The organism is Variovorax sp. GW823-FHT04F07, from assembly GCF_058795995.1.
In genome coordinates, this window is the sequence record NZ_JBXAIG010000003.1 from 280,230 (window position 1) to 336,287 (window position 56,058).

51 protein-coding genes and 1 pseudogene (2 of these 52 running past the window's edge) are annotated in these 56,058 nt (G+C 70.2%); 23 read left to right on the forward strand and 29 right to left on the reverse strand.

All coding sequences use genetic code 11. The features are described from left to right. The 8 genes from ccoP to AC1RAA_RS16665 all read right to left on the reverse strand — a co-directional run. On the reverse strand, positions 1-786 hold the 5' portion of the coding sequence (gene ccoP / locus AC1RAA_RS16630) for a cytochrome-c oxidase, cbb3-type subunit III (RefSeq protein WP_159273071.1). It extends 129 nt beyond the left edge of the window; only the first 786 of its 915 coding nucleotides appear in the window; the start codon lies at positions 784-786; its stop codon lies beyond the left edge, outside the window. A 13-nt stretch (positions 787-799) separates the two neighbouring features. After that, entirely contained in the window at positions 800-940 is a 141-nt protein-coding gene (locus AC1RAA_RS16635; RefSeq protein ID WP_062481697.1) for a cbb3-type cytochrome oxidase subunit 3, read from the reverse strand. Between the two features lie 23 nt (positions 941-963). Next, positions 964-1,608 carry a cytochrome-c oxidase, cbb3-type subunit II gene (gene ccoO / locus AC1RAA_RS16640; RefSeq protein WP_070062091.1) on the reverse strand — a complete coding sequence of 215 codons (645 nt, stop codon included), beginning with the start codon at positions 1,606-1,608 and terminating at the stop codon, positions 964-966. An 18-nt stretch (positions 1,609-1,626) separates the two neighbouring features. Continuing rightward, entirely contained in the window at positions 1,627-3,069 is a 1,443-nt protein-coding gene (ccoN, locus tag AC1RAA_RS16645; RefSeq protein WP_492731195.1) for a cytochrome-c oxidase, cbb3-type subunit I, read from the reverse strand. A 247-nt stretch (positions 3,070-3,316) separates the two neighbouring features. After that, positions 3,317-3,454 (reverse strand): cbb3-type cytochrome oxidase assembly protein CcoS, encoded by a 138-nt coding sequence (gene ccoS, locus AC1RAA_RS16650; protein ID WP_095948759.1) that lies wholly within the window; start codon positions 3,452-3,454, stop codon positions 3,317-3,319. Position 3,455: 1 nt separating this feature from the next. Beyond that, on the reverse strand, positions 3,456-5,786 hold the full coding sequence (locus tag AC1RAA_RS16655; protein ID WP_492731193.1) for a heavy metal translocating P-type ATPase: 2,331 nt from the start codon (positions 5,784-5,786) through the stop codon (positions 3,456-3,458). 82 nt (positions 5,787-5,868) lie between these two features. Beyond that, positions 5,869-6,090, reverse strand: coding sequence for a DUF1059 domain-containing protein (locus AC1RAA_RS16660; protein ID WP_492731191.1), 222 nt, complete (start codon positions 6,088-6,090; stop codon positions 5,869-5,871). A 16-nt stretch (positions 6,091-6,106) separates the two neighbouring features. Then, a complete protein-coding gene (locus AC1RAA_RS16665; protein WP_492731189.1) occupies positions 6,107-7,168 on the reverse strand; it encodes a class I SAM-dependent methyltransferase in 1,062 nt (353 codons plus the stop codon). 144 nt (positions 7,169-7,312) lie between these two features. On the opposite strand from AC1RAA_RS16665, the gene AC1RAA_RS16670 reads away from it, so the two are divergent. Then, positions 7,313-7,780: a helix-turn-helix transcriptional regulator gene (locus AC1RAA_RS16670; protein ID WP_492731187.1), complete on the forward strand. Its 468-nt coding sequence runs from the start codon at positions 7,313-7,315 to the stop codon at positions 7,778-7,780. Between the two features lie 24 nt (positions 7,781-7,804). Here the strand turns inward: AC1RAA_RS16670 and AC1RAA_RS16675 are convergent, their stop codons facing one another. From AC1RAA_RS16675 to AC1RAA_RS16725, 11 genes are all read right to left on the reverse strand, one after another. Next, on the reverse strand, positions 7,805-8,461 hold the full coding sequence (locus AC1RAA_RS16675; RefSeq protein WP_307694949.1) for an energy transducer TonB: 657 nt from the start codon (positions 8,459-8,461) through the stop codon (positions 7,805-7,807). Further along, positions 8,458-8,895, reverse strand: coding sequence for an ExbD/TolR family protein (locus AC1RAA_RS16680; RefSeq protein WP_307587139.1), 438 nt, complete (start codon positions 8,893-8,895; stop codon positions 8,458-8,460). Before AC1RAA_RS16680 ends, AC1RAA_RS16675 begins: the two co-directional genes overlap by 4 nt. A gap of 28 nt (positions 8,896-8,923) precedes the next feature. After that, entirely contained in the window at positions 8,924-9,352 is a 429-nt protein-coding gene (locus AC1RAA_RS16685) for an ExbD/TolR family protein (protein WP_095948763.1), read from the reverse strand. Positions 9,353-9,383: 31 nt separating this feature from the next. Then, positions 9,384-10,250, reverse strand: coding sequence for a MotA/TolQ/ExbB proton channel family protein (locus tag AC1RAA_RS16690; RefSeq protein ID WP_492731184.1), 867 nt, complete (start codon positions 10,248-10,250; stop codon positions 9,384-9,386). 30 nt (positions 10,251-10,280) lie between these two features. Beyond that, positions 10,281-11,444: an alanine racemase gene (locus tag AC1RAA_RS16695; protein WP_139702539.1), complete on the reverse strand. Its 1,164-nt coding sequence runs from the start codon at positions 11,442-11,444 to the stop codon at positions 10,281-10,283. After that, a complete protein-coding gene (locus AC1RAA_RS16700) occupies positions 11,441-13,807 on the reverse strand; it encodes an alpha/beta fold hydrolase (RefSeq protein WP_492731182.1) in 2,367 nt (788 codons plus the stop codon). Before AC1RAA_RS16700 ends, AC1RAA_RS16695 begins: the two co-directional genes overlap by 4 nt. Continuing rightward, a complete protein-coding gene (locus AC1RAA_RS16705) occupies positions 13,804-15,477 on the reverse strand; it encodes a serine hydrolase domain-containing protein (protein WP_492731180.1) in 1,674 nt (557 codons plus the stop codon). The genes AC1RAA_RS16700 and AC1RAA_RS16705 overlap by 4 nt, the downstream gene beginning before the upstream one ends. A gap of 51 nt (positions 15,478-15,528) precedes the next feature. Continuing rightward, on the reverse strand, positions 15,529-16,920 hold the full coding sequence (locus AC1RAA_RS16710; protein ID WP_492731178.1) for an MFS transporter: 1,392 nt from the start codon (positions 16,918-16,920) through the stop codon (positions 15,529-15,531). 1 nt (position 16,921) lies between these two features. Continuing rightward, positions 16,922-19,414 (reverse strand): TonB-dependent receptor, encoded by a 2,493-nt coding sequence (locus AC1RAA_RS16715; RefSeq protein WP_492731177.1) that lies wholly within the window; start codon positions 19,412-19,414, stop codon positions 16,922-16,924. 71 nt (positions 19,415-19,485) lie between these two features. Further along, entirely contained in the window at positions 19,486-20,490 is a 1,005-nt protein-coding gene (locus AC1RAA_RS16720) for a FecR family protein (protein WP_492731175.1), read from the reverse strand. After that, on the reverse strand, positions 20,487-21,059 hold the full coding sequence (locus AC1RAA_RS16725) for an RNA polymerase sigma factor (RefSeq protein WP_223301388.1): 573 nt from the start codon (positions 21,057-21,059) through the stop codon (positions 20,487-20,489). Before AC1RAA_RS16725 ends, AC1RAA_RS16720 begins: the two co-directional genes overlap by 4 nt. A gap of 313 nt (positions 21,060-21,372) precedes the next feature. Here AC1RAA_RS16725 and AC1RAA_RS16730 point away from each other — a divergent pair, with 313 nt between their 5' ends. The 3 genes from AC1RAA_RS16730 to AC1RAA_RS16740 all read left to right on the forward strand — a co-directional run bounded on the left by AC1RAA_RS16730 (position 21,373) and on the right by AC1RAA_RS16740 (position 26,584). After that, complete coding sequence (locus tag AC1RAA_RS16730) at positions 21,373-21,720, forward strand: STN domain-containing protein (RefSeq protein WP_062477274.1); 348 nt, start codon at positions 21,373-21,375, stop codon at positions 21,718-21,720. A gap of 194 nt (positions 21,721-21,914) precedes the next feature. Continuing rightward, on the forward strand, positions 21,915-24,638 hold the full coding sequence (locus AC1RAA_RS16735) for a sensor domain-containing diguanylate cyclase (RefSeq protein ID WP_492731173.1): 2,724 nt from the start codon (positions 21,915-21,917) through the stop codon (positions 24,636-24,638). A 47-nt stretch (positions 24,639-24,685) separates the two neighbouring features. Further along, on the forward strand, positions 24,686-26,584 hold the full coding sequence (locus AC1RAA_RS16740; protein WP_492731172.1) for a GspE/PulE family protein: 1,899 nt from the start codon (positions 24,686-24,688) through the stop codon (positions 26,582-26,584). 27 nt (positions 26,585-26,611) lie between these two features. On the opposite strand, the gene AC1RAA_RS16745 is transcribed toward AC1RAA_RS16740, so the two are convergent. Then, positions 26,612-27,301: an EAL domain-containing protein gene (locus tag AC1RAA_RS16745; RefSeq protein ID WP_062477265.1), complete on the reverse strand. Its 690-nt coding sequence runs from the start codon at positions 27,299-27,301 to the stop codon at positions 26,612-26,614. Positions 27,302-27,699: 398 nt separating this feature from the next. Between AC1RAA_RS16745 and AC1RAA_RS16750 the strand changes: the two genes are divergently transcribed. From AC1RAA_RS16750 to AC1RAA_RS16765, 4 genes are read left to right on the forward strand one after another with little or no spacing between them, the layout of a single operon-like run. Continuing rightward, positions 27,700-28,230, forward strand: coding sequence for a Csu type fimbrial protein (locus tag AC1RAA_RS16750; RefSeq protein WP_070062075.1), 531 nt, complete (start codon positions 27,700-27,702; stop codon positions 28,228-28,230). A gap of 8 nt (positions 28,231-28,238) precedes the next feature. Further along, the gene (locus tag AC1RAA_RS16755) at positions 28,239-29,048 is read left to right on the forward strand and encodes a fimbrial biogenesis chaperone (protein ID WP_492731170.1); all 810 of its coding nucleotides are present in this window, start codon (positions 28,239-28,241) and stop codon (positions 29,046-29,048) included. Between the two features lies 1 nt (position 29,049). Beyond that, positions 29,050-31,371 (forward strand): fimbria/pilus outer membrane usher protein, encoded by a 2,322-nt coding sequence (locus tag AC1RAA_RS16760; RefSeq protein ID WP_492731168.1) that lies wholly within the window; start codon positions 29,050-29,052, stop codon positions 31,369-31,371. Next, positions 31,341-31,862, forward strand: a complete 522-nt coding sequence (locus AC1RAA_RS16765) for a Csu type fimbrial protein (RefSeq protein ID WP_492731166.1) — start codon at positions 31,341-31,343, stop codon at positions 31,860-31,862. Before AC1RAA_RS16760 ends, AC1RAA_RS16765 begins: the two co-directional genes overlap by 31 nt. A 4-nt stretch (positions 31,863-31,866) precedes the next feature. On the opposite strand, the gene AC1RAA_RS16770 is transcribed toward AC1RAA_RS16765, so the two are convergent. The 4 genes from AC1RAA_RS16770 to AC1RAA_RS16785 all read right to left on the reverse strand — a co-directional run bounded on the left by AC1RAA_RS16770 (position 31,867) and on the right by AC1RAA_RS16785 (position 35,954). After that, on the reverse strand, positions 31,867-32,844 hold the full coding sequence (locus AC1RAA_RS16770) for an NAD(P)H-dependent flavin oxidoreductase (protein WP_492731164.1): 978 nt from the start codon (positions 32,842-32,844) through the stop codon (positions 31,867-31,869). 51 nt (positions 32,845-32,895) lie between these two features. Next, positions 32,896-33,501 carry a TetR/AcrR family transcriptional regulator gene (locus AC1RAA_RS16775; protein WP_095948777.1) on the reverse strand — a complete coding sequence of 202 codons (606 nt, stop codon included), beginning with the start codon at positions 33,499-33,501 and terminating at the stop codon, positions 32,896-32,898. A 127-nt stretch (positions 33,502-33,628) separates the two neighbouring features. Continuing rightward, positions 33,629-34,783, reverse strand: a complete 1,155-nt coding sequence (locus AC1RAA_RS16780; protein WP_492731162.1) for an aromatic ring-hydroxylating oxygenase subunit alpha — start codon at positions 34,781-34,783, stop codon at positions 33,629-33,631. A gap of 112 nt (positions 34,784-34,895) precedes the next feature. Then, positions 34,896-35,954, reverse strand: a complete 1,059-nt coding sequence (locus AC1RAA_RS16785) for a beta-keto acid cleavage family enzyme (RefSeq protein WP_492731160.1) — start codon at positions 35,952-35,954, stop codon at positions 34,896-34,898. A gap of 235 nt (positions 35,955-36,189) precedes the next feature. Between AC1RAA_RS16785 and AC1RAA_RS16790 the strand changes: the two genes are divergently transcribed. Further along, positions 36,190-37,170 carry a Bug family tripartite tricarboxylate transporter substrate binding protein gene (locus tag AC1RAA_RS16790; RefSeq protein WP_492731158.1) on the forward strand — a complete coding sequence of 327 codons (981 nt, stop codon included), beginning with the start codon at positions 36,190-36,192 and terminating at the stop codon, positions 37,168-37,170. 25 nt (positions 37,171-37,195) lie between these two features. Continuing rightward, positions 37,196-38,236: an AraC family transcriptional regulator gene (locus AC1RAA_RS16795; RefSeq protein ID WP_062477242.1), complete on the forward strand. Its 1,041-nt coding sequence runs from the start codon at positions 37,196-37,198 to the stop codon at positions 38,234-38,236. 94 nt (positions 38,237-38,330) lie between these two features. On the opposite strand, the gene AC1RAA_RS16800 is transcribed toward AC1RAA_RS16795, so the two are convergent. From AC1RAA_RS16800 to AC1RAA_RS16810, 3 genes are read right to left on the reverse strand one after another with little or no spacing between them, the layout of a single operon-like run. Then, complete coding sequence (locus AC1RAA_RS16800; protein WP_070062068.1) at positions 38,331-39,389, reverse strand: beta-keto acid cleavage family enzyme; 1,059 nt, start codon at positions 39,387-39,389, stop codon at positions 38,331-38,333. Between the two features lie 50 nt (positions 39,390-39,439). Continuing rightward, entirely contained in the window at positions 39,440-40,282 is an 843-nt protein-coding gene (locus AC1RAA_RS16805) for a TauD/TfdA dioxygenase family protein (protein ID WP_070062067.1), read from the reverse strand. Between the two features lie 31 nt (positions 40,283-40,313). Continuing rightward, entirely contained in the window at positions 40,314-41,285 is a 972-nt protein-coding gene (locus AC1RAA_RS16810) for a Bug family tripartite tricarboxylate transporter substrate binding protein (RefSeq protein WP_492731156.1), read from the reverse strand. Positions 41,286-41,482: 197 nt separating this feature from the next. On the opposite strand from AC1RAA_RS16810, the gene AC1RAA_RS16815 reads away from it, so the two are divergent. From AC1RAA_RS16815 to AC1RAA_RS16875, 13 genes and pseudogenes are all read left to right on the forward strand, one after another. Beyond that, entirely contained in the window at positions 41,483-42,454 is a 972-nt protein-coding gene (locus tag AC1RAA_RS16815; protein ID WP_492731154.1) for a quinone oxidoreductase family protein, read from the forward strand. A 101-nt stretch (positions 42,455-42,555) separates the two neighbouring features. Further along, positions 42,556-43,032 (forward strand): annotated as a pseudogene (locus tag AC1RAA_RS16820) (AraC family transcriptional regulator); the annotation flags it as partial. Between the two features lie 203 nt (positions 43,033-43,235). Continuing rightward, entirely contained in the window at positions 43,236-43,493 is a 258-nt protein-coding gene (locus AC1RAA_RS16825) for a helix-turn-helix domain-containing protein (RefSeq protein WP_492740612.1), read from the forward strand. After that, positions 43,414-46,236 carry a helix-turn-helix transcriptional regulator gene (locus AC1RAA_RS16830; protein WP_492731308.1) on the forward strand — a complete coding sequence of 941 codons (2,823 nt, stop codon included), beginning with the start codon at positions 43,414-43,416 and terminating at the stop codon, positions 46,234-46,236. Before AC1RAA_RS16825 ends, AC1RAA_RS16830 begins: the two co-directional genes overlap by 80 nt. 138 nt (positions 46,237-46,374) lie before the next feature. Beyond that, positions 46,375-47,283 (forward strand): TauD/TfdA dioxygenase family protein, encoded by a 909-nt coding sequence (locus AC1RAA_RS16835; RefSeq protein ID WP_070062062.1) that lies wholly within the window; start codon positions 46,375-46,377, stop codon positions 47,281-47,283. A 55-nt stretch (positions 47,284-47,338) separates the two neighbouring features. Beyond that, complete coding sequence (locus AC1RAA_RS16840; protein WP_095948786.1) at positions 47,339-48,397, forward strand: beta-keto acid cleavage family enzyme; 1,059 nt, start codon at positions 47,339-47,341, stop codon at positions 48,395-48,397. A gap of 41 nt (positions 48,398-48,438) precedes the next feature. Further along, a complete protein-coding gene (locus AC1RAA_RS16845) occupies positions 48,439-49,422 on the forward strand; it encodes a tripartite tricarboxylate transporter substrate binding protein (RefSeq protein ID WP_056573291.1) in 984 nt (327 codons plus the stop codon). Positions 49,423-49,436: 14 nt separating this feature from the next. After that, entirely contained in the window at positions 49,437-49,994 is a 558-nt protein-coding gene (locus tag AC1RAA_RS16850) for an RBBP9/YdeN family alpha/beta hydrolase (RefSeq protein WP_492697437.1), read from the forward strand. A 42-nt stretch (positions 49,995-50,036) separates the two neighbouring features. Further along, positions 50,037-51,008: a quinone oxidoreductase family protein gene (locus tag AC1RAA_RS16855; protein ID WP_492731152.1), complete on the forward strand. Its 972-nt coding sequence runs from the start codon at positions 50,037-50,039 to the stop codon at positions 51,006-51,008. A 7-nt stretch (positions 51,009-51,015) separates the two neighbouring features. After that, positions 51,016-52,026: a YeiH family protein gene (locus AC1RAA_RS16860; RefSeq protein WP_492731150.1), complete on the forward strand. Its 1,011-nt coding sequence runs from the start codon at positions 51,016-51,018 to the stop codon at positions 52,024-52,026. A gap of 58 nt (positions 52,027-52,084) precedes the next feature. Further along, positions 52,085-53,326: a porin gene (locus tag AC1RAA_RS16865; RefSeq protein WP_492731149.1), complete on the forward strand. Its 1,242-nt coding sequence runs from the start codon at positions 52,085-52,087 to the stop codon at positions 53,324-53,326. A gap of 59 nt (positions 53,327-53,385) precedes the next feature. After that, the gene (locus tag AC1RAA_RS16870; RefSeq protein WP_095746625.1) at positions 53,386-53,946 is read left to right on the forward strand and encodes a hypothetical protein; all 561 of its coding nucleotides are present in this window, start codon (positions 53,386-53,388) and stop codon (positions 53,944-53,946) included. Beyond that, the gene (locus tag AC1RAA_RS16875) at positions 53,943-55,151 is read left to right on the forward strand and encodes a PrsW family intramembrane metalloprotease (protein ID WP_095746626.1); all 1,209 of its coding nucleotides are present in this window, start codon (positions 53,943-53,945) and stop codon (positions 55,149-55,151) included. Before AC1RAA_RS16870 ends, AC1RAA_RS16875 begins: the two co-directional genes overlap by 4 nt. Positions 55,152-55,164: 13 nt before the next feature. Here the strand turns inward: AC1RAA_RS16875 and AC1RAA_RS16880 are convergent, their stop codons facing one another. Beyond that, positions 55,165-55,857 carry a peptidoglycan DD-metalloendopeptidase family protein gene (locus AC1RAA_RS16880; protein ID WP_492731146.1) on the reverse strand — a complete coding sequence of 231 codons (693 nt, stop codon included), beginning with the start codon at positions 55,855-55,857 and terminating at the stop codon, positions 55,165-55,167. 160 nt (positions 55,858-56,017) lie between these two features. After that, positions 56,018-56,058 carry the final stretch of a TIGR01841 family phasin gene (gene phaP, locus AC1RAA_RS16885; RefSeq protein ID WP_062482377.1) on the reverse strand. It continues 409 nt past the right edge of the window, so the window shows 41 of its 450 coding nt (coding positions 410-450); its start codon lies off the right edge, out of view — the gene reads right to left on this strand; its stop codon occupies positions 56,018-56,020.

Here is a 56,058-nt window from a genome sequence, read left to right on the forward strand (position 1 = left end):
GATGGCGGCCTCGCCGTAGCCGTGCAGCCAGATGCGGTCGTTCAGGCGCGGGGCGCCCAGCGCCGGGTTGCCCACGCCGCCGATGCCGTGGCAGGCCGCGCAGGCGGCGAACTTGGGCTTGCCCAGGCCCGCGCGCAGCGAGTCGTGCGGCTCGCCCGACAGGCTCAGCACGTAGTTGGCGACGTTCTTCACGTCGTCGGGCGTGCCGACCATCGCGGCGGCCGGCGGCATGGTGCCGATGCGGCCCTTGGTGATCGACTCGACGATCTTGTCGGGCGTGCCGCCGTGCAGCCAGTCGGCGTCGGTGAGGTTGGGAAAGCCCTTGCTGCCGCGCGCGTCGGAACCGTGGCACTGCGCGCAGTTGTTCATGAACAGGCGCTCGCCGATGGCGCGGGCCTGCGGGTCGCGCGCGACCTCCTCCAGGGGCATGGGCGCGTAGCGCGCGTACACCGGCGCCAGTGCCTGCGTGGCCTTGGCCACGTCCTGCTGGTACTCGGCGCGCGAGCTCCAGTCGTTCGTGCCGCGGAAGCTGCCCAGGCCCGGGAACACGGCCAGGTAGCCGAGCGAGAAGACGATGGTCAGCACGAACAGGCCCACCCACCACAGCGGCAGCGGATTGTTGGCTTCGCGCAGGTCTTCGTCCCACACATGGCCGGTGGTGTTGTCGGCGTCGGAGGGCACGCGCTTGCGCGCCGTGAGCCACAAGAGCAGCACGCAGCCCAGGATGCTCAGCAGCGAGGCCACGGCCACGTAGCTGGACCAGAAGTTGTTGATGAAATCGCTCATCGTGGGGCTCCCTTCAGTCCTGCTCGAACGGCAACCGCGCTGCTTCGGCGAAGCGCTGCGTGTTGCGGCGCGAACAGGCCCAGGCCACGATGCCGATGAAGACGACGAAGCAGGCGATGGTGGCGGCGATGCGCAGGGTGGTGATGTCGGTCATGGGGCGTTGCCTGTTCTTTCTTCTTACTTGAGCGCCAGGCCCAGCGACTGCAGGTAGGCCACGGTGGCGTCCATGTCGGTCTTGCCGGCGACCTCGTCGGCGGCCTTGGCAATCTCTTCGTCGGTGTAGGGCACGCCCACCGTGCGCAGCGCGCGCATGCGGGTGGCGATGCTGCCGGCGTCGACCAGCCCCTTCTCCAGCCACGGGTAGGCCGGCATGTTCGACTCGGGCACGAGGTCGCGCGGGTTGTTCAGGTGGATGCGGTGCCACTCGTCGCTGTACTTGCCGCCCACGCGGTGCAGGTCGGGGCCGGTGCGCTTGCTGCCCCATTGAAAGGGGTGGTCGTACACGAACTCGCCGGCCACCGAGTAGTGGCCGTAGCGCAGCGTCTCCGAGCGGAAGGGGCGGATCATCTGCGAGTGGCAGTTGTAGCAACCCTCGCGCAGGTACACGTCGCGGCCGGCCAGCTGCAGCGGCGTGAGCGGCTTCACGCCCTCCACGGCCTCGGTGGTCGACTTCTGGAAGAACAGCGGCACGATCTCCACGAGGCCGCCGATGGCCACCACCAGCAGGATCAGCACGATCATCAGCAGGTTGTTGGTCTCGACCTTCTCGTGCGTGAAGCCGGTGGCGGCGGGCGCGGAGTTCTTGTTGTCTGGTGCGTTCATCGTGCGTCCTCAGTGGCTTCAGGCGTGGGCGGCGGCAACGGCCGGGATCTCGGCGCGCACCGAGCGCCCGGTGATCACGGTCATCCAGACGTTCCAGGCCATGACCAGCATGCCGCCCAGGTAGAGCACGCCGCCGATCACGCGCACCAGGTAGTAGGGGAAGGTGGCCTTCACGCTTTCGACGAAGGTGTAGGTCAGCGTGCCGTCGGTGTTGATCTCGCGCCACATGAGGCCCTGCATCACGCCGGCGATCCACATCGCAGCGATGTACAGCACGATGCCGATGGTGGCCATCCAGAAGTGCACGTCGATGGCGCGCACGCTGTACATGGCGAGGCGGCCGTACATGCGCGGGATCAGGTAGTAGAGCGACCCCATGGTGATGAAGCCCACCCAGCCCAGCGCGCCGGAATGCACGTGGCCCACGGTCCAGTCGGTGTAGTGGCTCAGGGCGTTGACGGTCTTGATCGACATCAGCGGGCCCTCGAAGGTCGACATGCCGTAGAACGACAGCGCGACGATCAGAAAGCGCAGGATCGGGTCGGTGCGCAGCTTGTGCCAGGCGCCCGAGAGCGTCATCACGCCGTTGATCATGCCGCCCCAGCTGGGCGCGAGAAGGATGAGCGAGAACACCATGCCCAGCGACTGCGTCCAGTCGGGCAGCGCGGTGTAGTGCAGGTGGTGCGGGCCGGCCCACATGTAGGTGAAGATCAGCGCCCAGAAGTGCACGATCGACAGCCGGTACGAATACACCGGGCGCCCCGCCTGCTTGGGGATGTAGTAGTACATCATTCCCAGGAAGCCGGCCGTGAGGAAGAAGCCCACGGCGTTGTGGCCGTACCACCACTGCACCATCGCGTCCTGCACGCCGGCGTAGGCCGAGTAGCTCTTCATCCAGCCGGCCGGAATGGCCGCGCTGTTGACGATGTGAAGCAGTGCCACCGCGATGATGAAGGCGCCGTAGAACCAGTTGGCCACGTAGATGTGGCGCACCTTGCGCAGGCCGATGGTGCCGAAGAACACGATGGCGCAGGCCACCCAGACCACCGCGATCAGGATGTCGATGGGCCACTCGAGCTCGGCGTATTCCTTGCCGCTGGTGTAGCCCAGCGGCAGGCTGATGGCGGCGGCGACGATCACCAGCTGCCAGCCCCAGAACACGAACGAGGCCAGCGCCGGCGCGAACAGCCGCACCTGGCAGGTGCGCTGCACGACGTGGAAGCTCGTGGCCATGAGCGCGCAGCCGCCGAAGGCGAAGATCACCGCGTTGGTGTGCAGCGGACGCAGGCGGCCGTAGCTGAGCCAGGGAATGCCGAGGTTGAGTTCGGGCCAGGTCAGCTGCGAGGCGATGATCACGCCGACCAGCATGCCGACCACCCCCCAGACCACCGACATGAGTGCGAACTGCCGCACGACGGTGTCGTCGTAGATGGCCGCGGGAGGGTGCGTGGTCTGCTGCATCGTGGTGCCCGTGAATGTGATTTGCGGGCAGTGTCTGCCCGCGTCGCCCGGGCAGGCTTGATGCAGATCAAGCCCGCTCCGTTCTCCACTGCGGCTTGTATCGACGGCGGCACACGAGCTCGAACGATGCCGAAGGCCGCGGAGCAGGCCGTGTCAGAACACCCGCGGAACTGGCTATGCCAGGCCGCAGGGTGTGCCCCCTGCAAGGGAGTTGGCGAAGCGACACGAAGTGCGCGTAGCCTGGGGGTTAGTCATTCTTCAGGATGCGGTCGCCTTCGACCTCGATGTCCTCGAACTGGCCGCGCTCGATGGCCCACCAAAGGCCTCCGAGGATCGCCAGAACGAGCACCACCGACAGCGGCACGAGCAGGAACAGAACGTCCATCTCAGGCCACCGCCGCCTTCCGCGGCGCGGCCAGGCGCGCCGCGTTGAGCACCACCAGCAATGAGCTTGCCGCCATGCCCAGCCCCGCGAGCCAGGGCGGCAGCCAGCCGGCCACGGCCAGCGGCACGCACACGGCGTTGTAGGCCGCGGCCCAGAACAGGTTCTGGCGCACCACGCGCAGCGTGCGGCGCGCCTGCGCCACGGCCGCGGGAATGGCCTGCAGCGCATCGCCGAGCACCACGAAGTCGGCACGTGCGCGTGACAGCGGCACGGCGTGGCCGAAGGCGAACGAGGCGTTGGCGCGCGCCAGGCTCGGGCCGTCGTTCAGGCCGTCGCCGACCATCGCCACCTCGCGCCCGGCCGCCTGCAGCTGCCACAGCACCTCGAGCTTGTCTTCGGGTGCGCAGTCGCCCTGCACCGCCGCGATGCCGGCCTGCGCGCCGATGGCACGCGCCGCGTTCTCGCGGTCGCCCGAGAGCAGGCGCACCGACAGCCCCTGCGCCTGCAGCGCCGCCACGGCCTGCGTGGCGTCGGGGCGCAGCTCCTCGGCGAGCACGAAGCTGGCGAGCCAGCCTTCGTCGTCGCTCAGGTGGATCTGCGCCGCATCGACCTGCAGCGGCGGCACCTCGCAGAAGGCCGCCGAGCCCAATCGCACGGGGCGTGCGCCGTGGTCGTCCACTGCATCGCGCCGGTGCAGCGAGGCCGCCACGCCCTGCCCCACCGTCTCGCGCAGCTGCGTCGCCGACCAGGCCGGCGGCGCGCGGAACTGCGCCTGCCAGGCGTTGACGAGCGCGCGCGCCGCCGGGTGCAGCGACAGCGCGGCGAGCGCCGCGCCGATCTCCAGCGCATCGCCGGGGCGCAGGCCCTGGCGGCAGTACACGCGCTCCAGGCGCGGCGTGTCGCCCGTGAGCGTGCCGGTCTTGTCGAACACCACGGTGTCGACGCCGGCCAGCGCTTCGAGCGCCTGCAGGTTCGAGGTGAGCACGCCGCCGCGCGCCAGAGCGCCCGCGCTCGCGAGCATCGCGGCGGGCGTGGCGAGCGACAACGCGCACGGGCAGGTGACGATCAGCACCGCCACCGCGACCATCAGCGCCTTGCCGGGGTCGACCGCCCACCACAGCGCGCCCGCGCCGAACGCGCAAGCCAGCACCGCGATGAGAAAGGGCCGCGCCACGCGGTCGGCGAGCCGGGCCAGGCGCGGTTTGTCGAGCGCGGCGTTTTCCATGAGCCGCACGATCTGCGCGAAGCGCGTGCCCTCGCCCACCGAGGCGATGCGCACCTGCACCACGGCCGAGAGGTTGTGGCTGCCCGCGAGCACGCGGTCGCCGCAGGGGCGCGGCACGGGGCGCGACTCGCCGGTGAGCAGCGCTTCGTCGACGGTGGTGTCGCCGTCGATCACCGTGCCGTCGGCCGGAAAGGCCTCGCCGGGACGCACGCGCACCACGTCGCCCGCCGCGAGCCGGCGCACCGCCACGCGCGTCCATTCGCCGTCGGGCCCGAGGCGCTCCACGCTGTCGGGCAGCCGGTGCATCAGCGCCTCGAGCGCGCCGGCCGTGCGGTCGCGCAGCCGCGCCTCGAGCCAGCGGCCGGTGAGCAGGAAGAAGACGAACATCGTCAGCGAGTCGAAGTAGACCTCGTGCCCCAGTGGCCCCGTGGGGTCGAAGGTGGCGGCGGTGCTCACGACGAAGGTGATGACGACGCCGAAGGTCACGGGCAGGTCCATGCCGACGCGGCCGATGCGCAGGTCGCGCCAGGCGCTGCGAAAGAAGGGCCCGCACGAGAACAGCACCACGGGCAGGCTGAGCACCCACGAGGCCCAGCGCAGCAGCTGCGCCGCATCGGCCGTCATGTCGCCGGGGCGTGCGACGTAGGCCGGGTAGGCGTACATCATCACCTGCATCATGCAAAAGCCCGCGACCAGCCAGCGCCACAGCGCCATGCGCAGTTCGCGCGTGCGCGTCTCGCGCGCGCTGCGGCTGCCGGCCGGCAGCAGGGGGTAGCCCGCGCGCGCGCTGGCCTCGAACCAGCGCGAAGGCCGCGTGGCCGTGGCCGACCACACGACGCGCGCGCGCCGGCTGGCGGCATTCACCTGCACCTCGGTCACGCCGGGCACCTGCGCCAGCGCGGCCTCGACGGTGAAGGCGCAGCCCGCGCAGTGCATGCCCTCGACCGCCACCTGCGATTCCCAGCGGCTCGAGCCCGCCTCCAGCGGGCGGCCGAACGCGGCCCACTCGGCGGGGTCGTCGAGCAGCTGCCAGGCGTCGGCGCGGGCATCGGCCCCCGCGGACGACGGAACGGACGGAAACGGCGCGAGCGCGGCGGAAGCTTGCATCGGGGCAGGCTAAATGCCGGGCCGATGCAAGCGTTTGATCTGCATCAAGGTTCGTTGCGGCGGCCGGGGCCGCGCAGGACCTTCAGGCGGGTGTCTTCGCGGACTCCAGCTCCACCGGCGGCGTGCCGGCCTTGAACATGCTCGCCAGCTGCTTGCGCAGTTCGGGCGTGTCGGTGTGGCCGTGCACGGCCACGGCGTGCTGGACGGCGGCATCGAGCAGTTCGCCTTCGGAATCGGCGCAGAGCGCGACACTGCAGTTCATCGTGCTCGGGTACTCGCGGCAGTCGATGTATTGGCGGGACATGGCGCCTCCTTTGTCCTTACGGACGTGCTTCGAAGATCAGGTTGAAAGGCGTCTCGCTGGCTCGGCGGAAATGCGAGAAGCCGCCCTGCGAGACGACGTCGCGCAGGCGCGCCTCGCCGGCCTGCGCGCCCAGGCACAGGCCCACTTCCTGCGAACGCGAGGCCGGCGTGCAGATGAAGCTGGAGGCCGAATAGAACACGCGCCCCACCGGGTTGATGTTGTCCTCCAGCCGGTCGTTGGCAAAGGGCTCGACGATCATCCACGTGCCCTGCGGCTTGAGGGTGCGCCGCACGTGCGCGGCCGCGCCGACGGGATCGCCCATGTCGTGCAGGCAGTCGAAGACGGCGACCAGGTCGTAGTCTTCGCCGGGGAAATCCTTGGCGCTCGCGACCTCGAAGCGCAGGCGCTTTTCATCGTCGACGCCGGCCTTGCGCGCGGTTTCGCGGGCGCGTTCGATCGACGGCGCGTGGTAGTCGAAGCCGACGAAGCTGGATTGGGGATAGGCCTGCGCCATCAGCAGCGTCGAAGCGCCGTGCCCGCAGCCCACGTCGGCCACGCGCGCGCCGCGTTTCAGCAAGGGCTCGATGCCTTCGAGCGCCGGAATCCACTGGCTCACCAGGTTGGCCGCGTAGCCGGGCCGGAAGAAGCGCTCGGTGCCATGGAACAGGGCCGCGTCGTGCTCGTGCCAGCCGATGCCCAGGCCCGTGCGCATGGCCTGGACCATCTTGGGAATGATCTTGAACTGGGCCACGGCGATCTGGAACGCGCCGGGCACGAAGGCCGGGCTGCCTTCCTCGGCCAGCGCGAAGGCCTGTTCCTCGGTCAGCGAGAACAGCTCCCCTTTCGGGTCGTACTCGACGTAGCCGCTGGCGGCCTGGGCCGAGAGCCATTCACGCAGGTAGCGCGGGTCGGTCTCGGTGCGGCGGGCCAGCTGCTCCGCGGTGGCGGGGCCTTCGGCCAGCGCCTTGTACAGGCCGAGCTGGTCGCCCACGACGATGGTGGCCGCATGCATCACGGCCCCGATGTCGTGGACGAAGTTACCCATGAACGCGTTAAGCCGTGTTTCGTCGATGGCCATGTGTATCCCCTTCGTCGACAAGCGACTGGCGCGCCCGCTGCCTGCCTATACTGAATTCGAGGCAAAGGGCCTGCGAGCATCCTGTCTCTCGATGCGTGCGGGCGCCATACGCAGCAATGCGTATGCACCGTGAAAGGGCATGCCATGACGCACCTGTCGCGCAACGATTGGGCGAGCGCACTTCGCCTGCTGGACAAACTGGAGTCCGGCCATGTGCCCGTGCGGCATCGCAGCGCCGACGCGCATCCCACGCGCACCACCCGCCGCATCGCCAAGGCACCGGGCCGGCGCGAATTGCGCCGCGCCGCCCTGCAGGCCGACTACTGCCGGCGCGTGGGGCTGGAGCATGCGATGGCGGTGGCCTTCCTGTACCGGCTGGCCTGCCGCGCCCCGATGCCGTTGCCGGATGCGCAGCCTGCCGGCCTCACGCCGCGCGAGGGCGATGTCATGCACTGGCTCTCGCAGGGCAAGACCGATGCCGAGATCGCCGCCCTGCTGACGATCAGCCCCCGCACCGTGCACAAGCACCTGGAGCATGTCTACGTGAAGCTGGGCGTGGAGACGCGCACGGCCGCCGTGATGCGCGCGCTCGCCATGGGCCGATCTGTCTGAAGAAGACAGATCGGCTCCGTCCCCCTATTCGATGCGGAAGACGAACTCCTGCGTCGCCAGCACCTCCGCGTCGCCCGTGGTCTGGCATTCGTAGCGCATCACCGCCGCACGCACGGCCGAGTGGTACACGCGCGGCCCCGACAGGAAGCGCACTTCCTGCACATGGCCGCCCTTGATGCGCACCTCGGCCTTGACCACGCCGCCGATGCCTTCGTCCATCGCCTTGCGCGGCATCTCGGGCTTGACCTGCCGCGGGCAGGCCACCGCGATGTCGGTGGTGGTCGCCTTCGGCGGGGCCGGCGGCGCGGGGGGCGCCGGCGGAGCGGCCGGCGGCGGCGGCACGGGCTCGGTGTTCTGCACGGCGGTGATCGCAGGCGCCGAGGTGACGGGCGGTGTCACGGCCGGCGGCGGCACGTAGGCCGGGCGCGGCGGCGGCGGGGCCTTGGGCGTTTCCTGGCGCACGATCTTCTTCGGCGGCGGGGGCGGCGGTGGCGGGGGGGGCGGCGGCTTGATCTCGCTGATGATGGTCGCGTCCATCGGCTTCTTGATCAGCTCGACCGTCTGGCGCGCCAGCCCCGACACGAGCGCATAGCCCACGCCGACGTGGAACAGCACCATCACGGCGATGCCCACGGGGCCGAAGCGCGATTTCGGGTTGAAGTCCTTGCGGGAGCGCTTCATGGGATGAACTGCTCCGCGCCCACGATGCCCAGCTTGCTCACGCCCGTGCGCTGCGCCGAGGCCATCACGCCGGCCACCACCTCGTACTTGGCGCGGCGGTCGGGGCGCAGGTGCACCTCGGGCTGCACCGCCTGCGCGGCGACCTGCTCGAAGCGCCGTTCCATCTCGCTGCGGTCGGCCAGCGGTTCGCCGTTCCACTGCACGACGCTGAGCGCGTCGATGTCGATGCGCAGCACCTCGGGCTTGAGGTCGCTGGGCGGCGGGTTGCCCGTGGGCATGTTCAGGTTCACCGAATGCAGCTGGATCGGGATGGTGATGATCAGCATGATCAGCAGCACCAGCATCACGTCGATGAGCGGCGTGGTGTTGATGTCCATCATCGGCTCGTCGGAAGGCGTGCTGCTGCGCCGCCCCTGCTTCTGTTTTCTTGGCATGGCTTGCTTGTCTCGCTGTCTGCTCGTCTCAGTTGCGCGCGGGCGGCTCGGTGATGAAGCCCACCTTGGCGATCCCGGCCGCCTGGCAGGCGTAGATGATCCGGCCCACCGGCTCGTAGTCGGAATGCCAGTCGCCGCGGATGTGCACCTCGGGCTGCGGGTTCAGGGCCGCCACCTTGGTGAGCCGCGCCACCAGCGCGGGCGTGTCACGCACCGGCGTGTCGTACCAGTAGGTGCGGCCGGCGGCGTCCACCGAGATCACGACGGTCTCGGGCTTGCTCTCGCGCACCTCGTTGCGCTCCTTCGGCACCGCGACGGGCACCGAGTAATTGACCACCGGGATGGTGATGAGGAAGATGATCAGCAGCACCAGCATCACGTCGACCAGCGGCGTGGTGTTGATGGCCGCGATGGCCTGTTCCTCGTCTCCCCCGGAGGCCGGGATGTTCATCGCCATGGCGCAGTCCGCTTGCGTGCGTGCGCGCGCGTCAGGCCGCGGCGCTGCCGGCCAGGATCACGGAATGCAGCTCGCCGCTGAACTCGCGCACGTCGTCCATCACGGTGATGTTGCGGCGCAGGAGCCAGTTGTAGCCCAGCACGGCGGGCACGGCCACGGCCAGGCCGATGGCGGTCATGATGAGCGCCTCGCCCACCGGGCCCGCCACCTTGTCGATCGATGCCTGCCCCGCCACGCCGATGGCGGTGAGCGCGTGGTAGATGCCCCAGACGGTGCCGAACAGGCCGACGAAGGGCGCGGTGGAACCCACGGTGGCCAGCAGCGACATGCCGTTGCCCAGGCGCCGCTGCACGCGCTCGGTGGCGCGGTGGATGCACAGGTCGACGAAGTCGGCGAAGTCGACCTTGCCGCGCAGGCCGTCGTGCTTCTGCGTGGCCTGCATGCCGGCGTCGGCGATGAAGCGGAACGGGCTGCCCTCGGCCAGCCGCGCGGTGCCGGCCTGCACGGTGCCCGCGTTCCAGAACTCGTTGTCGACCGCGCGCGCCTGGCGGCCCATGCGCATCTGCTCGAGCAGCTTGGTGACGATCACGTACCAGCTGCCCATCGACATGATCGCCAGGATGGCGAGCACGGCCTTGGCCACGGCATCGCTCTGCGACCAGAGCGCGCCCACGCCGTAGGGGTTGTCGACCTTGGCGGTGGCCGCCGGCGCGGCAACCGGGGCGGCAGGCTTTTCGGGCACCGCCACGGGCGCCGGCGCGGCGGCAGCAGCACTGGCCGCGGCCTGCGGTGCGGCCGGCGTCTGGGCGCCCGCGAGTTGCGGCGCGCTGCCCAGGCCGAGGGCCAGAACAAAGGGCGCGGCCACGGCCGCCAGCCGTGCAAGGAATGTCTTCGTCATCGTTGTCTTCTCCAGAAAAATTGATTGGATTCAGGCACCGGCCTGCCAGCCGTGCGCCTTGTCCCAGACCGCCTGCACGCCGCTGCCCGCGCCGTCCACCACGTGGTAGCGGTCGTAGGGCGCGGCCGTCATGCAGGCGTGGTGCGGCAGCACGCGCACGCGGGCGCCCAGGGGCAGCGCGCGGAACATGGCCTGTGCGTCGTCATCGCCTTCGCAGGCGATCAGCCCGTGCTCCTGGTGCAGCTCGGCCACGCACAGCCCGGGCAGCGGCACCGTGCCGTCGGCCCGGCACACCAGCCCGAAGCCCAGGCCGGCGCGGAACTCGGCCGCCGACTGGTCCTTCGACAGCGCGAGCGCGCCGGCGTCGATCAGCACGCGGCGCGAGCGCGGGTTGTGGCCGATCACGGTGGCCAACACCGACAGCGCGATCTCGTCCACGCCGCAGATGCCGCGCGCCGCCTGGTCCAGATCGAAGAAGGTGTAGACGCCGGGGCGCATCTCGGTGACGCCCTCGAGCGACTGCGCGCACACGGCCGTGGGCGTGGAGCCCACGCTCACCACCTCGACCGGGATGCCGACCGCGCGCAGCCGCTCGGCCGCATGCACGGCGCCGGCGCGCTCGGCCTCGGCGATGGCGCGGATCGCCGTGCCGCCCTGCACGTGGTAGCTGTGGCCCGCATGCGTGAGCACGCCGGCCAGCGCCAGCGATTCGCTGCGCTGCACCTCGCGCGCGAGCGACAGCAGGCCGTCGTCGCGCGGACCGACGCCGCCGCGGCCGCCACCCGTGTCGATCTCCAGCAGCACACGGAAGCTCGCGCCCAACGCCCGCGCGCGGGCGCCGGCCGCCTGCACGGCCTCGACCGAATCGGCCAACAGCGTCACGCGCGCGCCGTGCGTGCGCTGGATGTCGTGCAGCGCCTCGATCTTGTTCGCGTCGATGCCCACGGCATAGGTCAGGTCGGTGAAGCCGTGGCGCGCGAAGTAGGCGGCCTCGGCCACGGTCGACACCGTGAGCCCGCCGGCCTGCCCGCGCGTGGCGCGGCGCGCCACTTCCGCCGACTTGGCCGTCTTCAGGTGCGGGCGCAGCGCCACGCCGTGGCGCGCCGCGCGCTGCGCCATCGCTTCGCAGTTGCGTTCGAGCACGCCGACGTCGAGCAGCAGCGCGGGCGTGGTGAGTTCGGCCAGGGGCGTCATCGGCCGGTTCCGGACGCGATCTGCGCCATCACGCCGTCGATTTCCTCGGCCACGCGCTGCACCAGCGGCGGCAGCAGCACCAGCGTCATGTGCGCGGCGCCTTCGATGCACGCCAGGCGGCGTTGCGTCGACAGCGCCGCATGCGCCTCCTGGAACTCGGGCCAGCGCTGCTGCACCGCGGCAATGGCCGGGTCGGCGCCGGCCGGCAGCGGTTGCTGCTGCGCCCACAGCACGGCCAGCGGACGCGAGCCGAAGTCGGGCGAGGCCGCGGCCTGGCGCGCGACGTGCGGCAGGCCGCGCACCTCGGCCACCATGGTGTCGAGCGCTTCGGGCGTGTAGGTCGCCTTCATCTGGCGCAGCACCTGCGGCATGTCGGCGAACAGGGCCTCGATGGGCGCCTGCTCCGGCGGCGGCGTGCCGCCAGCCTGGAAGTCCGCGCGCTTGACGCGCTCGGCCGCGAACTGCGATTCGGGCGGGTGCTCGTACATCGCGAACTGGTCGGGATGGCTGGCGTCGAGCATCACCACGCCGGCCACCTGCTGCGGGTACAGCGCGGTGTAGACGCGGTTCAGCAGGCCGCCGAGCGAATGGCCGACGAGCACGATCGGGCCCGTCACGCCGGCGGCTTCGAGCAGCGCGTGCAGGCGGTGCGCGGTGCGCTCGCCGTCGAAGGGCACGTCGTCGGCTTCGCTCCAGCCCATGCCGGCGCGGTCGTAGCTGATCACCGGGTGCTTGGCCGCCAGCGCCTGCTGCAGGCGCGCGTAGGTCGGCGAGGCACAGCCGCCGCCGGCTTCGATCACGAGCGTGGGCTGCGCGGCGCTGGCGGGCACGGGGCCGCTGCGCTGCAGGTGCATCGCGCGGCCGTCGATGGTGTAGAGCTCGCCGGGCGCGGCCATGTGGTGCGGGCGACCGGGTTGTTCCACGCGCGGCCAGTAGTCCAGGTCGCGCACGCGGTACGGCAGGTTGGCGAAGTCGGTGCTCAGCGAGGCCGGTGTCGACACGTACAGCACCGACTTGGCGAGGGGCCCGAACTCCGCATGGAAGTGCTGCGCCGACTTCACGATGACCAGCTTCTTGGCCGTGAGGTCGATGCCCAGGCCCGTGAAGAGGTCGGCGCCGATGACCTGGTTGCGCTTGCTGATGAGCACGATGTCCACGCCGTCGGCCGCCTGCACCCACACGCACGGGCCCATGGGCGTGCGCACGCCCGACAGGCCGCCCTGCGAATGCGCCTCCACCACGTTCATCACGGTCACGTGCAGGTCGATCGGGTCGCCCGAGGCCGGGCCGCACTTGCCGCCCAGGCGCAGCTCGAAGCTCGCGCCCACGCCCGCGTCGCGGCACAGCTGCACCGCGCCCAGGTCCCACACGCCGCCGAAGGCCACGTCGCCGATGCCGCGCTCGACCACGGCGCGCAGCATGAAGGTGCTGTCGCTGGTGGCGCCGCCGCCGGGGTTGTCGGCGGTGTCGGCGATGACGACGGGGCCGCCCTGCACGGCCATGGCTTTGGCCAGCGTCTCCTCGATCGAGAGCGAGGGCACGCCGGTCTCGTGGCGCAGGTCCCAGAAGCCGCGGCCGAGTTCTTCGGCCAGCTTCGCGGCGAGCGCGGGGTCGTTGTCCGTCACCACCCACAGCTTGGCGCCCGACTCGGGCACGTCGGCCCAGGGGAAGCCGTGACCCAGCGACACCGAGAGCACGCCCGGCAGCTTTTCGGCGTCCTGCATGCGGCGCACGAAACCGGCCATCGGTTCGCGCGTGGTGTGCCACTTGCCGACCATGCGGCAGTCGTGCACGGCCGTCACGGGCTTCACGCGGCCCTGCGCGGTGTCGACCACGATGCGGATCAGCTCGGTCAGCCGCTCGAACGCATCGGTGTGCGGATATTCCTTGTAGCAAATGATGGCGTCGGCCGTGTTCAGCATCTTCTGCGTGAAGTGGCAGTGCAGGTCGAGCGACACGCCGATAGGCACGTTCGGGCCGACGATCTCGCGCACGCGCGAGATCACGTCGCCTTCGCAGTCGTCGTAGCCGTCGGCCACCATCGCGCCGTGCAGCACGAGGATCACGCCGTCGACCGGGCCGGCCTTGCGCAGGTCGTCCAGGATCTCGTCGCGCAGGCGCTCGTACACGCTGCGCACGGTGCGCCCCAGCGGTTGCGCGAAGGCCAGCAGGCTCTCGACCGTTTCATGGCCTTCGGCGGCCAGCTGCCGACGCACTTCCACCGCGTACAGGCCGTAGCCAGTGGCGTCGCGCGTGCTGGCGTCGCCGCGGAAGATGCCGTATTCCTCGTAGCTGCCCAGGCCGGTGGGGGCCGAGACGAAGGTGTTGGTTTCGGTGGCGAACAGGGTGGTGAAGAACTTCATGCGCGGGGCTCCTGGCGGGCAAGGTGGATGTTTCGCGAGCGCGTCGTGGCAAACAGCAGTCCCACGACCCGGCCGCCCTTGCGCTCCACGTTGAGAACCGATTTGCCCAGCTGGGCCAGCACCGGGTCAACCGAGGCGAGCGTGGCCACATCGGCCGACAGCGGCGTCAGCACGCACGCGTGCTGGCCGTGGCGGCCCTGCACCGTGAGCTGCAACCGGCCGTCCACCAACACCATCCGCGCGGTGGCGTCGAGGTCGGGGCTGATGTAGTCGCCGCACAGTTCGTCGGCGAGCGAGGCGGCATCGGGCGCGGTCTCGGGCAGGCGCTCGAAGCGGCGCGGCTGGCCGCCTTCGTGCAGCACGAAGGCATCGGGTGCGCGTTGCGGGTCGATGTCGGCGGTGTCGATCACGAGGTCGTTCGTCGGCAGGTCCTGCAGGCCCAGCCACAGCTTGCCGTCGCCCTGGTTCAGGGGCCTGGCCTCGCCGGCCTGCCACGACAGCGCCAGCTTGCCGGCCACGTCCGCAAAGCCCAGCAAGCCGCCGGTGGAGGGTGCGTGGTAGCGCTGGCCGGGCAGCGCGGGGAAGGCGCTGGCCAGCGGGCGCACCTCGGGCGGCGCAAGCGCGTCGCCCAGCAGCAGCTCGATCACCTTGAGGGCCAACGCCGACGGCGACACAGGCGCGCCGTTCACCATGGCGATGATGTCCAGCCCGTGGCTGGGCACGCTGATCATCTGCGACTGCGCGCCGAGCACGGCGCCCGCGTGGTGGACGATCTCGACGCCGCGGTACGGGTGGCGCGCGAGGCCGAAGCCGTAGTTCACCTGGGAGCCCGACGACAGCGTGGTCGGCGCCGACATCAGGGCCCAGCTCTTCGCGCTGCCCACGATCTTCTCGCTGCCGTGCATGTGCGCGAGCCAGCGCAGCATGTCGTCCGCCGTCGACACCAGCGAGCCGCCGCCGTCGAGTTCGCACGGGTACAGGCCGCGGCGCCAGCCGCCGCCGGGCGCGGGCATGTACAGGCCGGCCATGCCGGGAACCACGTCCAGGTCGGTCACCACCGACGAGGTGTCGGCCATGCCCAGCGGGTCGAACAGGCGCGCCTTCAGGAAGTCGTTGAAGCTCTTGCCGCTCACGCGCTCGACGATCTTGGCCAGCAGGAAGTAGCCGCCGTTGCTGTAGACCATGTGCGTGCCGGGCTCGAAGTTCAGCTCGCTCTGGCGCGCCATGGCCGGCAGGCCCGGGCCGGGCAGCGTGAACGTGAGGCCGTGCGCGATGGCCCACAGCTCGTCGTGGCCGCGCCAGCCGCTGGTGTGCGTGAGCAGGTGGCGCAGCGTGGGGCCGTTGGCGCTCAGTTGCGGCAGCTCGGGCAGGTATTTCTGCACGGGGTCTTCCACGTCGAGCAGGCCGTCTTCGGCCAGCAGCAGCACGGCCATGGCCGTGAAGTGCTTGCTGGTGGAGGCGATGCGCATGCGCGTGGTCGGCTTGAGCGCCACGCCCATCTCCAGGCTGGCCATGCCGACGGCGCGGCGGTACAGCAGGCGGCCATGCTGCGCGATGGCCAGCACCAGGCCGGGCGCGTCGCTGCGGTTCAGGGGCGCCACCAGCGCGTCGATGGCGGCCAGTGCGGAAGCGGTGTCAGGAAGAGAGGCTGAAGGGTGTGGTTGTGACATGGAGGAACAACGAACGATGAAAGGGGGGAGCGGAATCTCGACGCGGCAGGCTCAGTTCGGTTTCGCTTCGCGCATCAGGCGAACGAACGGGCCTTCTGCGGCGCGCAGCACCATGGCGCCCAGGCTGCCGCCGACCAGCGTGGTCACGACGATGGACACCGCCAGCCCGTTGGGCATCGACTTGAGGGCGTCCGACAACATGCCGACCACCAGCGGACCCACCACGCCGAAGGGCAGGCTGGCCAGCGTGAGCATGGCGATGGTGCGGGCGCGCAGGTGCGGCGGCGCCGCGTCCTGCAGCACGTTGGGCAGCAGCACGGCGCTGCCGATGAGCGGTACCACCAGCAGGCCCAGCAGCGCGAAGTTGTGGTTGGCCGAGCTCGTGAACAGCAACAGCGTCGACATCAGCGCCGCCGAAAGATTGCCCAGCATGATCAGCCGCAGCGCCGCCGCCGGCCCCATGCGCGGCTGCACGTAGCGCATCGACAGCACGCCCAGCAGGCCGCCGGCCACCGTGCCGCACAGGAAGGCCAGGCCCATGCCCTGCCCCATCTGCACCGGCGTGACGCCGTAGGTGCGCGCCGTGAGGATCGGCAGCCAGGTGCCCAGCGAGCTCAGGCCCACGCTGGTCAGGCCCACGCCGACCACCAGGCCCGCGAAGGTGCGCCAGTGCTGGCGCAGGTGCTGGCGCAGGGTCGTGGCGCCCTGTGCGTCGGCGGCCGGCGCCCCCGGCTTGGCCTTGGCTTCCTGTGCGCCGCCGCGTGGCGTGCGCCGGATCGACAGCACCAGCAGCGTCACCGGAATGCCGGCGCTGGCCAGCACGAAGAAGGTCAGGCGCCAGGCTTCGAGCTGCTGCATCGCGACGGGCAGCCAGGGCCGCAGGTCGTCGGTGAGGTGCACGATGGTGCCGCCCAGCAGCGCGCCCAGCGCACTGCCGAAGATGGCCGACAGCGCGAACACCGCATTCGCCAGCACCCGCTGCGCCCGCGGGAACAGGTCGGGGATCATGCTGTTGGTGATGGGCGTGAGGCCCGCCTCGCCCACGCCCAGGCCGACGGAGGCGACGAACAGCACGCCGTAGTCCATGGCGGTGCCGCGCATGGCGGTGGCGGCGCTCCACAGCACCACGCAGGCCGCGAGCACCACGCGCCGGTCGTAGCGGTCGCTGAGCCAGCCCAGCGGCAAGGTGGCGATGCCGGTGAACAGCACGATGCCCGCGCCCTGCAGCAGCCCGAGCTGCGTGTCGGACAGCGACAGCGTCTGGCGGATCGGCTCCGTCAGCAGCGTGAGGATGACCTTGTCGATCGAGCCCAGCACCGTCGCGATGATGAGCACCGCCAGCGCATACCAGGCGCTGGTGGGCGCCTTGCGGGTCGTTTCCAGGGCCGCAGGGGCGGCCGCATCCAGCGGCATCGGTGCCGCGAACGGTGGGAGGCCCGACATGTCAGAACGGAACGTTGACGTTCACGCCGATGGTGCGCGCGGGCACGAGCGCCGCGGTCACCAGGTTCGGGTTCGCGTTGAGTCCGGTTTCGATCGACACGATGCCGCGCTTGTTCGTCAGGTTGCGCACGTAGGCCGAGACGCTGAAGCGCTTGAAGTCGATGCCCGCCTGCAGGTCGACCAGCGTGTAGGCCGGCATGTTGATGCTCGGAATGGCCGTGCTGCCGCGGTAGCCCGCATCGCGCTTGCCGGTGTAGCGCGCGCTGATGCCGACGTAGGCCGGGTGGTCGGCGAGGCTGAAGTTGCGCGTCACGCCCAGCGTGGCGGCAAAGCGCGGCGTGTGCGGCAGGCGCGCGCCGGCCTTGGCGCCCAGGCCCTTGGCATCCTCGGTCAGGCGCGCATCGACGGCCGCGGCGTTGGCGGTGAAGCGCCATTCCTTGCTGGGCTTCCAGTTGAGCGTGACTTCGCTGCCCTTGATGCGGGCCGCGCCCGCGTTGGTGACGAACACGAAGGCGCCGCTGCGCGTGGGCTGCTGCACGCCGGTCCACTCGATGTCGTACAGCGCCGCCTCCAGCGACAGCGTGCGGTCCAGCAGGTCGGCCTTGTAGCCCAGCTCGTAGCTCCACAGCGAGTCGGAGTTGTACATCGGCTGCACCACGTTGCGGTCGGTGTCGGCCTTGAGCACGTTGGGACCGCCGGGGCGGTAGCCGCTGGCCGCGCGGAAGTACATGGTGCTCGTGTCCGACAGCGTGTACTTGGCCGCAGCCAGGTAGGTGGTCGGGCTTTCCGACGAGGTGCCGGTGGCACTGGCGGCGACCGACCCGACGAGCTGGCCGGTCTGGCGGCTGGCGTACTTCTGGTTGTTGCGCGCCAGGCGCACGCCGCCGGTGAGCGAGAACTTGGGCGTCACGTTCCAGGTGACGTCGCCGTAGGCCGCCTCCTCGCGGTAGCGCGAGGACTGCGTCGAGGTCAGCAGGCCGAGGCTGCGGCCCCCGATCAGGTTGGCGTCCATGACGCCGTTGTTGCTGCCGCGTTCGCGGTTCAGGTACAGGCCCGCGAGCCACTCGATGGTGGTGCCCGAGCGCGAGGTCAGGCGGAACTCCTGGCTGACGCGGTGCTGCTCCACGGCGCTGTTCACCGGCACCGAGGCCACCGGCACGCGCAGCGCGCTCAGCAGCGGCCCGTAGCGGCCGGTGACGTCGACGGTGTTGTTGATCTTCACGTCCTGCGCGGAGGTGATCGAGTTCAGGCGGGCCCAGCCGAAGTCGTATTCCACGTCCAGCCCGAACAGCTGCGTGAGGTTGCTGTACGACTCGTTGGCCGACAGCTGGCGCGTGCGCTCCCGCGTCCAGGGGCGCAGCGTGCGCTGGTCCATGTCCTCGAAGCCCAGGCCCTTGCGATGCACGTCCTGCACGGTGCCCGTGAGGCGCACCGTGAGTTCGCGCGTGGGCGTGAGCAGCAGCGAGACCCGGCCGCCGTCGGTGTGGCCGCGGTCGATGTTGCGCCCGCGCGCCAGGCCCGTGGCGTCGTAGCTGCCGCCGAACTGGTCGGTGAAGGCGGCGAAGCGCACGGCCGCCACGTCTTCCTTGAGCGGCACGTTGAGCACCGCGCCGGTCGTGAAGCCCGGACCGCCGCCCTGCGTCCACGAGGTGCCCAGCTTCACCGAGCCCGCGAACTCCATGGTGTCGGGCTGGTTGGTCACGTACTTGAGCACGCCGCTCATGGCGCCCGCGCCGTACAGCGTGCCCTGCGGGCCGCGCAGCACCTCGATGTGGCTGAGGTCGAGCATGCCCATGTCCAGCGGCGTGTTGCCGCCGCTCGCGCCGGCCGAGCTCATGCCGGTGGCCACGTCGTCCACGTACACGCCCACGGTCGCGATGCCCTGCACCGGGCCGGTGGTCAGCCCGCGCATGGTGAGCGTGCCGCCGACGCTGCCGCTGCTAGTGAGGTTCACGCCCGGCTGCTCGGCCACGTAGTCGGCGAGGTTCTTGGCGCCCGCGCGTTCCAGCGCCTGCGCCTTCATCACGTTGACCTGCATCGGGATCTCGCGCACCGGCTCGCGGCGGCGCGTGGCGGTGATGGTGACGCTGTCGAGCGACTGCGGCGCCTCGTCGGCCTGCGGCTTCGCAGCGGCGGCCGTGTAGATCACGATGGCGCCGTCGTCACCGCGGCGCGTCTGCAGCGGCGTGCCTTCGAGCAGCCGCGCCAGCGCGTCCTGCGGCGACAGCGCACCCTTCACGCCGCGCGTGGCCACGCCCTTCACGTCGTCGACCTTGTAGAGCAGCTGCACGCCGCCCTGCGCGATGTAGGCGTCGAGCGCGGTCTTGAGATCGCCGCCGCTCACGTCGAAGCCCTGCGGCGGGGCCTGCGTCTGCGCGTGCGCGGCCATGCCGCTGGCCAGCGCCCACGCGCCGCCGATGACCCAGGGGCGCAGTGCGCCGTACGTTCGCTTCTTCTGGGGCGGCAGGCCGGTGCGGGGCGCGGTGCGATTCATTGTGTGTGTCTCCAGCGTGGTTATTTGTTTGGGTACCCACTGAGACGAATGCCCCGTCACATTCCGGTAATTTACGGATTCGAAATTCTGATTTCGTTGCCGCTCTCATGCGCGGCGAGGCCGAAGCCCTGCTTGAGAAGCCCCACGAAGCCGCTCATGTTGTTTGCATCGAAGCTGCCGCCGATGCGCACCTGCGCGATGACCGGGTCGGCGATCACGAGCTTGCGCAGGTTGTAGCGGTTGAACTGCGCGGCCGCGTCGCCCAGCGTGGTCTGGTCGAACACGAGCTTGCCTTCGCGCCAGCTGAGTTCGTCGTCGACCTGCTTGGGCGCCTTCGACATCACGAGCACGTTATCGGCATGCGTGACCGCGGCCTGGTTGCGCGTGAGCACGGTGGGCTCGGCGCTTCGGGCATCGGGCTTGGCCGCGGCGATCTGCACGCGCCCTTCCTCCACCGTCACGTTCACCTGCTCGCCCTGGCGCCGTACGAGAAAGCGCGTGCCCAGCACGGTGATGCGGCGGTCGCCGGCGATCACGACGAAGGGATGGTTCTTGTCGTGCGCGATGTCGAAGTAGGCCTCGCCCGCATCGAGCCACACCTTGCGCCCGCTGTCGTTCACGGCCGTGCGCACCTGCGTGGCGGTGTTCAGCGTGAGCTTCGAGCCGTCGGACAACGCGACCGACTGGCGCGCACCCACGGCCGTGGCGTAGTGCTGGCCGCGTTCTTCCTGCGTGTACTGCCAGCCGAGCCAGGCGGTGCCCGCGGCGGCCACGAGCACGCCGGCGGCGATGCGTTGCAGCGAGAAGCGCGACAGGCGTTGAGCGGGCCGTGCGGCCTGCGGTGCGGGTGCCGGCGCCGGCGTGGGCAGGGGAATGGGAACCGCCGGCGTGCGCAGCGCGCCCAGCCGGTCGCCGCGCTCCCACGCGCTGGACAGCCGCAGCCAGGCCACGCGGTGGGCGATGGAGGCGGCGATCCAGGCGTCCAACTGCTGCTGGTCGGTGTCGGTCCAGTCGCCGCTGTCGCGGCGGGCCAGCCAGTCGGCGGCCAACGATTCAATGCGCTGCGCTGCGCTCATGGTGAGAGCCTCCGCTCGTTCTGCGCTCGCCCGAAGGCCTTGGTGTCCAGTTGCACGCCGCCCGACAGCAGGGCGTCGGCCAGCGCGCGCACGCCGCGCGAGACCTGCCGCTCGACCGTGTCCTCGGTGATGCCCAGCTGCGTGGCGACCTCGCGCTGCGAGAGCCCGTCGATCTTGCGCATCTCGACCACGCGGCGGCACTTGGAGGGCAGCGCGTCGAGCGCCGTCTGCAGCAGCCGCAGCTCGCCGCGGCCGGCGGCGTGGCGTTCGGGCGTGAGCTCGTCGGCCGAGAAATCGAGCGCGTCGAGGTCGGCAATGATCTCGATGGAAACGATCTGCGCGCGCCGGGCGCGGTCGATCAGCAGGTTGCGCGCGGTGGCAAAAACGAAGGGCTTGACCTGGTCGGGCATGGATCTGGAGGCGGACTCGTAAATGCGCACGTAGACGTCCTGCCGCAGGTCGGGCACTTCGGCGTCGTCGCGCCAGTTGCGGCGAAGGAAGCGCGTGAGCGCGGCTTCCATCGGCAGCACCTCGCTGACGAACCAGGCATCCAAGTCACTGAGAACCACGAAGCGCTCCTGGAAATTGAAGGGCCGACACACAAAGCGGCAGGTCGCCGGGATTGGCGACAGACAGTGAGACGAACGGCCCGAAGATTTCCGGTAACGCGCGAAGGCCCGCCGGCGAAATTTCCTTGAATTCCCATGCCCGGCGGCGGACCCGGAAATTCTAGAAGGCCGGGCCCGAGGGCTTTTCCCCCTTGCCCCGTTACCGGAAAGTGCGCTCGAACTCGTCTCACCGGGGGCAGAAGAAAAACCAATTCGCGGAAAACAGACCGACATGATTCGAATCCGGAGGCAGCCCCCCACCTTCCTTGCCCTCTTGCTCACCCGCCCCCGCCTTGCCCTCGTGGCCGCCGCCGGCCTGCTGGCGACGGGGCTGGCCTGCGCCCACGCGCGGGAGTTCGACGTGAAGGGCGGCGAGCTGCGGCCCGCGCTCGACGCCTACATCGCGCAGTCGGGCGTGCAGCTCATCTACAAGATGGAAGACGTCAAGGACCTCTCGACCCGGGGCATCAGGGGAAAGATCGCCGCCGACGCGGCGCTGGAACGCCTGCTCGACGGCACGCGCCTGCGCGTGCGGCGCGGGCAGGACGGCGCGATGGTGCTCATCGCGCCGGCGCGCTCGCCCGCGGCCGCCCGATCGGAGCCGCCGCCGCGCGTCGAGTAATACGATTGGTTTCCCTCGCGCACCTGCGCAACACTCCGCCCCCCGGGAACCCCGCGAGATGCACCGCAATGGCGCGCATTTCTCGCACTTTCTGACACACTAGCTGCGCAACGCGCGAAGGGTGTGTGCCGTGCCCCCCTGGCCGGCCCGGCCGGTGGTCCCCGCCGCTTCGCTGCACCGCCTGCACGACGCCCATGAAACTCTTCGCGACCGCGAAACGCCGCATCAGCCTGAACACGCGCCTCAGCGTCGGCGTTGCGGCCGTCGTGCTTGCCACCACCTTCATCATCGCCACGGTGGCGCTGCACCTGGTCAAGAGCCGCATGCAGGCCTCGATCGCCAACGAGGAGTTCGCGCGGCTGTCGGCCATCGCGAGCGCGGTGGAGCAGAAGTTCGCCAGCCGGCGCATCCTGCTGAAGACGATCGCCGAGAGCGTGGGCTCGCACGGCATCACGAACGCCGCGCCGCTGCAGGCTTTTCTGGAAAAGCACCAGTCCCTGCGGGCGGCGTTCGACAACGTCGCCTTCCTGGACACGGACGGCGAGCTGGTCGCCAACCTGAACGGCGCGCGACAGATCGGCAAGGTGAACGTGAAGGACCGCGCGTACTTCAAGGACACGGTCGCCGCGCGCACGGGCGTGATCTCCGAGCCTTACCGCAACCGGCTCAACGGCCTGGCGCAGGTCGCCATCACCGAGCCGGTGCTCGATGCGGCCGGCCGGGTGCTGTTCGTGATCTCGGGCTCCATCAACCTGAAGGACCGCAACATCCTGGGCGAGCTGGCCGACGTGCGCTTCGGCCAGACGGGCTACGTGTTCATCACCACCGCGGACGGCATCGTGATCGACCACCCGCTGGCCGACCGCGTGCTCAAGCAGGCCAACATGGCCATGGCCGACGACGCGCCCGACCTGGACCGCGCGATCGGCGGCTTCGAAGGCACCATCGAAGGCGTGAACCATGCGGGCGTGCCCGGCCTGTACGCCTTCAAGCGCATCCGCCAGGCCGACTGGATCATGGGCTCGATGTACCCGCGCCACGAGGCCTTTGCCCGCATCGAAGCCATCGAGCGCACCGCGTGGATCGGCGCCATCGTGCTGGCGCTGCTGGCCGGCGCGCTGGCGCTGGCCGTGGTGCGCCAGCAGCTGCGCCCGCTCACCGGGCTGCACCGCCACATGCTCGACGCCCACGCGGCGCCCGCGCAGGCGGCCGTGGCGCGCACCTACCCGGACGACGAGATCGGCGACCTCTCGCGCACCTTCGACCGGCTCATGCAGCAGCACCAGGCCAGCGAGAAGTTCCTGCGCGACATCACCGACAACCTGCCGGCCATGATCTCGCACGCCGACGCGCAGGGCCGCTACACCTTCGTGAATGCGCGGCTGTGCGAGGAGCTGGGCTACAGCGCCGAGGAGCTGGTGGGCCAGCCCGTGCAGAGCATGAGCGGCCTGCACGACGACCCGACGCTCGAGCACAACCTGCGGCGCGTGCTGGCCGGCGAGGCCGTGTCCTTCGAGCGGCGCGGCGCCGCGCACCGCGACGAGGAAGAGCACTTCTTCCAGACCGACTTCATCCCCGAGCTCGACGCGCAGGGGCGGGTGTGCGGCTACTACGCGATGACCTTCGACATCACGCAGCGCAAGCACATCGAGCTCGAGCTGGCGCACAGCGAGGCGCAGATCCGCACCATCGCCGACAACATTCCCGCGCTGGTCTCGCACGTCGACGCCGCGCTGTACTACACCTTCGTCAATGCCAAGGTGCGCACGCTGCACCACGGCCAGCCGCTGGTCGGCCAGTGGATGCCGGCCGTGCGGGGCGCGGCCGATTTCGCGGTGGTGCGGCCCCACATGGAGCGCGCGCTGGCGGGCGAGACGGTGATCGTCGAGAAGGCCGGCGACGCGGCGCTGGGCATCGGCGATCGCACCTTCAAGGCCCACTACATCCCCGACCAGGACGCCGAGGGCATGGTGCACGGCGTGTTCGCGATGACCTTCGACATCACCGACGAAGTGAACATCCGCCGCGCCCTCACGCAGCAGGAAAAGCGCCTGCGCGACGTGACCGACAACATCCCCGCGCTGGTGGCCTACTTCGACCGCGACGAGAACTGCCTGTACGGCAACAGCCGCGCGCGGCGCATGGCGGGCCTGGACGAGCGCGCGCCGCTGGACGGCGTGACGCTGCGCTCGGCCGTGGGCGAGGCGGTGTACGTGCAGCACACGCCCCACCTGCCCACGGTGCTCGCCGGCAGGGCGACGCAGTACCCGGTGCAGGTGCCGATCGATGACCGGGAGGCGCACTTCCAGGTGAACCTGATTCCCGACAAGGACCTGGCGGGCCACACGGCGGGCTTCTACCTCATGACCTTCAACGTCACGGCGCTGAAGGAGGCAGAGCGCAAGCTCATCGAGCTGGCGCGCATGGACGTGCTGACCGGCCTGCCGAACCGCCTGGCCTTCAACGAGCAGCTGCCCGCGGCGATGTCGCGCGTGCGCCGCGCCGAAGGCGGCATGGCGCTGATGTTCCTGGACATCGACCACTTCAAGGCCATCAACGACACGCTCGGCCATTCCACCGGCGACGGCGTGCTGGCCGAGTACGCGCGCCGCCTGCGCGCCAGCGTGCGCGAGACCGACACCGTGGTGCGCCTGGCCGGCGACGAGTTCGTGATCGTGATGGAGAACGTGCACTCGCAGGACGCCGTGGCGGGCGTGGCGCACAAGATCGTCACGCAGATCGCGGCGCCGGCGTTCCCCGTGGAAGGCCGGCGGCTGGACGTCACGACCAGCATCGGCATCGTGTTCGTCGAGACGGTCGACGCCACCGTCGGTGCCGGCGAACTGCTCGCACGGGCGGACACGGCGCTCTACGCGGCCAAGTCGCAGGGCCGCAACCGTTTCGCGTTTTACCGTTAGCGTCGGCACACCCGCCGCGCCCCTCACCACCATCAGGAGACCCATCCATGGCAGCCACCGAAGTCGTCATGCCCGAACAGCTCGTGCAGGAGCTCGACCTGCAAAGCCGCATGCCGATCGCGCGCATCGGCCAGGCGCTGATGTCGCTGGGCATGGTCACGCAGGCGCAACTCGACGCGGCGCTCCAGCAGCAGCAGCGCGAGCCCACGGTGCCGCTGGGCGAGACGCTGGTGCGCATGGGCGTCGTGAGCCGCGGCCAGCTGCAGACCGCGCTGGTGCGCAAGATGGGCTACCCGCTGGTGAACCTGCATATGTTCCCGGCCGCGGCCGACGCGCTGCGCAAGGTGGGCCACGAGGCCGCGCGGCGCCTGCAGGTGATGCCGCTCATGCTGCACGGCGGGCGCCTGGTGCTGGCGCTCGACGACCCGGTCAACCGGCACGCGGTGATCGACGAGGTGGAGTTCATCGCGCAGATGAAGGTGCTCCCCGTGCTGGGCCAGTGCCTGGACCTGGACGGCGTGCTGCACAAGGCCTACGAGAAGGTCGGCCAGGTGGCGGCCGAGCGCCCGGTGGTCGACATGAACGACCCGATGCGTCCGCTCGAGTTCGACATGACGGGCACCAGCACGCTGCTGAAGACGCTCGAGAAGGAAGAATCGGCCGCCGCGCCCGCCGCCGGCGAGCCGCCCGTGGAGCAGTCGGACAACTCGCTGGTGCGCATGATCAACAGCATGATCCTCGAAGCGCACCGCGAGGGCGCCTCCGACATCCACATCGAGAGCGACCCGGGGCAGGAAAAGACGCGCATCCGCTTTCGCCGTGACGGCCGGCTCTACACCTACCTGGAGCTGCCGCCCAGCTACCGCAACGCGGTGGTGGCGCGCGTGAAGATCATGTGCGACCTGGACATCAGCGAAAAGCGCAAGCCGCAGGACGGCAAGATCAACTTCTCGAAGTACTCGCCGCAGCACCGCATCGAGCTGCGCGTGGCCACCATCCCGACCAACAACGGCCTGGAAGACGTGGTGATGCGCATCCTGGCCTCGGCCAAGCCCATCGCGCTCGATGCGCTGGGCTTGTCCGAGCGCAACCTGGCGCAGTTTTCGCAGGCGGTCGACCGGCCCTACGGCATAGTGCTGTGCGTGGGCCCGACGGGCTCGGGCAAGACCACCACGCTGCACTCCGCGCTCATGCGCATCAACACGCCCGAGCGCAAGATCTGGACCGCCGAAGACCCGATCGAGATCACGCAGCCGGGCCTGCGCCAGGTGCAGGTCAACCCGCGCATCGACTGGACCTTTGCCAAGGCGCTGCGCGCCTTCGTTCGCGCCGACCCCGACGTGATCATGGTCGGCGAGATCCGCGACGCCGAGACCGCCAGGACCGCCATCGAGGCCTCGCTCACCGGCCACCTCGTGCTGTCGACGCTGCACACCAACAGCGCGCCCGAAACCGTGACGCGCCTGCTCGACATGGGCATGGACCCGTTCAACTTCGCCGACTCGCTGCTGGCGGTGCTGGCGCAGCGGCTGGTGCGCTGCCTGTGCCCGCAGTGCGTGCAAAGCCGCCCCGCGACCAGCGAGGCGGTCGAGGAGCTGCTGGCCGACTACATGCATGCCTTCGGCGCGCAGGACACGCCGGCCGCGCGCGACGCCGTGCGCGCCGAGTGGGTGCAGCGCCACGGGCGCGACGGCCAGCTGCAGACCTACACCAGCACCGGCTGCAAGCACTGCAACGACACCGGCTTCCGGGGCCGCGTGGGCATCCACGAACTGATGGTGATGTCGAGGGAGCTGCGCCGGCTGGTGCAGGGCGGCGCGCGCGCCGAGGAACTGCAGGACGCCGCGATGCGCGAGGGCATGCGCACGCTGCGTCAGGACGGCATCGAGAAGGTGCTGGCCGGCCGGACCACGCTCGAGGAAGTGCGCGCGACCAGCAACGTCTGACCCACAAGGTCCGAGGTCAGGGCAGGTTCAGGCGGCGGCGTCCCATGCCACCGCCGGCAGCGTGGCGATGGCCGGCCGCGCGAACAGGTAGCCCTGGAACAGCTCCACGCCGATCTCGCGCAAGGCGCGCACCTCTTCGGGCGCCTCCACGCCTTCGGCGATCACGCGGATGCGCAGCTCGTCGCAGGTGGCGACGAAGCCCCGCACGATGGTCAGCCGCACCGGGTCGGCATGGATGCCGCGGATCAGGCTCAGGTCGATCTTCACCACGTCGGGCTGGAACGCGGCCAGCAGCTCGAAGCCCGCGTAGGCGGCGCCGAAATCGTCGATGGCCGAGGTGAAGCCGTGGCGCTTGAAGGCGCGGAAGGTGTCGGCCAGGCCGTGCAGGTCGCGCACGCGCTCGCCCTCGGTGATCTCGAACATCAGCTGGCGCACGGGGAACTTGCAGCGCTTGGCGGCGGCCATGGCGGTGCGGAAGCACTCGGCCTGCCCCGCGACGTCGTTGGGCATGACGTTGAGGCTCAGGCGGGACTTCATGCCCAGGCGCGAGGCGATCTCGATGGCCTTGACGCGGCAGGCTTCGTGGAAGGCGAAGCGGTCGACCGGATCGACGCGTCCCAGCACCTCGGCAGCGCCTTCGCCCGACAGGCCGCGCACCAGCGCCTCGTGCGCATAGATCTCGTGCCGGCCCAGGTCCACGATGGGCTGGAACGCCATGGTGAACCCCGAGGCGAGGCCAGCAGGCGCGGCATCAGCATGTATTTCGGCGATCACGTTGGATGGACCTCGCGGGCAAGGTTGCAATGGCGTTGGATGGCGACTCCCAAGAGCGTAAATGTAAACGGTTCTATACACCGCACGCACCACCCCCCTCAGACAAGAGGTCGCGCCCCATGAAGACATCCGACCTAGGCCCGGCCCATGCTGTAGACCGAAATCACTCATGAGCCCTCCCGGCCTCGGAAAAATCTGTAGCAAGCTGTCGACGACAGGGCTGCGTCCTATGTCCCATCGGGGAGAGATTGGTTAGAAAGGGGGCGCCCACTACTGGAAACGGTGGGTGGGTTTTCACTGTCGTTCCTGGGTTTCCAGTCACCGATGAAAGGTCCCGTCCGATGCGCCACCAGCCTCGCTCCCTCCTTCGCACACTGGCCCGTACCGTGCTGCCCGTCGGTGCCTTGTTGACATTGCTGCCCGCGCAGGCGGTCACGACGACCACGACCTTCCAGGTCACGGCCACGGTGCTCAAGGCCTGCCTGATGACCACGCCGGCCACGCTGGCGTTCGGGCCGTACGACCCGGCGTCAGCCACCGCGCTGGCCGGCACCACCAGCCTCAACGTGACCTGCACCTTCGGCACGCCCTACTCGCTCGGCCTGAGCGCGGGCGGCGGCTCGGGCGCGACGATCACGAACCGCCTGATGACCAGCCCCACGGCGGCCGCCGGCAACAACACGCTGGGCTACGGCCTCTTCAAGGACAGCGCGCACCAGACCAACTGGGACAACAGCGTCGCCGGCACCGGCTACGTCGGCAACGGGACGCCCCAGACGCAGACGATCTACGGCCTGATTCCCACGGGGCAGTACACCGCGGCGCCGGCCATCGACTACACGGACACGATCACGGTCTCGCTGACCTATTGAGGGCGCCGTTGACCGCCTTCACCGCAGGCCGCCACGGCATGCGTCGCGCCCTGCTGCCAGTCGCATGGGGGGCCGGCCTGCTGCTGTCCGCCCTCGCTCCCGCTCCCGCCGCGGCCACCAGCCTCAGCGTGGCGCCGCTGCGCATCGTGCTCACGCCGCAGCGCCCGGTCGCCTCGCTCACCATGGGCAACGCCGAAGACACCGAGGTCGCCGTGCAGGCCGAGGTGGTGGCGTGGTCGCAGCAGGACGGGCGCGATGCCTACGAACCCACGCGCGACGTGCTGGTCAACCCGGCCATCTTCCGCCTGCCGCCGGGCGGGCGGCAGATCGTTCGCCTCGGGCTGCAGGTGCCGGCCGACGCCGGCGAGCGCAGCTACCGCGTCTTCCTGCGCCAGCTGCCGCGCGACCAGGCCCTGCCGGCGGACGGCACCGAGGGCGCGAAGGTGCAGACGCTGCTGCGCATCGGCGTGCCGATCTTCGTGCCGCCGCTGCAGCTGCGCCGCGCGCTGCAATGGTCGCTGCAGCCTTCGGGGCGTGCCACCGGCACGGCAGGCACCGCCTGGCGGCTGGTGTTCGACAACCAGGGCAGCGAGCACATCCAGGTCACGCAGCTCGTGGTGCGCCGCGAGGACGGCACCGAGCTGCTGCGCAAGAGCCTGTCGCAGTACGCGCTGGCCGGGCAGTCGGCCGGCATCGACATCGAACTGCCCGCCCTGCCGCCCGACACCCGGCTGCAGGTCGAGGCCGCCACCGATGCCCCCGAGGCGTCGTCCAGCGCCACCGTGCGCGTGCCCCGTGCGCCCGCCACGCCACGCTAGCTTGTGGGTCTGCTGCGGCTGGCTGGGCCTGCGCGTGGCCTGCGCACAGACGTCGCCCGTTGATGTGGCGGGCGAGGTGCAGCCCGCGATCCTCGATGTGCGCATCAACGGCCTGAGCCAGCCCGCGCCGCGGCCACTCTTGCGGCGCGGTGCCCAGCTGCTGGCGTCGGCGCCCGACTTCGCGGCCTGGCGCCTGGTGCGGCCCGCCACCGCGGCGCTGCAGCGCGACGGCACCGACTACTACGACCTGCGCGCACTGCCGGGCGCGCAACTGCAGCTCGACGAAGGCGCGCAAAGCGTGGACCTGAGCGTGCCCGCCGAAGCGTTCACGCTGGGCACCGTGCATGCGCACGCGGGCGACCGCCCGCCGCTGTCGGCCTCGGCCTTCGGGGCCTTTCTCAACTACGACCTGGCCTTGCAGCACGACCGCGAGGGCACGCGCGCTTCGGGCTACTTCGATGCGGCAGCTTCGGGCGACTGGGGGCTGGTGGGCACGAGCGTCGTCGCGGGGCAGTCCGCATTCGGCGGACGCGGCACGACGCGGCTGGACAGCTACTTCCGCCGCGACGACCCCGCGCGGCTCACGCGCCTCACGGTGGGCGACACGATCACGCAGGCCGCGGCGTGGTCGACACCCTTTCGTTTCGGTGGCGTGCAGTTCGGCACCCGCTTCGGCTTGCAGCCCGGCTTCATCAGCTACCCGATGCCGACCCTGCGCGGCGGCGCGGCCGTGCCCTCGGCGGTCGAGGTGTATGTGAACGACACGCTGCGCTACCAGCGCCGCGTCGATGCCGGCCCCTTCGCGCTCAGCGACGTGCCCGTGCTCACCGGCGCGGGCGAGATGCGCTTCGCCGTCACCGACGCGCTGGGCGTGCAGCGCACCGTGACCACGCCGTACTACGTGAGCTCGAACCTGCTGCGCGCGGGCCTGTCCGACTACTCGCTCGAAGCCGGCTGGACGCGCCTGCGCTACGGCGAGCGCAGCTTCGACTACGGCCCGCCCTTCGTCGCCGGCACGTGGCGGTACGGCGTGAATGACGGCGTGACCGTCGAGGCGCGCGGCGAGGCCAGTTCGCGCAGCCAGACCGCGGGCGCGGGCGTGACCTGGGTCTGGGGCACGCTCGGCGAACTCTCGCTGCACGGCGCCGCCAGCCGCAGCAGGGACGGCGACAGCGGCCGCCTCTGGCGCGCCGCCTACACGCGCACCAGCGACGAGTGGAACTTCTCCGTGAGCCGCCAAGTGGCCAGTCGCGGCTTCACGCAGATCGCCTGGCACGACAGCCCCGTGCACACCGATGCGCAGACGCAACTCTTCGCAGGCCGCTCGCTGGGCCGCTACGGCACGCTGGGCGCGAGCCACACGCGGCTGCGCTACAACACCGGCGAGCACATCGGCGTGACCACCGCCAGCTGGTCGATCAGCCTCGGCGGCAACGCCTGGCTCGGCACCTCGGTGGCCCACACGCGCCAGGACGGCAAGCGCTCCATCACCTCGGTGAACCTGAGCCTCAGCTTCACGCTCGGCGATCGCCAGCACGCCACGCTCTCGGTGCAGCATCAGAAGCCGGGCGGCCACTCGGCCGTGGCCGAGTGGGTGCAGCAGCCGCCCAACGACACCGGCTGGGGCTACCGGCTGCGCGCCGCCGACGGCGAGAACGCGCGCAGCGAGGCTGCGGTCGATTGGCGCGGTCGCTACGGCATGCTGACGGCCGAAGCCGCGCGCGCCCAGGGCCAGACCGCGGTGCGCCTGCGCGCCAGCGGCGCCGTGGGTTTCGCGGGCGGCGTGGGCTTTGCCACGCGCCAGTCGGACGACGCCTTCGCGCTCGTGACCGTGCCCGGCGCCGCCGGCGTGAAGGTCTACCGCGAGAACCAGCCCTGGACCACCACCGACAGCGAAGGCCGCGCCGTCGTCTCGGGCCTGCGCGCCTACGAGCCCAACCACATCAGCATCGACAACGGCGACCTGCCGATCGAGGCGCAGGTGCGCAGCGACGTGCTGCGCGTGGTGCCGCGCTACAAGGGCGTGGCGCAGGCCAGCTTCGACATCGCGCGCGACGCGATCGCGAACGTCACCGTGCTGCTGCCCGACGGCAGCCCGCTGCCGCCGGGCATCGACGTGATGCGGCCGGCGCGCGGCACCTCGCTGCTGTCGGGCTTCCACGGCCTCGTGTCGGTCGACGACCCGCAGCCGAACGAACGCTTCGAGGCGCGATGGAAGCGCGGGCATTGCCGCTTCACGCTGGGCGAACCCGACCGCGCCGCCGGCGCACTGCCTTCGATGGGACCTTACCGATGCGAACCCGTGTCGTCGTCCCCGCGCTGACCGCCGCGCTGGCGCTGGCGGGGCTGCTGGCCCCGGGCACGTCGATGGCCGCGTGCTCGGGCGTGGGCGTGTTCAGCTGCAGCGCCACCGTCAGCGCGACAGCGCTGGCCTTCGGCAACTACGACCCGGCCGTCGCGACGCCCAAGGACAACACCTCGACCGTGACCGTCGCCGGCACGGTCACGGGCCTGGGCATCCTGGTGACGCTGTCGTTCACGATCAGCCTCGACGCGGGCTCGGCCGGCAACATCACCAGCCGGCAGATGGTGGGCCCGGTCGGTGCCACGCCGCTGGGTTACAACCTCTACACCACCAACGCGCGCAGCACCGTCTGGGGCCTCAACAGCGTCAGCGACAGCTACAGCGCGCTGGCGAACCTCGGTGGCGTCACCACGCTGCGCCCCCACACCGTCTACGGCCGCATTCCGGCCGGCCAGTACGTGGCACCGGGTCCCTACAGCAGCACCATCACGGTGACCGTGACGTACTGACAGCTCAGCCCCTCAGCATGCCCGCCAGCCGCTTGGCGATGAGCTCGTCCGCCTGCGCCATGATGCGGTCGATGAGCTCCGCGCAGCTGGGCACGTCGTGGATCAGGCCGGCCACCATGCCGCAGCTCCAGGCGCCGGCGTCCATGTGGCCCTCGGTCATCACCTTCGGGTAGATGCCGGCGACCTGGTCCATGATGTCGTCGATCTTCAGCGTGTCGCCCTTGGCGCGCTCGATCTCCATGAGGCGCTCCACGCCCGCGTTGTTGATCACGCGCTCGGTGTTGCGCAGCGAACGCATGATCAGGCGCGTGTCGAGTTCCGACGCATTGACGATGGCCTGCTTCACGTTGGCGTGCACCGGCGCTTCCTTGGTGGCGATGAAGCGCGTGCCCATGTTCATGCCCTCGGCGCCCAGCGCGAGCGCGGCCACGAGGCTGCGGCCGTCGGCCATGCCGCCCGAGGCGACGAACGGGATCTTCAGTTCTTCTGCGGCGCGCGGCAGCAGGATCATGTTGGGCACGTCGTCTTCGCCGGGGTGGCCGCCGCACTCGAAGCCGTCGACGCTCACCGCGTCGCAGCCGATGCGCTCGGCCTTGAGCGCGTGGCGCACCGAGGTGCACTTGTGGATCACCTTGATGCCCGCGGCCTTCAGCGCCGGCATGTAGGCCTCGGGGCTGCGGCCCGCGGTTTCCACGGCCTTGATGCCGCCTTCGACGATGGCCGCGATGTACTCGGGGTACGGCGGCGAGGCAAAGGTCGGCAGGAAGGTGAGGTTCACGCCGAAGGGCTTGTCGGTCATCTCGTGGCAGCGCGCGATCTCGCGGGCCAGCAGCTCGGGCGTCTTCTGCGTGAGGCCCGTGATGATCCCCAGGCCGCCGGCGTTGGAGACGGCCGCGGCCAGCTCGGCGAAGCCGACGTAGTGCATGCCGCCCTGGATGATGGGGTGGCGGATGCCGAAGAGTTCGGTGATGCGGGTTTTCAAGGGAACGTCCTTTGGTCGGGGTTGCTGGGAAAGAAAGAGAGAAAGAAAAAATCAGGGCGGCGAGATGACGCGCAGCACGTCGCGCGCCATCGCCTTCATCCAGGCCGTGTCGCTCTTCAGCGCGGGCTCTGCGAAGGTCTTGGCGAAGGTGGGCCGCGCCATCTTGGCGTAGTTGAGCGTGCCGAAGATGAGCGTGAGCACCACCACGGCCGACAGGTCGTCGCGCACGAGGCCGGCCGCCTGCGCCGCGGCCACCAGGCCCAGGCTGGCTTGCAGGAAGCCTTCGAGCGGCCGGGTCTGCGCATGCTGGATGCGCTCGGCGTTGTCGAGCAGTTCGCGCGTGACGAGCTTGAAGCCCGTGGGCCGCGCGTGCATCCACTCGACCTGCAGCGCGACGAACGCCTGCAGCCGCGCAGGCAGGTCGGGGGCCGCCTCGACGCGCTTGCAGATGCGCGCCGTCAGGTCCTCGGCCTGCTTCTCGAGCACGGCGCGGTACAGCACCTCCTTGCTCGGAAAGTGATGCAGCAGCCCCGGGTTGCCGACCTCGCAGTCGCGCGCGATGGCCGACAGCGACGCGCCCTGGAAGCCGTGGTCGGCAAAGTGCTGCTCGGCGCGCGCGAGGATCGTTTCTTTACGGGAAGGGGCAAGGGTGGCCATCGGGCGGTTCTGGAAGGCGTCACGCCTGGCGCATGCCGCGAAGACGCGACCGGCGATCAGACGCGACGCGCGCCATTCTTTCTTGTGTCTTGTGGTCTGGTTGTTGCACGCGCGACACCCTCGCGCGTCAGCGTGCGGCCGGCATGGCCGCCACCTGCTGCGCGAGCTGCGCATGGAAGCGCGGCGCGCTGTACTCGAAGGTGCCGAAGCTGAGCGCGTCGTTCGCGCCCGAGGCCAGCCCGGCCTGGATCGATTCGGCCAGGGCGTAGTCCTCCGCGAGCGTGCGCCGGTACAGCGCCACGTTCGCGTCCCAGTGCGCCGTCGCCTTCTCCGAGGCCGGCGCCTCGGGGATCAGCGTGAGCTCGTGCACGCGCGTGCGCGTGGCGCCCAGCGGCTCCAGCATGCTGAGCTGCGCGTGGTCGGGCTGCACGAGGATGGTCGTGTTGGGAAAGAAGAAGTAGGTCAGGTTGCCGTAGCGGCGCGGATCGAAACCGGCGGCGTCGGGCCGGTGTTCCTGGAACTTCGACTTGAGCAGGTACAGGCGCCGGTTCAGGTCGAACTCGTCGATCACCTGCAGGTTGTGCAGGAACATGTGGGCGATGGTCTCGCGGTGCGCCACCTTGAAGTGGTAGGCCTCGAAGGAACCGTCGACCAGCAGCTTCCAGTTGGCCTCGACCTCGTACGTGCGCGGCGCATAGGCCACGGGCGCGCGCAGCCCGGCCAGCGATTCGAGGTTGTCCATGAGCGCCCCCAGGTGCGCGCCGGGGTCGCTGTCCGCCTGCGACGGATCGCACACGACCCAGACCACGCCCGCGCGCTCGACGGTGGCCAGCCGGCGCAGGCCCGACGCGTCCTGCTTCAGGCAGGGAAAGCCGAAGGACTCGGGCACGCCGCGCAAGGTGCCGTCGGGCTTGTAGGTCCACGCGTGATACGGGCAGACGAAGGCGCGCGCCTCGCTGCCGCTGCCCTCGGGCACCACGCGCGCGCCGCGGTGGCGGCACACGTTGAGAAACGCCTGCACCTGCCCGTTCTCCTGGCGCACCAGCAGCAGCGGCACGCCGGTGTGCGTGAGCGACAGCCACGCGCCGGGCGAGGCGAGCGAGGCGCTGGCGGCCACCGGCTGCGGATGCCGCTGCAGCAAGCGCCGCTCGTCGCGTGCGATGGCCTCGTCGGTGTACTGGCCGACCGGCACGCGGTCGCCTTCTCCTTGCGCGTCGGCGCGCCCGGCCTGCAGGGCCGTGGTCGCTCGGCGATGGAGTTCGGCTGCGAAGTTCTCGCTCATCGGGGGGCTTTCGGTTCGATGCGATGCAGCCCGGTGAGCTGCGCGATCGGCCCAGTCTACCGACTGACCAGTCGGTACGTCAACCGCCCCCCGGGAAGCGGTGGAAGCGGTATCAGGCCGGCTTGCGCAGGAAGCCCTGCTGCGCCCCATTGCGGTTGGGCGCGAAGCCGTTGGCCTGCAGCGTCTCTTCGGTGGTCTCGTAGAACACGCCGATCTGCATGATCTCGCGCGCCTGCTGCGCGGTGGCGATGGGGCGGCCGAACTCGGTGGCGATGCGCACGAGCTGCTTGATCTGCTCGACCGAGCTCATCTTGCCGGTGCGGGTCTGGTTCCACAGCACGTCCTCGATGCCGCAGCGCACGTGCAGGCCCAGGGCGATGCCGATCATGTTCACGGGCAGCACGTTGAGCACGGAGCTCTCCACGGTGACCACCGCGCCGTCGGGTGCGGCGCGCAGGAAGTTGGCCAGGTTGTAGATGTTCGCCTGGTCCATGCCGCCGCTGATGGCCACCCAGTTCATCACCAGCGGGCCCTTGTAGACGCCGCGGCGAATCATGCGTTCGATGGTCTCGAAGCTGTTGATGTTGTAGCACTGGAACTCGCTCTGGATGCCCGCGGCCGTGAGGCGGCGGATGTGCTCTTCCACCCAGCTGGGGTTCGAGGGAACGATCATGTCCCGGTACGTCGAGTACAGCCGCGGGTCGCCGCGCGACAGGCCCTTGAAGTCGTCCAGGCCCGCGTGCTCGGTCACGTTCATCTGCGTGGTGTTGACCGTCACCGTCACCTGGTCGGGCGTGGGCTCCAGCTCGGCCAGCATGTGGCGCGTGTCGTCGCTGAGCCACTTGGCGGCGGCACCGTCGTCCTCGGGCGCGAAGCTGATCGAGCCGCCCACCTGGATGATCATCTCGGGCACGCGCGCGCGCACGCCGGCGATCAGCTCGTTGAACATCGACAGGCGCTTGCTGCCCTTTCCGTTGGCCTCGCGCACATGCAGGTGCAGCACGGTGGCGCCGGCTTCGTAGCAGTCGACCGCCTTCTGGATCTGCGCTTCCATCGTGACCGGAATGTCTTCCGGAAAGTCGGCGGGAATCCAGCCCGGCGCATAGGGCGCGGCCGTGATGATCAGGGGCTGCTGGTTCTCGGGATACAGGTGGCCGTCGAGGAAGTTCATGGGGTTGTCTCCGGTGGAAAAGGTTGCGCTTGCAGCCAAAGTTTCTGGCGCAGCTGCGAAAACTTCTTGCTCATCGGGGGCGCGGTTTTGTCTTTTTGGGGCATTGAAACGGCACGTGCAAAGACAGGTGTCGCTGTCGCGATCCGGTAAGTGGCCGACGCGTGGCGCCAAGCATTCAGCAGCGGTGGCGCCGCAGAATCCGCACGCCTTTGTCTCTTCCACCTGAGGACGAACCATGTGTCTGCATCTGCTGCGAGCCTCCCTTCTCTTCCTGGCCGCGCTGTGCTGCGGCACGGCCTCGGCCCAGGCCTGGCCCGACAAGCCCCTCCGGCTGATCGTTCCCGCGCCGCCGGGCGGCATCTCCGACGCGGCGGCGCGGCTGCTCGCCGAACAGCTGCGCACGAACCTCGGCCAGACCGTGCTGGTGGACAACAAGCCGGGCGGCTCCGCCGTCATCGCCGAGCGCGCGCTGATGGCCGCGCCAGCCGACGGCTACACGCTGATGGTCGGGCCGTCGAGCGTGCTGTCCGACATTCCGCTCACGGTGAAGACGCCCTTCGACCCGCTCAAGACCTTCACCTACGTCGGCGAGGTGACGGGCATGTTCCACGTGCTGGTGGCCAACGCCGGCTTCCCGCCGAACACGGTGAACGACCTGCTGGCGCATGCCAAGGCGCACCCGCGCTCGGTCAGCGTGGCCAACCTGAGCACCGGCACGCGCTCCAACCTGCTGGGCGAGATGCTGCGCGCGCGCAGCGGCAACGACATCCTCGTGGTGCCGTACAAGGGCTCGGCGCCGGCGCTGGTCGACCTCATGGGCAACCAGGTGCAGCTGACTTTCGAGGTGGTGAGCAACGTCACCTCGCTGATCCGCAGCGGCAAGATCAAGGCGCTGGCCGTGGCGTCGTCGAAGCGCTCGCGCTTCCTGCCCGACGTGCCCACCTTCGGCGAGCTGGGCCTGCCCGACTTCGTGATGCCCGACGCGAGCGTGGGCGTGTTCGTGCTCAGCAGCATGCCGCCGGCGCTGCAGGAGAAAATCCGCGCCGAGGTGGCCCGGGCCGTGCAGGCGCCGAAGTTCCGCGAGGCGCTGCTCGCGCAGAATTACGATCCGCCCCGCGAGATGTCGCTGCAGCAGCTGCGCCAGACGCTGGACGCCACGACCGCCCACAATCGGGCCATCATCGAGAAACTGCAACTCAAGATCAGCCCCGAGTGAACACGGGGCCCTTCCCACAGCCACCATGAAGCACCTCGGTCGACTGATGCGCAGCGCGAGCCTCAGCGGCTACGTGGAGCTGGTGCAGTCGCTCGGCCGCGACCCGCATGCCTTCATGCGAACCGTGGGGCTGAAGGCGCAGCTGCTCGAGCACCCCGAGACGCTGATCCCCGGCGACGCGGTGCGCGAGCTGCTCGAGATCACCGCGCGCGCCACGCGCACCGAAGATTTCGCGCTGCGGCTGGCGGCGCAGCGCAAGCTGTCGGCGCTGGGCCCCATCAGCGTCGTGCTCAAGGAAGAGCCCACGCCGCGCGACGCGCTCGACACGCTGGGCCGCTACCTGAAGCTGGTGAACGCCTCGCTGAGCTTTCGCCTGGAGGACACGGGCGACATGGTCATCATCCAGGAAGACCTGCTGCCCAGCCCCGGGCTGCCGATGCGCCAGTCGATGGAGCTGGCCGTGGGCATCATGTTCCGCATCCTCGGCGAGCTCATCGATCCGCAGTGGCGCCCGCAGCAGGTGTGCTTCACGCACCGCCCGCCGGCGGACATGGCGGCGCACCGCGCCTTCTTCGGGCGCAACGTCAAGTTCAACCAGGATTTCAACGGCCTCGTGTGCCTGGCGGCCGACCTGCGCAAGCCGCGCGAATCGGGCGACCAGGGCGTGGCGCGTTTCGCGCGCGAGTACCTCGAAGCCGCGCTCAAAGACCGCGGCGAGAGCACGCGCGAAGCCTGCCGCGAACTCATCCTCGCGCTCATGCCCGGCGGCGGCTGCACCGCGCAGGAAGTGGCGCGGCACCTGCGCGTGGACCGCCGCACGCTGCACCGCCGGCTCGAGGCCGAAGGCCTCACCTTCAGCCGCCTGCTCGACGACGTGCGCTCCGACCTCGTGAAGCGCCACCTGCGCGACAGCGACCTGCCGCTGAGCGAGGTGGCCGAGCTGCTGGGGTTTTCGGGGCCCAGCAGCTTCAGCCACTGGTTCCGCCACCACTTCGGCTGCAGCGCCTCGCAATGGAGCAAGCAGACGGCCGGCGCGGTGGCTCAGGGCGCGGTGCGCGCGTTCTGAACCAGGTCTTCGTGGCGCAGGGCATGCGCGATGCCCTCCAGCAGGCGCCAGGCGGCGTGCGTGAAACGCCTCGTCATCGCCATCGTCTTTCTTCTCAGGCCGCCTTGCGCAGGAAGCCCTGGTTGCCTCCGTTGCGGTTCGGCGCAAAACCGTTGGCCGCCAGCGACTCTTCGGCCGTCTCGTAGAACACGCCGATCTTCGAGATCTCGCGCGCCTGCTGCGCCGTGGCGATGGGGCGCCCGAACTGGCGCGAGATGGCGACCAGCTGCTCGATCTGCGCCACGGTGCCGATCTTGGCGGTGCGCGTCTGGTTCCACAGCACGTCCTCGGTGCCGCAGCGCACATGCAGACCCATCGCGATGCCCATCATGTTCACGGGCAGCACGTTGCGCACCGAGCTTTCCACCGTGAGCACCGCGCCGTCGGGCACGGCGCGCACGAAGTTGGCCAGGTTGTAGATGTTCGGCGCGTCCATGCCGCCGCTGATCGCCACCCAGTTCATCACCAGCGGGCCCTTGTAGACGCCGCGCCGCATGAGCCGCTCGACCGACTCGAAGCTGTTGATGTTGTAGCACTGGAAGGCGCTCTGGATGCCGGCCTTCGTGAGGCGGCGGATGTGCTCCTCGACCCAGCCCGGCTGCGCCGGCACCGTCATCTCCTTGTAGGCCTCGAAGATGGCCGGGATCTCGCGCGAGGTGCCCTTGAAGTCGGCCAGCTCGGCGTGTTCGGTGACGTTCATCTGCGAGGTGTTGACCGTCACCGTCACCTGGTCGGGCGTGGGCTCCAGCTCGGCCAGCATGTGGCGCGTGTCGTCGCTCAGCCACTTGGCGGCCGCGCCTTCGCTCTCGGGTGCGAAGCTGATCGAGCCGCCCACCTGGATGATCATCTCGGGCACGCGCGCGCGCACGCCGGCGATCAGCTCGTTGAATTTCGACAGCCGCTTGCTGCCCTTGCCGTCGAGTTCGCGCACGTGCAGGTGCAGCACGGTGGCGCCGGCGTTGTAGCAGTCGACCGCCTTCTGGATCTGCTCTTCCATCGTGACCGGGATCTCGCCCGGGAAGTCGGAAGGAAGCCAGCCCGGTGCATAGGGCGCGGCGGTAATGATCAGCGGCTGCTGGTTTTCGGGAAAGAGGTGGCCGTCGAGGAAGTTCATGGCGTGCGTCTGTCAGGTGGCGAGGCGGGGGGCGGATGCGGCGGCGATGTTCAGTACGGCACGTCGCCGACGATGCCGGCGCGTTCCATCTTTCGTGGCGCAGGCCAGTAGTCGTTCAGCGCGTAGTGCTGCGTGCTGCGGTTGTCCCAGACGACCACGTCGCCCGGCTGCCACGACCAGCGCACCTGGTACTCGGGGATGGTGGCGCGGCTGAGCAGGTAGTTCAGCAGCAGCGCCGCACCCGGTGTCTTGTCGATGCCGTGGCGCACGTTCTCGGGGGTGCTGTAGTTCACGAAGTGGGTGGTGAAGCTGCCCACGTAGAGCACCTTCTCGCCGGTCTCGGGGTGCGTGCGCACCACGGGGTGCTCCACGGGCGGATGGTCCTGGCCCAGCTTGAGGCGCGCTTCCATCGGCATCACGGCGCCGAACGAATGCTCGATGCTGGCCTTGGCGCGCAGCTTGCCGATCTTCTGCTTGATCTCGTCGGGCAGCTCGTCGTGCGCCTGCACCATGTTCACCCAGATGGTGTCGCCGCCGACCTCGGGGCACTCGATGCAGCGCAGCACCGCGCCCATCGCGGGGCTCTGGCGCCACAGGCCGTCGCAGTGGTAGGTGTTCTCGTAGCTGTGCTTGTTGTCGCTGCGGTAGATGCGCACGAGGCCCGGGTGCTCGGGGTCGCTGCCGACCACGGGGTGGTCTTCCAGTTCGCCGAAGCAGCGTGCGAAGGCGACGTGCTCGGCGCGCTCGATGTCCTGGCCGCGGAAGAAAAGCACCTTGTGCTTGAGCAGCGCGGCGCGGATCGACGCGAAGCACTCGGGGTCGCGCGAGGCCTCGCCCAAATGGACGTCCGAGATTTCGGCGCCGATGGACGGCGTGAGGGGTCTGATCTTCATGAGAGGTCTCCGATGGAATGGCGAGCGACGCTCAGTTCGCCTGGATGCGGTACTTCTTGACGATGGCGGCGTTGCGCTCGGACAGCGCGCGGGTCTCGGCGATGAGCGCGGGCGTGTCGACGCTGAGCTCGGGCTCCAGGCCCACGTCGAGCAGCTTCTGCTGCACGGCGGGCGCCTGGCCGGCCTTCTCGATCGCGGCATGGAGCCTGGCCATCACGTCGGCCGGCAGCTTGGCCGAACCGATGAAGCCGACCCAGCCGCGGAACTGCAGGTCGGGGTAGCCCAGCTCGGTGGTGGTGGGCAGGTCGGGCAGGAAGCGCGAGCGGGTCTTGCCGGTGAAGGCATAGGGGCGCAGCTTGCCGGCCTTGATGAGCGGCATCGAGGTGAGCATGCCGTCGAACATCAGGTCGACCTGGCCGCCCAGCAGGTCCTGCAGCGCGGGCGGCGAGCCGGGGTAGCCGATGTGCTGCAGGTCGAGCCCGGCGCGGTCGCTGAGGATGAGGCCCGCGTACTGCGACACGGTGCCGGGGCTGTAGCTGGCGAAGCTGGCCTTGCCCTTGCGCGTCTTCAGTTCGGCGACGAGGCCCTGGAAGTCCTTGGCCGGGAAGTTCGCGGCCGTGACGAGCACCACGCCCGAGCGCGCCACCGAGCCGATGGGCACCACGTCCTTCAGCGGATCGAAGGGCATCTTCACGACCTGCGGCGTCTCGGCCAGCACGTTGCTCGCGGCCATCACGATGGTGTTGCCGTCGGCCGGCGCCTGCAGCATGGCCTGCAGGCCGATGGAGCCGCCCGCGCCGGGGCGGTTCTCGACGATCACGGGGCGGCCGATGTCCAGCGCCATCTGCTGCCCGACGACGCGGGCGACGATGTCCATCGTGCCGCCCGGCGGCGCGGGAACGATGAGTTTGACGGGCTTGTCGCCCAGCGCCCAGGCCCCGAGGGCCATCGAGCATCCGACCAGCGCCACGGCGGCGGCGCGTGCAAATTGCAGCAGTTTCATGGGGTGTCTCCGGTTGTTGTCTTGCAGGCCTCGGTGGGCCGATGCCGCCAGTATCCGGCGCACCCCGCCCGCATTTCTTGCTTTATTGGGGCATCGATTTGCCAATTTGGGACATCGCCAAGACCACGCTTCCCGCCGCCGCCACGCGCCGCAAGAATCCGTTCTATACAGCCCCCCCACACCCCAGGAGACGCACCATGAACCAGGCCATCCGCTTCCACGAAACCGGCAGCGCCGACGTGCTCAAGCTCGAACACGTCGAGGTCGGCGAGCCCGGCCCGGGCCAGGCGCGCGTGCGCCACAGCCTCATCGCGGTCAACTTCATCGACATCTATTTCCGCACCGGGCGCTATCCGCTGGCACTGCCCAACGGGCTCGGTTCCGATGCCGTGGGCGTGGTCGAAGCCGTGGGGCCGGGCGTGACCGACATTCGTGTGGGTGATCGCGTGGGCTACCTCATCGGGCCGCAGGGTGCGTATTCGCAAGTGCGCGTGATGCCGGCTGACGTTCTGATCCCGCTGCCCGATGGCATCTCGGACCGCACCGCCGCCACGCTGATGATGAAGGGCATGACGGCGCAGTACCTGTTCCGCCAGGTCTATCCACTGAAGGGTGGCGAGACGATCCTGTACCACGCAGCCGCAGGGGGTGTTGGCCTCATCGCTTGCCAGTGGGCACGCGCGATGGGTGTCACGATGATCGGCACCGTCAGCACCGACGAGAAGGCCGCCGTCGCCAAGGCCAACGGCTGCACCCACACCATCGTGACCTCGCGCGAGAACATCGCCCAACGCGTGCGCGAGATCACCGACGGCAAGGGCGTGCCGGTCGTGTACGACTCGGTGGGCAAGGACACGCTGGAAGCCTCGCTCGATTGCCTGCAGCCACGCGGCACGCTCGTGAGCAACGGCACGTCGTCGGGCGCCGTGGTCCTCGACACCAAGCTGTTGGCGGCAAAGGGCTCGATCTGGCTCACGCGGCCTGCGATGGTTCATTACATCCACCCACGCCCGCACATGCTGAGCATGGCCGACGAACTCTTCGGCCACGTGCTGGCCGGTCGCATCGTGAGCGAGCCGCAGCAGAGCTTCGCACTGGCCGATGCCGCCGAAGCGCACCGCGCCCTCGAAGGCCGCAAGACCACCGGCGCCACCGTGCTCGTGCCCTGAGAACTGCCACGTGCGGACTCGCGATGTCTTCCCTGGTCCGCGCGGCAAGCCTCACCCACTACCGCGAGGTCGCCCGCGCCGGCGGCCTGGACCCGGCGCGCATGCTCCTGGACGCCGGCCTGAGCCCCCGCGTGCTGGACGAGCCCGACCTGATGATTCCGGTCGACCGCGTCGCCGCGCTGCTGCAGGCCTCGGCCGAGCGTTCGGGCAACGAAGCCTTCGGGCTGTGCATGGCCGAGGGCCGGCGGCTGTCGAACCTCGGGGCCGTCGGCCTGCTGGTGCGCGAGCAGCCGACGCTGCGCGATTCGCTCGACGTGCTGATGCGCTACCAGCCGCTGCTCAACGGCTCGCTGTCGCTGATGGTCGAGGCCTTCGGCCAGGTGGTGGTCATCCGCGAGGAAGTGCAGCCCGGCAAGGCGCACCGCGCCACGCGCCAGCGCATCGAACTGGCGCTGGGCGTGATGCTGCGCCTGCTGCGCCAGTTTCTCGGCGCCGACTGGCAGCCCCGGCGCGTGTGCCTGGCGCACCCCGCGCCGCGCGACCTGCGCACGCACCACCGCGTGCTGGGCGCGGCCGTCGCCTTCGACCAGGACTTCCACGGCATCGTCTGCGCGCGCGACGACCTGGACGCACCCAACCCTTCGGCCGACCCGGCCATGGCGCGCTATGCGCGGCAGCGCCGGCGCCCGGCGACGCGCTGCCGGGCGACGTGCGGCGCGCGGTGCTGCTGCTCCTGCCCAGCGGGCGCTGCAGCATCGCGCAGGTGTCGGCGCACGTGGGCGTGGAATGCCGCACGATCCAGCGCCGGCTCGCGGACGACGGGCAGAGCTTCTCGGCCATCGTCAACGACGTGCGCAAGGAACTCGCCGTGCGCCACGTGCTGGAGGGCGACCGCCCGCTGGCCGAGGTCGCAGGGCTGCTCGGCTTCTGCGCGCCCAGCGGGCTGTCGCGCTGGTTCCATGCGCAGTACGGCTGCAGCGCCAAGGCCAGCCGCGCGCGGCGGGGGGTGCCGCGCCGCGCTTCGGCCTCGCGCGATTGACGTGGAGAATCGGGCCCGTTCTTCTTCTCACGAGCACGAACGAGCCTTGGCCACTTTCCCGCCCCCCGATGCGAGCGGCGCCCCGCGCGACCTGCTGCTCAAGGTGACGCCGCCCCGTGTCCCGCGTCACCTGGTCTCGCGCGCGCGGCTCCTGTCGAGCGCCGACGCGCTGCGCGACCACGCGGTGTGCGTGGTGCAGGCGCCGTCGGGCTTCGGCAAGACCTCGCTGCTGGCGCAGTGGCGCCTGGAGTACCTGGGCCTGGGCGTGCCGGTCGGCTGGGTCTCGGCGCAAAGCCAGGACGACCCGGGTCGGCTGGTGCAGAGCCTGGCGCTGGCGCTGCGCGTCGCCATGGGCCGCCCCGCGTTCGGGCGCAGCCTGTTCCAGGACGACCGGCCCGGCACGCTGGGCAGCGTCACCGCGCTGCTGGCCGAACTGGCACAGGCGGCCTTGAACGTGGTGCTGGTCATCGACGAGGCCGACCGCCTGCCGCCGGCCTCGCGCGAGGCGCTGGCCTACCTGCTGCGCAACGCGCCGCCCAACGTGCGCACGCTCATTGCCACGCGCCCCGACGGCCGGCTCGACATCGAGGACCTCGTGGCCTACGGGCAGTGCGTGGAGATCGGCCCGGCGCTGCTGAAGTTCAGCCTCGACGAGACGCTGCAGCTGGTGCAGGCGCGCTTCGGCACGCGCGTCGACCGCAACACCGCCGCCCGGCTGCACGAGCTCACCGAAGGCTGGCCGCTAGGCCTGCAGCTGGCCACGACCATCATCGCGCGCGGGGCCGACGCGCACGCCGCGCACACGGTGCTGGGCGACATGACGGCCGCCGCCGGCGAGCTGCAGGGCGAGCTGGTGCGGCTGCTGCTGGTCAACCTCGACCCCGACGACCGCGACTTCCTGGCCCGCATCGCCGTGCTCGACCTGCTGCACCCCGAGCTGTGCCGCGCCGTCTCCGGCGTCGACGACGCCGCGGCGCGGCTGGCGCGGCTGAGCAACGACACGCCGGTGTTCGCCGCCGCCGAAGGGGGCGAGTGGCTGCGCATGCATGCGCTGGCGCGCGACGTGCTGCGCCAGCGCTTCGCCGCGCTCGACGCCGCCGAGCAGGTGGCGGCGCATGCGCGCGCGGCGCAGTGGCTGGCCGCGCACGAGCTGCTCGACGAGGCCGCCCACCACGCGCTGAGCGCGGGCCAGCACCAGACCGCCTACGAGCTTGCGGAGCGCAGCCTGTACGAATCGCTCATGCGGCGCGGCCGGCAGGCCACGGTGCTCGAATGGATGGCGCAGATGCCCGCCGACGAACTCGACCGCCGCCCGCGCCTGCTGCTGGCCGCGGCATGGACGCTCGCATCGAGCGAGCGGCACGAAGAAGCCGGCCGCTTCGTGGCGCGCATCCTGGCGCAGCCCGGCGTGAGCGATGCGCTGCGCTGCGAATGCGCGCTGATCCTCGGCGGCGCGGCCGTGTTCGCGGACGACCCCGACCGTTTCGTCGAGCTGCACGCGCCCTGGACCGAGGCCGTGCCGCTGACCGACCCGCTGCTGCTGCAGTCGCACGCCAACCGCATGGCCTACCGCGCGCTGCTCGAGGGCGAGCCGGCGCTCGCGCGCCTGCGTCAGCAGCAGGCCCTGCGCGGGCACCCGGGCCACGGCGTCGACTACATCCGGCGCTGGAGCGAACTGGTCATCGGCCTGAGCTATGCGTGGGAGGGCCAGGTGCTGCTGGCCGAGCAGCTGCTGCGCCCCGCCGTGGCCGGCGCCGAGGCCGAGATGGGCCGGCGCCACCGTTTCAGCTGCAACCTGGCCGCGCTGCTCGCGTCGGTGGCCTGGGAGCGCGACCTGCCGGGCGACGCCGCCACGCTGCTGGCCGACCGCCTCGACGTGCTGGAGCACAGCGGCCTGCCCGAGTCGCTGCTGCAGGCCTACCGCACGGCGGCGCGCATCGCGGCGGCCGAAGGCGCGGAGCACCGCGCGCTGGAACTGCTGGACGCGCTGGACGCGGCCGGTGCCGCGCGGCGCCTGCCGCGGCTGCGCATCGCCAGCCTGGCCGAGCAGGTGCGCCTGCATGCGCAGCGTCACCGCGCCCAGACCTGCCGCGAACTGTGCGAGCGCATCGACGCGCAACTGGCCGACCCCACGCTGCCGCAGGGCCCGCTGTGGCGGCGCAGCGTGGAAGCGCTGCGCGACGTGGCGCGCGCCCACGCGGCCATCGCCGCGCGCGACTGGCCCGACGCCCTCGCGAAGCTGGCGCGTGCCGACGAACAGGCGCGCCAGCGCAAGCAGGGCGGCCTGCACATCGAGCTGCTGGGCCTGCGCGCGCTGGCGCTGGAGCGCTGCGGCCAGCCGGCGCAGGCGCTGCTGCGCGAGGCCATGGACCTGGCGCGCGCCTACGGGCTGCAGCGCGTGTTCTCCGACGCGCACCCCGAGCTGGGCGCCTGGGTCGGCACGCTCGCGGCCGAGGGCGCGCAGGCCGAGATCGCGGTCGCGCCCCTCACACCCGCCGTGCCGCCGGCACCCGCGCCTGCGGCACCGGCTTCGCCCGGCACCGTGCTCACGCCCAAGGAGGGCGAGGTGCTGGTGCTGCTGGCGCGCAACCTGTCGAACAAGGAAATCGGGCGCGCCATGCAGGTGGGCGAGACCACCGTCAAGTGGCACGTGAAGAACCTGTTCGCCAAGCTCGACGCCGGCACGCGCACGCAGGTGGTGCAGCGCGCGCGCATCCTGGGGCTGCTCGCCGCGGGGCACTGAGGGTTTCTCCCTCCCCTCCGGGGCCGCCTCCCCCTCCTGCGAGGAGGGGGCGCGCGCAGGGGCCCCGACCTATTCTTGCTTCCAGCACGGTCACCGCCGCACAGCGGCACCCCACGACCGGCACAGGAGACAAGACACATGGGTTCCACGATCCAGCCAGGCCTCTCGAACGGGGCCCCCGCCGTGCACACGCGCGGCCTCCAGGTCCACCCCGTGACCTGCGCCATCGGCGCCGAGCTGCGCCACGTGTCGCTGGCCGAAGCCTCGCGCGACGCCGGCCTGGCGGCCGAGATCCGCGCGCTGCTGGTGCAGCACAAGGTGCTGTTCTTCCGCCAGCAGGAACTCACGCGCGCCGAGCACGTCACCTTCGCCCGCCACTTCGGCGAGCTCGAGGACCACCCCGTGGTCGGCAGCGACCCCGAGCACCCGGGCCTGGTGCGCATCTACAAGAACCCCGAGACGCCGGTCGACCGCTACGAGAACAGCTGGCACACCGACGCCACCTGGCGCGAGAAGCCGCCCTTCGGCTGCGTGCTGCGGTGCGTCGAATGCCCGCCGGTGGGCGGCGACACCATGTGGGCCAACATGGCGCTGGCCTTCGAGAAGCTGCCCGCGCACATCCAGCAGCAGATCGCCGGGCTGCGCGCGCGCCACAGCATCGAGGCCACCTTCGGCGCCGCGATGCCGATCGAGAAGCGCCTGGCGCTGAAGGCCCAGTTTCCCGACGCCGAGCACCCGGTGGTGCGCACGCACCCCGACACGGGCGAGAAGATCCTGTTCGTCAACGGCTTCACGACCCACTTCACCAACTTCCACACGCCGGCCAACGTGCGCTACGGGCAGGACTACCAGCCCGGCGCCGCCCTGCTGCTGGCCTACCTCGTGAGCCAGGTGCAGATCCCCGAGTACCAGGTGCGCTGGCGCTGGCAGCCGGGCGACGTGGCCATGTGGGACAACCGCTCGACCCAGCACTACGCGGTCATGGACTACCCGCCCTGCCATCGAAAGATGGAACGCGCCGGCATCGTCGGCGACGCGGTCTTCTGAGCGGGCACGTCCTGCGCCCTCTCCCTTCCTTCTTCCTTTCTCCCGAGGTCCTGCCATGAACTTTCTCGACGGCCATCTGTTCCCCGAAAACCAGCAGCCGCTGGTCATCACCGCCGCGCCCTACGCACCGTCGTGGGTGCCCGCCGACTTTCCGGAAGACATTCCCGTCACCATGGCGCAGCAGATCCAGAAGGCGGTCGACTGCTACAACGCCGGCGCCACCGTGCTGCATCTGCATGTGCGCGAGCTCGACGGCAAGGGCAGCAAGCGGCTGTCGAAGTTCAACGAGCTGATCGCCGGCGTGCGCAAGGCGGTGCCCGAAATGATCATCCAGGTGGGCGGCTCGATCAGCTTCGCCCCCGAGAGCGAAGGCGCCGCCGCCAAGTGGCTGAGCGACGACACGCGCCACATGCTGGCCGAGCTGGAGCCCACGCCCGACCAGGTGACGGTGACCATCAACACCTCTCAGATGAACGTGGTCGAGCACTGGGACGACGCCGACACCCGGGGCACCTCGATGGAAGACCCCGAGGTCTACCGCGCCTACAAGGAAATGACCGTGCCCGCGCAGCCGGGCTGGGCCGAAGAGCACATCCGCCGCCTCACCAAGGCCGGCATCCAGAGCGCCTTCCAGTGCTACAACATCAACAGCTTCGACTCGGTCGAGCGGCTGATGCGCCGCGGCGTCTACAAGGGCCCGCTGGTCATGAACTGGGTGGCCATCGGCGGCGGCATGGACGTGCCCAACATCTACAGCCTGGCCAACTTCGTGCGCGCCGTGCCCGACGGCGCGGTGCTCACGGTGGAAAGCTCCATGCGCAACGTGCTGCCCGTGAACATGATGGGCATCGCCATGGGCCTGCACGTGCGCTGCGGCATCGAGGACAACCTCTGGAACCAGTCGCGCTCCGCCAAGATGGGCACGGTGGCGCAGGTCGAGCAGCTGGTCGCCATCTCGCGCCAGTTCGGCCGCCCCATCGCCACCGCCAAGCAGGCGCGCGAGATTTCGAAGATCGGCGTGTTCTACGACACCGTCGAGGAATCGCTGGCGGCCAACGGCTTCGCGCCGAACCGCAACGGCGCGCAGCAGGGCTTCCTGCGCAAGGCGGCCTGAGCACCCCCACCCCCGGCACCAGAACACCTGGAGACATCGCGATGAAAAAAACCCACAACATCCTTCGCCGCCTGAAGCCCTGGGCAGCCGCCCTGGCCGCCGCGCCCCTGCTCGCCCATGCCTGGACCACCAAGCCGGTGCGGATCGTGGTGCCGGCGCCTGCGGGCGGCACCATGGACGTCGTGGCCCGCGTGTTGTCCGACGCGATCTCGGCCGAGATCGGGCAGCCGGTGATCGTCGACAACAAGCCGGGCGCCGGTGGCGCCATCGGGGTGCAGGCGCTCAACAGCGCGCCGCCCGACGGGCAGACCATCATGTTCATGGTCAGCAACATCCTGACCGAGATTCCCCTGGTGATGAAGACCAGCTTCGACCCGGTCAAGGACGTGAAGCCGGTGACCATGGTGGCGCGCTCGGCGATGGTGCTGGTGAGCGCGCCGTCGGTGCCGGCCAACGACCTGAAGGGACTCATCGCCTACCTGAAGACCGGCAAGGGCAGCCCGGGCAGCTACGCCTCGTACTCCGCGGGCACCAGCTCGCACTACGCCGGCGCCATCTTTGCCCGCAAGGCGGGGCTGGACCTGCAGCACGTGCCGTTCCCGGGCTCGCCGCCGGCGCTGCAGAACCTGATGGGCAGCCAGGTCGACATCCTGTTCGACGGCATCGTCACGTCGCTGCCGCTGATCAAGGCCGGCAAGGTGAAGGTCTTCGGGGTCGGGGCCAAGACCCGGCTGGCGCAGCTGCCGGAGGTGCCCACGATGGCCGAGCAGGGCTTCGACGAGATCGACTTCTCGAACTGGGCCGGCGCCATCGTGTCGGCAAAGATGCCCGACGACCTCGTGAAGCGGATCAATGCGGTCCTCACGAAGGCCGCCTCCTCGCCGAAGGTGCGGGAGCGGCTCATCGCGCAGAACTTCGTGCCGATGACCAGCGAGAGCCCCGAGCAGCTCGCGAAGATCACACATGACGAGTACGAGCGCAACGCGCGGATCGTCAAGACCTACAACATCCAGCTCAACCAGTGAGGGCGCGGGCCGACATGACTGCTCCCACCGTCCTCATCGTTCCCGGCCTGCGCGACGCTGTCGCCAGCCACTGGCAGACGCTGCTCGCCGCACGCCTGCCGCGCGTGCGCGCCGTGCCGCCCATGGGCCGCGACGACCTCGACTGCGCCGCGCGCGTGGCGGCCATCGAGCGCGAGGCGCAGGCGGTCGAGGGGCCGCTGGTCGTCGTGGCGCACAGCGGCGGCGTGGTGATGCTGGCGCACTGGGCGCAGCGCACGCGCCGGCCGGTGCGCGGCGCCCTGCTGGCCACGCCACCCGACTTCGAGCGGCCGATGCCCGAGGGCTACCCCACCGTCGAGGCCCTGCGCGCCGGCGGCTGGCTGCCGGTGCCGACCGGGCCGCTGCCGTTCCCGAGCATCGTGGCAGCGAGCCGCAACGACCCGCTGGCGCCGTTCGATCGCGTGGTGCAGATGGCGCAGGGCTGGGGCAGCCGCCTGGTCGACCTCGGCGAGGTCGGCCACCTCAACCCCGCCTCGGGCTACGGCGAATGGCCGGGCGCGCAGGCCTTCATCGACGAACTCTCGGCGGGCTGAGCCCTTTCTGCCCGCCTGCCCCTCCTACCGAAAGAACTCCCCATGGTCCAAGCCATCCGCTTCCACGAGACCGGCAGCGCCGACGTGCTCCAGCTCGAACATGTCGAGGTCGGCGAGCCCGGCCCGGGCCAGGCGCGCGTGCGCCACAGCCTCATCGCCGTCAACTTCATCGACATCTACTTCCGCACCGGGCGCTATCCGCTGGCGCTGCCCAACGGCCTCGGTTCCGATGCCGTGGGCGTGGTCGAGGCCGTGGGGCCCGGTGTCACCGACATCCGCGTGGGCGATCGCGTGGGCTACCTCATCGGGCCGCAGGGTGCGTACTCGCAGGTGCGTGTGATGCCAGCCGATGTGCTCATTCCGCTGCCCGATGGCATCTCCGATCGCACCGCTGCCACACTGATGATGAAGGGCATGACGGCGCAGTACCTGTTCCGCCAGGTCTATCCGCTCCAGGGTGGCGAGACGATCCTGTACCACGCAGCCGCCGGCGGCGTGGGCCTCATCGCCTGCCAGTGGGCGCGCGCGATGGGCGTCACCATGATCGGCACTGTCAGTACCGACGAAAAGGCAGCGGTCGCAAAAGCCAACGGCTGCACGCACACCATCGTGACTTCGCGCGAGAACATCGCCCAGCGCGTGCGCGAGATCACCGACGGCAAGGGCGTGCCCGTGGTCTACGACTCGGTGGGGAAAGACACGCTCGAGGCTTCGCTCAACTGCCTGCAGCCGCGCGGCACTTTGGTGAGCAACGGCACCTCGTCGGGCGCCGTGGTCGTCGATTCGCAGGTCCTGGCGGCCAAGGGCTCGATCTGGCTCACACGGCCCGCGATGGTTCACTACATCCACCCGCGCCCGCACATGCTCAGCATGGCCGACGAGTTGTTCGGCCACGTGCTGGCCGGCCGCATCGTGAGCGAGCCCCAGCAGAGCTTCGCACTGGCCGACGCGGCCGAGGCGCACCGCGCGCTCGAAGGTCGCAAGACCACCGGCGCCACCGTGCTCGTGCCCTGAGGTTTTCATGACCGCTCTGTCTGTCGCCGCATGGCCGGCGCGCGGCCGCCTGCTCTTTCCGGGCGTGCTCGCCTGCGCGGTGGTCGCCGCCGCGTCCACCTTCCTGTCACAGCACTACGGTGCGCCGGTGATGCTGTTCGCGCTCATCCTCGGCATGGCGATGAACTTTCTTTCGGCCGAGGGCCCGTGCAAGCCCGGCATCGAGTTCACCGCGCGCCACGTGCTGCGCTGGGGCGTGGCGCTGCTGGGGTTGCGCATCACGGCCGCGCAGGTGGTGGCGCTGGGCTGGCACCCGGTGCTGCTGGTGGCGGTGTCGCTGGTGCTGACCATCGGGGTGTCGATGGTGGTGGCGCGGCTGATGGGCTTCAACGTGCTGTTCGGCCTGCTCAGCGGCGGCGCCACCGCGATCTGCGGCGCCTCGGCCGCGCTGGCGCTGGCCGCGGCGCTGCCGCCGCATCCGCTGAAGGAACGCGCCACGCTGTTCACGGTGGTGGGCGTGTCGGCGCTGTCGACGCTCACGATGATCGCCTACCCCCTGATCGCGCGCGCCCTGGGCATGGACGCGCACACGGCCGGCGTGTTCCTAGGCGCCACCATCCACGACGTGGCGCAGGTGGTGGGCGCGGGCTACGGCATGTCGCAGGCCACGGGCGACACGGCCACGCTGGTCAAGCTGATGCGCGTGGCGGCGCTGCTGCCGGTGATCCTGTTCGCCGTGATGTTCACGCGCGCCACCGGCAAGGCCGTGGGCGGCCAGCGCCCGCCGCTGCTGCCGTGGTTCGCGGTGGCCTTCGCCGCGCTGGTGGCGCTCAACAGCACGGGCTGGCTGCCGACCCCGCTCGCCACAGCGGGCAGCGACCTGTCGCGCTGGTTCCTGGTGGCGGCGATGGCCGGCATCGGCATGAAGACGCAGCTGCGCGAGCTGGTCGACGTGGGCCTCAAGCCGGTGGTGCTGATGGTCGGCGAGACCGTCTTCATCGCCACGCTGGTGCTCGCGCTATTGCGCTGGGCGCCCTGACACGCAGCCCCCACGACGACAGAGACGACAACACACACAACAACCAGGAGACAAGACCATGAAGAAGAAGACCCTCATCGCCGCCACGGCCGCGACCCTCGCGGCCGGAGCTTCCCTCGCCCAGTCCTCGCTCACGCTGTTCGGCGTGATGGACGCGGGCGTGAGCCACTACCGCACCACCAGCAGTTCGTACAACCCGCTGCGCCCGGCCGAGCTGCGCCAGAGCCAGACCGTGCTGTCGCCCTCGGGCAATGCGTCCAGCCGCATCGGCTTTCGCGGCACCGAGGACCTGGGCGGCGGGCTGGCCGCGAGCTTCTGGCTGGAGGCGCCGCTGAGCAACGACACGGGCAGCGGCATCACCAACTTCGGACGCCGCTCCACGCTGAGCCTCAGCGGCCCCTTCGGCGAAGTGCGCCTGGGCCGCGACTACACGGCCTCGTTCTGGAACGATGCGGTGTTCGACCCCTTCAGCGTCAACGGCGTGGGCACCAACCTGATCGCGGTGGTCAACAGCAACATCGCGGCCTCGCGCGCGCTGGCCACGGGCGGCCTGCTGAACGGCGGGCTCTCGGCCGGCACCGACAGCTACCTGCGCACCAGCAACGCCATCAGCTACTTCCTGCCGCCGAACCTGGGCGGCTTCTACGGCCAGGTGCAGTACGCGCTGCACGAGAACACGAAGGTCAGCAACACGCCCGACAGCCCCTCGCAGCGCGGGCGCTACGTGGGCGGGCGCATCGGCTGGGCCAGCGGACCGGCCGACGTGGCGCTGGGCTACGGCGAGAGCACGCTGGCCAGCGCCGCCGCGCAGAGCGAGAAGATCAAGAGCCTGAACCTGGGCGCCTCGTACGACTTCGGCGTGGTGAAGGTGTTCGGCGAATGGTCGCGCGTGCGCGACGTTCGCCACAGCGCCACGCCCTTCGCCAACGGCGCGCTGCATCTGAGCGACCGCTACGACGGCCTCATGGCCGGCGTGAACGTGCCGCTGGGCGCAGGCGTGGTGCGCGCCTCGTATGCGCGCGTGCGCTTCGTCAACGGGCTGGGCCTGCCGGACGGCAATTCCTCGGTGAACAAGCTGGCGCTGGGCTATGTGCACAACCTCTCCAAGCGCACGGCGCTGTATGCCTCGGTGGCGCGCATCCACATCGCCAACGGCCGCAACAACCCGACCGTGATGGGCGTGACGCCGCTGGTGCTGAGCCTGCCGGCGATCTTCCCGCAGCCGGCCTACGCGACCACCAACGGCATGCAGCCGCATCGGGCGCTGGGCTACGACGTTGGTATTCGCATGGCGTTCTGAGCGCCTGACGACAGCGGCGGCGCCCCCGCGCCGTCGCTTCGGTGTGGCACGATCCACGGATGCTTCAACCGTCCCGCCGCATCCCGTACCGCACTTGGCCGGGCGCGCTCGCGATCCTCCTGGCCATTGCCGCGTACGTCGGCGGCCTCACCTTCTGGAACAACCACACGCCCGGCAGCCGGCCGCTGCCCGCGGGCGAGACGGTGTCGGTCGCCCACGCGCGCTTCGAGCCCGCACCGGGCTGGCAGATGGACGTGTCGCGCTCCAAGGCCGGCCAGTCGCTCATGCTCTTCAAGGGCGGCCACAAGTTCCTCGTGACCACGCGCCTGTGGATGGGCGGGCCCGACGGCCCGATGGTGCGCCAGCAGCGGCTCATGGAGCGCGGCCAGGGCCTGACCGTCGAAGGCGACGTGTCCGACTTCGTCACCGGCTGGGGCCTGCAGGGCAAGACCTTCGCCTACTACGGCGCCAAGCTCGCCGGCCGCTTCTGGCAGGTGGTCGACACGCCGCGCCGCTCGCTGGTGCAGATCGATGTGTACGGCCCCACCGACGGCTTCAACGAAGCGCTGGCCGACGCCCGCAAGATGCTCGACTCGATGGACCTGGAGGCACCGCTGTGAGCACCACCACCGAAGCCACTGAAGCCACTGTTGCCACGCAGGAAGACGCCGACTGGCCCATCGGCACCGACTCGTTCTTCCAGCCACAGCGCGCCGCGTTCTGGCTGCTGGCGGCGCTGATCCTCAACGGCCTGTTCTACACGGTGTCGATGTTCTCGCTGGGCTTTCGCGTGGTGCCCGTCACCGCGCTGCTGGGCCTGCTGGTGTGGGGCGGCTACACGGCGGCCTTCGTGCTGTTTTTCCGCACGCTCGACCTGCTGGAACAGCACCCGCCCGAGGCCTACGTGCTGGCCTTTGCGTGGGGCGGTCTGGGCGCGGTGTATTTCGCCGCGCCGGCCAACATCGCCATCCAGAGCCTGTGCGCCAAGCTGGTGTCGCCGGAGTTCGTGGCGGCGTGGGGGCCCGCCATCGCGGGGCCGATCACCGAAGAATTCCTGAAGCTCGCGGGCGTGATCCTGCTGGTGCTGATCGCGCGCAACCAGTTCGAAACGTATCTGTCGGTGCTGATCGTCGGCGCCATGGCCGGGCTGGGCTTCCAGGTGATCGAGAACCTGAGCTACACGGTGAACAGCGCCGTGAACTTCCCGCTCGAAAACCAGGTGTACCCGGTGCTCTACCACCTGCTCATGCGCGGGCTGCTGAGCGGGCTGTGGAGCCACGCGGCCTACACGACCATCGCCTCGTTCGGCGTGGCGTGGTTCCTGCTCAACCCGCAGCGCTCGATGGCGGCGCGCATCGGCTGCGCCCTCTTCTACTTCGCGCTGGCGTGGGCCATGCACTTCATCTGGAACTCGCCGCTGCTCGAGGACCGCTTCGACGACGGCTTTGTCGGCATCGCGCTGCTGCTGATCGTCAAGGGCATTCCGGTGGTGATCGCCGCCGCCTTCGTCTGGCGCGCCGCCGCGCGCGAGAACGGCACCTACCTGCACGCGCTGGCCGCCTACTTCGTGCCCGAGCGCGAGCTGATCCGCGACGACGAATGGGTGCGCCTGGGCGCGCCGCTGCTGCGCTACCGCGTGCGCCGCGACATGGGCAAGGAATTCGGCAAACGCGCCCGGCGCCTGAAGGCACAGCTGCAGCGCGAGCAGCTGCGGCTCATCCTGAAGGCCGGCACGCACGGGCGCGGGCCGCAGACGCGGCGCCATGAGGTGGCGGTGCGCCGCCTGCGGGCCGAGCTCGACCTGCTCACCCGGCCGCAGGGCTGAGGGCCCGCTGCGCTTACTTCGCCGGCAGGTACAGGCGCGGGTCGACGGCCTTGCCGCGGTAGCGGATCTCGAAGTGCAGCTTGGCACGGCCGCCTTCCGCCGGGCCGATCTCGGCGATCTTCTGGCCGCGCTGCACGCGCTGGCCCTGCTTCACGCCCACGGTGCCCACGTTGGTGTAGATCGACATGTAGGAGCCGCCGTGGTCGACCATGATCACGCTGCCGTAGCCGCGCATCGTTTCCGTCGCGGCCACCGAGCCGGCGCCGATCGCGTGCACGGGCTCGCCGCTGCTGCCGCCGATGTCCAGGCCCTTGTTGCTGTTGCCGTTGAAGCCGGCGATGACCGCGCCCTGCGTCGGCCAGCCCCAGTCGCTGCGCCGCGAGGCGGGCGGCACCACCGGGTCGCGCTCGCGGGGTGCGGGCGCGGGCTTGACTTTTTCTGCACTGCCGCCGCCGCTGCTGCTGCGCGGCGGGGGCGTGGCCGCCCCGGTCGCGGCGCCGCCGTGCGGCACCACGCGCAGCACCTGCCCGGCTTCGAGCTGGTCGGGGTCCTTGATCTGGTTCCAGCGGGCAATCTCGGCCGTCGTCCGGCCGTGCCGCTGCGCGATGCGGTAGAGCGTGTCGCCCGTCTGCACGACGTATTCGCCGGGGCCCGCCACCGGCGTGCTGGGCGTGGTGGAGCAGGCGCCCACCAGCAATGCCGCCATCAACGCGGCGCACGCGCCCCATCTTCTCCCTGTCACAACCACGCGCTGAGTCCTTTCTGATTCATCCGGATCGCGCGACCTCGCGGGGCGAGGCGCGCCTGAACAATCCGGCAAGGCTACCAGCAGTCGTTGCGCGGACATTGCGTCCGCGGGAGCGCCCCTATTTCTTCGGCTGCAGCAGCTGCTGCAGGTTGGCCATGT

What these genes read in the sequence shown, in the direction of transcription:
- AC1RAA_RS16845 (WP_056573291.1), top strand. Translation starts at nt 48,439, where the DNA reads ATGAAAAAAACCCACAACATCCTTCGCCGCCTGAAGCCCTGGGCAGCC.
- AC1RAA_RS16635 (WP_062481697.1), bottom strand. Translation starts at nt 940, where the DNA reads ATGACCGACATCACCACCCTGCGCATCGCCGCCACCATCGCCTGCTTC.
- AC1RAA_RS16685 (WP_095948763.1), bottom strand. Translation starts at nt 9,352, where the DNA reads ATGGCGATGAACATCCCGGCCTCCGGGGGAGACGAGGAACAGGCCATC.
- AC1RAA_RS16710 (WP_492731178.1), bottom strand. Translation starts at nt 16,920, where the DNA reads ATGTCGGGCCTCCCACCGTTCGCGGCACCGATGCCGCTGGATGCGGCC.
- AC1RAA_RS16835 (WP_070062062.1), top strand. Translation starts at nt 46,375, where the DNA reads ATGGGTTCCACGATCCAGCCAGGCCTCTCGAACGGGGCCCCCGCCGTG.
- AC1RAA_RS16795 (WP_062477242.1), top strand. Translation starts at nt 37,196, where the DNA reads ATGAAGCACCTCGGTCGACTGATGCGCAGCGCGAGCCTCAGCGGCTAC.
- AC1RAA_RS16700 (WP_492731182.1), bottom strand. Translation starts at nt 13,807, where the DNA reads ATGAAGTTCTTCACCACCCTGTTCGCCACCGAAACCAACACCTTCGTC.
- AC1RAA_RS16870 (WP_095746625.1), top strand. Translation starts at nt 53,386, where the DNA reads ATGCTTCAACCGTCCCGCCGCATCCCGTACCGCACTTGGCCGGGCGCG.
- AC1RAA_RS16860 (WP_492731150.1), top strand. Translation starts at nt 51,016, where the DNA reads ATGACCGCTCTGTCTGTCGCCGCATGGCCGGCGCGCGGCCGCCTGCTC.
- AC1RAA_RS16865 (WP_492731149.1), top strand. Translation starts at nt 52,085, where the DNA reads ATGAAGAAGAAGACCCTCATCGCCGCCACGGCCGCGACCCTCGCGGCC.
- AC1RAA_RS16720 (WP_492731175.1), bottom strand. Translation starts at nt 20,490, where the DNA reads ATGAGCGCAGCGCAGCGCATTGAATCGTTGGCCGCCGACTGGCTGGCC.
- AC1RAA_RS16785 (WP_492731160.1), bottom strand. Translation starts at nt 35,954, where the DNA reads ATGAACTTCCTCGACGGCCACCTGTATCCCGAGAACCAGCAGCCCCTG.
- AC1RAA_RS16745 (WP_062477265.1), bottom strand. Translation starts at nt 27,301, where the DNA reads ATGGCGTTCCAGCCCATCGTGGACCTGGGCCGGCACGAGATCTATGCG.
- AC1RAA_RS16690 (WP_492731184.1), bottom strand. Translation starts at nt 10,250, where the DNA reads ATGACGAAGACATTCCTTGCACGGCTGGCGGCCGTGGCCGCGCCCTTT.
- AC1RAA_RS16670 (WP_492731187.1), top strand. Translation starts at nt 7,313, where the DNA reads ATGACGCACCTGTCGCGCAACGATTGGGCGAGCGCACTTCGCCTGCTG.
- AC1RAA_RS16765 (WP_492731166.1), top strand. Translation starts at nt 31,341, where the DNA reads ATGCGAACCCGTGTCGTCGTCCCCGCGCTGACCGCCGCGCTGGCGCTG.
- AC1RAA_RS16880 (WP_492731146.1), bottom strand. Translation starts at nt 55,857, where the DNA reads ATGGCGGCATTGCTGGTGGGCGCCTGCTCCACCACGCCCAGCACGCCG.
- AC1RAA_RS16775 (WP_095948777.1), bottom strand. Translation starts at nt 33,501, where the DNA reads ATGGCCACCCTTGCCCCTTCCCGTAAAGAAACGATCCTCGCGCGCGCC.
- ccoO (WP_070062091.1), bottom strand. Translation starts at nt 1,608, where the DNA reads ATGAACGCACCAGACAACAAGAACTCCGCGCCCGCCGCCACCGGCTTC.
- AC1RAA_RS16665 (WP_492731189.1), bottom strand. Translation starts at nt 7,168, where the DNA reads ATGGCCATCGACGAAACACGGCTTAACGCGTTCATGGGTAACTTCGTC.
- AC1RAA_RS16680 (WP_307587139.1), bottom strand. Translation starts at nt 8,895, where the DNA reads ATGCCAAGAAAACAGAAGCAGGGGCGGCGCAGCAGCACGCCTTCCGAC.
- AC1RAA_RS16705 (WP_492731180.1), bottom strand. Translation starts at nt 15,477, where the DNA reads ATGTCACAACCACACCCTTCAGCCTCTCTTCCTGACACCGCTTCCGCA.
- AC1RAA_RS16740 (WP_492731172.1), top strand. Translation starts at nt 24,686, where the DNA reads ATGGCAGCCACCGAAGTCGTCATGCCCGAACAGCTCGTGCAGGAGCTC.
- AC1RAA_RS16655 (WP_492731193.1), bottom strand. Translation starts at nt 5,786, where the DNA reads ATGCAAGCTTCCGCCGCGCTCGCGCCGTTTCCGTCCGTTCCGTCGTCC.
- AC1RAA_RS16815 (WP_492731154.1), top strand. Translation starts at nt 41,483, where the DNA reads ATGAACCAGGCCATCCGCTTCCACGAAACCGGCAGCGCCGACGTGCTC.
- AC1RAA_RS16780 (WP_492731162.1), bottom strand. Translation starts at nt 34,783, where the DNA reads ATGAGCGAGAACTTCGCAGCCGAACTCCATCGCCGAGCGACCACGGCC.
- ccoS (WP_095948759.1), bottom strand. Translation starts at nt 3,454, where the DNA reads ATGGACGTTCTGTTCCTGCTCGTGCCGCTGTCGGTGGTGCTCGTTCTG.
- AC1RAA_RS16695 (WP_139702539.1), bottom strand. Translation starts at nt 11,444, where the DNA reads ATGACGCCCCTGGCCGAACTCACCACGCCCGCGCTGCTGCTCGACGTC.
- AC1RAA_RS16840 (WP_095948786.1), top strand. Translation starts at nt 47,339, where the DNA reads ATGAACTTTCTCGACGGCCATCTGTTCCCCGAAAACCAGCAGCCGCTG.
- AC1RAA_RS16830 (WP_492731308.1), top strand. Translation starts at nt 43,414, where the DNA reads ATGCGCAGTACGGCTGCAGCGCCAAGGCCAGCCGCGCGCGGCGGGGGG.
- AC1RAA_RS16790 (WP_492731158.1), top strand. Translation starts at nt 36,190, where the DNA reads ATGTGTCTGCATCTGCTGCGAGCCTCCCTTCTCTTCCTGGCCGCGCTG.
- AC1RAA_RS16715 (WP_492731177.1), bottom strand. Translation starts at nt 19,414, where the DNA reads ATGAATCGCACCGCGCCCCGCACCGGCCTGCCGCCCCAGAAGAAGCGA.
- AC1RAA_RS16750 (WP_070062075.1), top strand. Translation starts at nt 27,700, where the DNA reads ATGCGCCACCAGCCTCGCTCCCTCCTTCGCACACTGGCCCGTACCGTG.
- AC1RAA_RS16850 (WP_492697437.1), top strand. Translation starts at nt 49,437, where the DNA reads ATGACTGCTCCCACCGTCCTCATCGTTCCCGGCCTGCGCGACGCTGTC.
- AC1RAA_RS16660 (WP_492731191.1), bottom strand. Translation starts at nt 6,090, where the DNA reads ATGTCCCGCCAATACATCGACTGCCGCGAGTACCCGAGCACGATGAAC.
- AC1RAA_RS16735 (WP_492731173.1), top strand. Translation starts at nt 21,915, where the DNA reads ATGAAACTCTTCGCGACCGCGAAACGCCGCATCAGCCTGAACACGCGC.
- AC1RAA_RS16800 (WP_070062068.1), bottom strand. Translation starts at nt 39,389, where the DNA reads ATGAACTTCCTCGACGGCCACCTCTTTCCCGAAAACCAGCAGCCGCTG.
- AC1RAA_RS16675 (WP_307694949.1), bottom strand. Translation starts at nt 8,461, where the DNA reads ATGAAGCGCTCCCGCAAGGACTTCAACCCGAAATCGCGCTTCGGCCCC.
- AC1RAA_RS16855 (WP_492731152.1), top strand. Translation starts at nt 50,037, where the DNA reads ATGGTCCAAGCCATCCGCTTCCACGAGACCGGCAGCGCCGACGTGCTC.
- AC1RAA_RS16805 (WP_070062067.1), bottom strand. Translation starts at nt 40,282, where the DNA reads ATGAAGATCAGACCCCTCACGCCGTCCATCGGCGCCGAAATCTCGGAC.
- ccoN (WP_492731195.1), bottom strand. Translation starts at nt 3,069, where the DNA reads ATGCAGCAGACCACGCACCCTCCCGCGGCCATCTACGACGACACCGTC.
- AC1RAA_RS16810 (WP_492731156.1), bottom strand. Translation starts at nt 41,285, where the DNA reads ATGAAACTGCTGCAATTTGCACGCGCCGCCGCCGTGGCGCTGGTCGGA.